General features: G+C 62.6%; 48 protein-coding genes and 1 pseudogene. 30 read left to right on the top strand and 19 right to left on the bottom strand.

The features are described from left to right. From pstA to phoB, 4 genes are all read left to right on the top strand, one after another. A partial coding sequence (gene pstA / locus EN990_RS20070) for a phosphate ABC transporter permease PstA (RefSeq protein ID WP_127388356.1) occupies positions 1 to 727 on the top strand: 727 nt, incomplete at its 5' end. 17 nt (positions 728 to 744) lie between these two features. Next, entirely contained in the window at positions 745 to 1,563 is an 819-nt protein-coding gene (pstB, locus tag EN990_RS20075; protein WP_013529271.1) for a phosphate ABC transporter ATP-binding protein PstB, read from the top strand. A 26-nt stretch (positions 1,564 to 1,589) separates the two neighbouring features. Further along, on the top strand, positions 1,590 to 2,297 hold the full coding sequence (gene phoU, locus EN990_RS20080) for a phosphate signaling complex protein PhoU (protein WP_013529272.1): 708 nt from the start codon (positions 1,590 to 1,592) through the stop codon (positions 2,295 to 2,297). A gap of 16 nt (positions 2,298 to 2,313) precedes the next feature. Then, the gene (gene phoB / locus EN990_RS20085; RefSeq protein WP_010911896.1) at positions 2,314 to 3,003 is read left to right on the top strand and encodes a phosphate regulon transcriptional regulator PhoB; all 690 of its coding nucleotides are present in this window, start codon (positions 2,314 to 2,316) and stop codon (positions 3,001 to 3,003) included. A 16-nt stretch (positions 3,004 to 3,019) separates the two neighbouring features. On the opposite strand, the gene EN990_RS20090 is transcribed toward phoB, so the two are convergent. Next, positions 3,020 to 4,267 carry an ROK family protein gene (locus EN990_RS20090; protein ID WP_127369808.1) on the bottom strand — a complete coding sequence of 416 codons (1,248 nt, stop codon included), beginning with the start codon at positions 4,265 to 4,267 and terminating at the stop codon, positions 3,020 to 3,022. Positions 4,268 to 4,536: 269 nt separating this feature from the next. Between EN990_RS20090 and xylF the strand changes: the two genes are divergently transcribed. The 4 genes from xylF (at position 4,537) to EN990_RS20110 (ending at position 9,640) form a co-directional block, all read left to right on the top strand. Beyond that, positions 4,537 to 5,577 carry a D-xylose ABC transporter substrate-binding protein gene (gene xylF / locus EN990_RS20095; protein ID WP_013529274.1) on the top strand — a complete coding sequence of 347 codons (1,041 nt, stop codon included), beginning with the start codon at positions 4,537 to 4,539 and terminating at the stop codon, positions 5,575 to 5,577. Positions 5,578 to 5,719: 142 nt separating this feature from the next. After that, positions 5,720 to 7,072, top strand: a complete 1,353-nt coding sequence (locus tag EN990_RS20100; protein ID WP_013529275.1) for a sugar ABC transporter permease — start codon at positions 5,720 to 5,722, stop codon at positions 7,070 to 7,072. 11 nt (positions 7,073 to 7,083) lie between these two features. Next, the gene (locus tag EN990_RS20105) at positions 7,084 to 7,884 is read left to right on the top strand and encodes an ATP-binding cassette domain-containing protein (protein ID WP_013529276.1); all 801 of its coding nucleotides are present in this window, start codon (positions 7,084 to 7,086) and stop codon (positions 7,882 to 7,884) included. 127 nt (positions 7,885 to 8,011) lie between these two features. Next, positions 8,012 to 9,640, top strand: a complete 1,629-nt coding sequence (locus EN990_RS20110; protein ID WP_127369333.1) for a CHASE domain-containing protein — start codon at positions 8,012 to 8,014, stop codon at positions 9,638 to 9,640. Positions 9,641 to 9,735: 95 nt separating this feature from the next. Here the strand turns inward: EN990_RS20110 and EN990_RS20115 are convergent, their stop codons facing one another. The 6 genes from EN990_RS20115 to EN990_RS20140 form a co-directional block, all read right to left on the bottom strand. Further along, complete coding sequence (locus EN990_RS20115) at positions 9,736 to 9,981, bottom strand: YMGG-like glycine zipper-containing protein (protein WP_013529278.1); 246 nt, start codon at positions 9,979 to 9,981, stop codon at positions 9,736 to 9,738. An 83-nt stretch (positions 9,982 to 10,064) separates the two neighbouring features. Next, complete coding sequence (locus EN990_RS20120; protein ID WP_013529279.1) at positions 10,065 to 10,391, bottom strand: hypothetical protein; 327 nt, start codon at positions 10,389 to 10,391, stop codon at positions 10,065 to 10,067. Positions 10,392 to 10,512: 121 nt separating this feature from the next. Further along, positions 10,513 to 10,692, bottom strand: a complete 180-nt coding sequence (locus EN990_RS20125; protein ID WP_013529280.1) for a hypothetical protein — start codon at positions 10,690 to 10,692, stop codon at positions 10,513 to 10,515. Between the two features lie 123 nt (positions 10,693 to 10,815). Beyond that, positions 10,816 to 11,847: a sensor histidine kinase gene (locus EN990_RS20130; RefSeq protein ID WP_063169141.1), complete on the bottom strand. Its 1,032-nt coding sequence runs from the start codon at positions 11,845 to 11,847 to the stop codon at positions 10,816 to 10,818. Between the two features lie 179 nt (positions 11,848 to 12,026). Beyond that, the gene (locus tag EN990_RS20135) at positions 12,027 to 12,194 is read right to left on the bottom strand and encodes a DUF1328 domain-containing protein (RefSeq protein WP_013529282.1); all 168 of its coding nucleotides are present in this window, start codon (positions 12,192 to 12,194) and stop codon (positions 12,027 to 12,029) included. A 226-nt stretch (positions 12,195 to 12,420) separates the two neighbouring features. Further along, positions 12,421 to 13,215, bottom strand: a complete 795-nt coding sequence (locus tag EN990_RS20140) for a response regulator (protein WP_013529283.1) — start codon at positions 13,213 to 13,215, stop codon at positions 12,421 to 12,423. Positions 13,216 to 13,428: 213 nt separating this feature from the next. Here EN990_RS20140 and EN990_RS20145 point away from each other — a divergent pair, with 213 nt between their 5' ends. Further along, the gene (locus tag EN990_RS20145) at positions 13,429 to 13,632 is read left to right on the top strand and encodes a NepR family anti-sigma factor (RefSeq protein WP_032809255.1); all 204 of its coding nucleotides are present in this window, start codon (positions 13,429 to 13,431) and stop codon (positions 13,630 to 13,632) included. A 3-nt stretch (positions 13,633 to 13,635) separates the two neighbouring features. Beyond that, on the top strand, positions 13,636 to 14,187 hold the full coding sequence (locus EN990_RS20150; protein ID WP_013529285.1) for an RNA polymerase sigma factor: 552 nt from the start codon (positions 13,636 to 13,638) through the stop codon (positions 14,185 to 14,187). 13 nt (positions 14,188 to 14,200) lie between these two features. Here the strand turns inward: EN990_RS20150 and EN990_RS20155 are convergent, their stop codons facing one another. After that, complete coding sequence (locus EN990_RS20155) at positions 14,201 to 14,572, bottom strand: response regulator (protein WP_027163154.1); 372 nt, start codon at positions 14,570 to 14,572, stop codon at positions 14,201 to 14,203. A gap of 168 nt (positions 14,573 to 14,740) precedes the next feature. On the opposite strand from EN990_RS20155, the gene EN990_RS20160 reads away from it, so the two are divergent. The 3 genes from EN990_RS20160 (at position 14,741) to EN990_RS20170 (ending at position 16,427) form a co-directional block, all read left to right on the top strand. Further along, positions 14,741 to 15,502: a Crp/Fnr family transcriptional regulator gene (locus tag EN990_RS20160; RefSeq protein ID WP_063173193.1), complete on the top strand. Its 762-nt coding sequence runs from the start codon at positions 14,741 to 14,743 to the stop codon at positions 15,500 to 15,502. A gap of 128 nt (positions 15,503 to 15,630) precedes the next feature. Continuing rightward, a complete protein-coding gene (locus EN990_RS20165) occupies positions 15,631 to 15,957 on the top strand; it encodes a DUF883 family protein (protein ID WP_013529287.1) in 327 nt (108 codons plus the stop codon). Between the two features lie 11 nt (positions 15,958 to 15,968). Then, positions 15,969 to 16,427 carry a hypothetical protein gene (locus tag EN990_RS20170; protein ID WP_013529288.1) on the top strand — a complete coding sequence of 153 codons (459 nt, stop codon included), beginning with the start codon at positions 15,969 to 15,971 and terminating at the stop codon, positions 16,425 to 16,427. Positions 16,428 to 16,440: 13 nt separating this feature from the next. Here the strand turns inward: EN990_RS20170 and EN990_RS20175 are convergent, their stop codons facing one another. Then, positions 16,441 to 17,916 carry an HWE histidine kinase domain-containing protein gene (locus EN990_RS20175; RefSeq protein ID WP_164753653.1) on the bottom strand — a complete coding sequence of 492 codons (1,476 nt, stop codon included), beginning with the start codon at positions 17,914 to 17,916 and terminating at the stop codon, positions 16,441 to 16,443. A gap of 206 nt (positions 17,917 to 18,122) precedes the next feature. Between EN990_RS20175 and EN990_RS20180 the strand changes: the two genes are divergently transcribed. Then, on the top strand, positions 18,123 to 18,326 hold the full coding sequence (locus tag EN990_RS20180; RefSeq protein ID WP_013529290.1) for a hypothetical protein: 204 nt from the start codon (positions 18,123 to 18,125) through the stop codon (positions 18,324 to 18,326). A gap of 29 nt (positions 18,327 to 18,355) precedes the next feature. Here the strand turns inward: EN990_RS20180 and EN990_RS20185 are convergent, their stop codons facing one another. After that, positions 18,356 to 19,276 carry a diacylglycerol kinase family protein gene (locus tag EN990_RS20185; RefSeq protein WP_127368354.1) on the bottom strand — a complete coding sequence of 307 codons (921 nt, stop codon included), beginning with the start codon at positions 19,274 to 19,276 and terminating at the stop codon, positions 18,356 to 18,358. Positions 19,277 to 19,527: 251 nt separating this feature from the next. Between EN990_RS20185 and EN990_RS20190 the strand changes: the two genes are divergently transcribed. Further along, a complete protein-coding gene (locus EN990_RS20190; RefSeq protein WP_127368353.1) occupies positions 19,528 to 20,847 on the top strand; it encodes a PRC-barrel domain-containing protein in 1,320 nt (439 codons plus the stop codon). A gap of 51 nt (positions 20,848 to 20,898) precedes the next feature. Here EN990_RS20190 and EN990_RS20195 read toward each other — a convergent pair whose 3' ends face one another. After that, positions 20,899 to 22,470, bottom strand: a complete 1,572-nt coding sequence (locus EN990_RS20195) for an alkaline phosphatase family protein (RefSeq protein ID WP_127368352.1) — start codon at positions 22,468 to 22,470, stop codon at positions 20,899 to 20,901. Positions 22,471 to 22,729: 259 nt separating this feature from the next. On the opposite strand from EN990_RS20195, the pseudogene EN990_RS20200 reads away from it, so the two are divergent. The 6 genes and pseudogenes from EN990_RS20200 to EN990_RS20225 all read left to right on the top strand — a co-directional run bounded on the left by EN990_RS20200 (position 22,730) and on the right by EN990_RS20225 (position 27,756). Beyond that, positions 22,730 to 23,622: pseudogene (locus EN990_RS20200) on the top strand (VOC family protein). Positions 23,623 to 23,626: 4 nt separating this feature from the next. Next, the gene (locus tag EN990_RS20205) at positions 23,627 to 24,247 is read left to right on the top strand and encodes an alpha/beta hydrolase (RefSeq protein WP_027163149.1); all 621 of its coding nucleotides are present in this window, start codon (positions 23,627 to 23,629) and stop codon (positions 24,245 to 24,247) included. Positions 24,248 to 24,249: 2 nt separating this feature from the next. Then, complete coding sequence (locus EN990_RS20210) at positions 24,250 to 24,549, top strand: GNAT family N-acetyltransferase (RefSeq protein ID WP_013529296.1); 300 nt, start codon at positions 24,250 to 24,252, stop codon at positions 24,547 to 24,549. A 140-nt stretch (positions 24,550 to 24,689) separates the two neighbouring features. Beyond that, positions 24,690 to 25,748 carry a dipeptidase gene (locus tag EN990_RS20215; protein WP_064993243.1) on the top strand — a complete coding sequence of 353 codons (1,059 nt, stop codon included), beginning with the start codon at positions 24,690 to 24,692 and terminating at the stop codon, positions 25,746 to 25,748. Positions 25,749 to 25,824: 76 nt separating this feature from the next. Beyond that, on the top strand, positions 25,825 to 27,135 hold the full coding sequence (locus EN990_RS20220; RefSeq protein WP_127370321.1) for a flavin monoamine oxidase family protein: 1,311 nt from the start codon (positions 25,825 to 25,827) through the stop codon (positions 27,133 to 27,135). 210 nt (positions 27,136 to 27,345) lie between these two features. Beyond that, a complete protein-coding gene (locus EN990_RS20225; RefSeq protein ID WP_013529299.1) occupies positions 27,346 to 27,756 on the top strand; it encodes a hypothetical protein in 411 nt (136 codons plus the stop codon). A 114-nt stretch (positions 27,757 to 27,870) separates the two neighbouring features. Here EN990_RS20225 and EN990_RS20230 read toward each other — a convergent pair whose 3' ends face one another. Next, positions 27,871 to 29,958: a sensor histidine kinase gene (locus EN990_RS20230; protein WP_063173187.1), complete on the bottom strand. Its 2,088-nt coding sequence runs from the start codon at positions 29,956 to 29,958 to the stop codon at positions 27,871 to 27,873. Between the two features lie 67 nt (positions 29,959 to 30,025). Then, entirely contained in the window at positions 30,026 to 30,799 is a 774-nt protein-coding gene (locus EN990_RS20235) for a response regulator transcription factor (protein WP_181172685.1), read from the bottom strand. 46 nt (positions 30,800 to 30,845) lie between these two features. On the opposite strand from EN990_RS20235, the gene EN990_RS20240 reads away from it, so the two are divergent. Then, positions 30,846 to 31,547, top strand: coding sequence for a response regulator transcription factor (locus EN990_RS20240; RefSeq protein ID WP_013529302.1), 702 nt, complete (start codon positions 30,846 to 30,848; stop codon positions 31,545 to 31,547). Positions 31,548 to 31,619: 72 nt separating this feature from the next. Here EN990_RS20240 and EN990_RS20245 read toward each other — a convergent pair whose 3' ends face one another. Beyond that, positions 31,620 to 31,787 carry a hypothetical protein gene (locus EN990_RS20245; protein WP_013529303.1) on the bottom strand — a complete coding sequence of 56 codons (168 nt, stop codon included), beginning with the start codon at positions 31,785 to 31,787 and terminating at the stop codon, positions 31,620 to 31,622. Between the two features lie 37 nt (positions 31,788 to 31,824). Next, positions 31,825 to 32,157, bottom strand: a complete 333-nt coding sequence (locus EN990_RS20250) for a hypothetical protein (RefSeq protein ID WP_127384968.1) — start codon at positions 32,155 to 32,157, stop codon at positions 31,825 to 31,827. 353 nt (positions 32,158 to 32,510) lie between these two features. Between EN990_RS20250 and EN990_RS20255 the strand changes: the two genes are divergently transcribed. Further along, a complete protein-coding gene (locus tag EN990_RS20255; RefSeq protein WP_013529305.1) occupies positions 32,511 to 32,966 on the top strand; it encodes a L,D-transpeptidase in 456 nt (151 codons plus the stop codon). Positions 32,967 to 33,164: 198 nt separating this feature from the next. On the opposite strand, the gene EN990_RS20260 is transcribed toward EN990_RS20255, so the two are convergent. Further along, positions 33,165 to 36,248, bottom strand: a complete 3,084-nt coding sequence (locus EN990_RS20260; RefSeq protein WP_013529306.1) for an efflux RND transporter permease subunit — start codon at positions 36,246 to 36,248, stop codon at positions 33,165 to 33,167. Next, on the bottom strand, positions 36,245 to 37,576 hold the full coding sequence (locus EN990_RS20265; protein ID WP_013529307.1) for an efflux RND transporter periplasmic adaptor subunit: 1,332 nt from the start codon (positions 37,574 to 37,576) through the stop codon (positions 36,245 to 36,247). The genes EN990_RS20260 and EN990_RS20265 overlap by 4 nt, the downstream gene beginning before the upstream one ends. 145 nt (positions 37,577 to 37,721) lie before the next feature. Here EN990_RS20265 and EN990_RS20270 point away from each other — a divergent pair, with 145 nt between their 5' ends. Both EN990_RS20270 and EN990_RS20275 read left to right on the top strand, forming a co-directional pair. After that, a complete protein-coding gene (locus tag EN990_RS20270) occupies positions 37,722 to 38,255 on the top strand; it encodes a TetR/AcrR family transcriptional regulator (protein ID WP_013529308.1) in 534 nt (177 codons plus the stop codon). Between the two features lie 124 nt (positions 38,256 to 38,379). Continuing rightward, a complete protein-coding gene (locus EN990_RS20275; RefSeq protein ID WP_127368592.1) occupies positions 38,380 to 39,981 on the top strand; it encodes an inorganic phosphate transporter in 1,602 nt (533 codons plus the stop codon). 427 nt (positions 39,982 to 40,408) lie between these two features. On the opposite strand, the gene EN990_RS20280 is transcribed toward EN990_RS20275, so the two are convergent. Together EN990_RS20280 and EN990_RS20285 are read right to left on the bottom strand one after the other, a co-directional pair. After that, a complete protein-coding gene (locus EN990_RS20280) occupies positions 40,409 to 41,569 on the bottom strand; it encodes a patatin-like phospholipase family protein (RefSeq protein ID WP_024503027.1) in 1,161 nt (386 codons plus the stop codon). A gap of 47 nt (positions 41,570 to 41,616) precedes the next feature. After that, on the bottom strand, positions 41,617 to 42,363 hold the full coding sequence (locus tag EN990_RS20285; RefSeq protein ID WP_063169133.1) for an acetoacetate decarboxylase: 747 nt from the start codon (positions 42,361 to 42,363) through the stop codon (positions 41,617 to 41,619). A gap of 223 nt (positions 42,364 to 42,586) precedes the next feature. Here EN990_RS20285 and EN990_RS20290 point away from each other — a divergent pair, with 223 nt between their 5' ends. From EN990_RS20290 to EN990_RS20310, 5 genes are all read left to right on the top strand, one after another. After that, complete coding sequence (locus EN990_RS20290) at positions 42,587 to 43,375, top strand: 3-hydroxybutyrate dehydrogenase (RefSeq protein ID WP_127368260.1); 789 nt, start codon at positions 42,587 to 42,589, stop codon at positions 43,373 to 43,375. Positions 43,376 to 43,829: 454 nt separating this feature from the next. Further along, on the top strand, positions 43,830 to 45,158 hold the full coding sequence (locus tag EN990_RS20295) for an NAD(P)H-dependent oxidoreductase (RefSeq protein WP_127368261.1): 1,329 nt from the start codon (positions 43,830 to 43,832) through the stop codon (positions 45,156 to 45,158). 2 nt (positions 45,159 to 45,160) lie between these two features. Further along, positions 45,161 to 46,189 carry a thiamine pyrophosphate-dependent dehydrogenase E1 component subunit alpha gene (locus EN990_RS20300; protein ID WP_063169131.1) on the top strand — a complete coding sequence of 343 codons (1,029 nt, stop codon included), beginning with the start codon at positions 45,161 to 45,163 and terminating at the stop codon, positions 46,187 to 46,189. Further along, positions 46,189 to 47,187, top strand: a complete 999-nt coding sequence (locus EN990_RS20305) for an alpha-ketoacid dehydrogenase subunit beta (protein WP_127368262.1) — start codon at positions 46,189 to 46,191, stop codon at positions 47,185 to 47,187. The genes EN990_RS20300 and EN990_RS20305 overlap by 1 nt, the downstream gene beginning before the upstream one ends. Positions 47,188 to 47,190: 3 nt before the next feature. Beyond that, positions 47,191 to 47,944, top strand: a 754-nt coding sequence (locus EN990_RS20310; RefSeq protein WP_127388357.1) for an E3 binding domain-containing protein, incomplete at its 3' end; no start/stop codon positions are given.

Genomic DNA, 47,944 nt, shown 5'->3' on the forward strand with positions numbered 1-47,944 from the left:
CTTCAACAGCGGCCTGTTCACCTACGGCGCCTCCAGCCGCCCGGAAACCTCGGGCATGGGCGTGGCGATCATCGGCTCGTTTTATATGATGGTGATCGTGCTGCTGCCCGCGCTGCCGATAGGCGTCGCCGCCTCCATCTATCTGGAGGAATTCGCCAAGAAGAACCGTTTCACCGATCTTATCGAGGTCAACATCAACAATCTGGCCGCAGTGCCGTCAATCGTCTTCGGCTTGCTCGGCCTCGCGGTGTTTATCAATTTCCTGGGCATGCCGCGCTCCGCCGCTTTCGTTGGCGGCCTGGTGCTGACGCTGATGACGCTGCCGACGATCATCATCGCGACGCGCGCCGCGCTTGCTGCGGTGCCGCCGTCGATCCGCTCGGCAGCTCTCGGTCTTGGCGCCTCCAAGATGCAGATGGTGTTCCAGCACATCCTGCCGCTTGCCGCGCCCGGCATCCTCACCGGCACCATCATCGGTCTTGCGCGCGCGCTCGGCGAAACCGCGCCGCTGCTGTTGATCGGCATGGTCGCCTTCGTCGCCGATCCACCGACGACGCCTTTCGATCCGGCCACCGCGCTGCCGGTGCAGATCTATATGTGGGCGAACGAGGCCGAACGCGCCTTCGTCGAGCGTATGTCCGGCGCCATCATCATCCTGCTCGTCTTCCTCATGGCCATGAACATCACCGCGATCGTGCTTCGGCGTCGGTTCGAGCGGCGCTGGTAGAAAAAAGGCATTTTGGTATGAACATCATGACCGAACAGTCCCTTGAAAACGCAGTGGGCGACAAGATGAAGTCGAACGAAGTGATAAAAATGCGCGGCGACAAGGTCGGCGTGTTCTACGGCGAGAAGCAGGCGCTGTTCGACGTCGATCTCGACGTCCGCCTGAACCAGGTGACGGCGCTGATCGGCCCCTCCGGCTGCGGCAAGTCCACCTTCCTGCGCTGCCTCAACCGCATGAACGACACCATCGATTCAGCACGGGTAACCGGCAAGATCACGCTCGACGAAGAGGACATCTACGACAAGAACATCGATGTCGTCGAACTCAGGGCGCGCGTCGGCATGGTGTTCCAGAAACCCAATCCGTTCCCAAAGTCGATCTACGAGAACGTCGCCTATGGTCCGCGCATCCACGGATTGGCCAAGCGCAAGGCCGACATGGATCAGATCGTCGAGTCCAGCCTGAAGAAGGCGGCGATCTGGAACGAGGTCAAGGACCGTTTGCAGGAACCTGGCACGGGTCTTTCCGGTGGCCAGCAGCAGCGCCTGTGCATTGCACGCGCCATCGCCGTGTCACCCGAGGTGATCCTGATGGACGAACCGTGTTCGGCGCTCGACCCGATCGCCACCGCTCGCGTCGAGGAACTTATCGACGAACTGCGTCAGAACTATACGATCGTCATCGTCACCCATTCGATGCAGCAGGCAGCGCGCGTGTCGCAGCGCACCGCGATGTTTCATCTTGGCTATCTGGTCGAGGAGGGCGCCACCGACAAGATGTTCACCACCCCCGACGACAAACGCACCCAGGACTACATCACCGGCCGGTTCGGCTGATCTCTGGCATATGAGGGACGAAGATCATGGGTGAACATACCGTCGCATCTTTCGATGAGGATCTGGAGCAGATCAGCCAGCTGATCCGCGACATGGGCGATCTCGCCCGCTCGATGGTCGGTGGCTCGACCAGGGCTTTGCTCAATTCGGACAATGCGCTGGCGCAGCGGGTGGTTTCCGACGACGCCATCATGGATGCACGCCAGCGCGAGCTGGACGATCGTGCTATCACGCTGATCGCCAAGCGCCAGCCAATGGCCAACGATCTGCGTGCGGTAGTCGGTTCGATCCGCATGGCCGGCGACCTCGAGCGCATCGGTGACCTTGCCAAGAACATCGCCAAGCGCGTCGGCACTGTCGGGCTGAGCGTCACGCCGCACGACCTTTCGCATTCGATCGACGCGATGGCGCAGCTGGTGCTGATCCAGGTGCAGGGGGTCGTCGACGAGTATGCCGCCGCTGACGCGGCAGCGCTTGCCACGCTCAGAAACAATGATGAACGCATCGACGTCAAATACACATCGGTGTTCCGCGAACTGCTGACCTACATGATGGAAGATCCGCGCAACATCACGGCGTGCACGCACCTGTTGTTTTGCGCCAAGAACCTCGAGCGGATCGGCGACCACGTGACCAACATCGCCGAAAATGCCTATTATGTTTTGACCGGCACGCAGTTGCCAGCCAATCGTCCGAAGCAGGACGAGACGGCAATGTCCGCGCCAGCGGCATGACAGGGGTGACCAGCCGATGATCGCGCCACGCATCATGGTGGTGGAGGATGAGGAGCCGCTAGGCGTGCTGCTCCGCTACAATCTCGAATCCGAAGGTTACCAGGTCGAGGTGGTGACGCGCGGCGACGAGGCCGAAATCCGGCTGCAGGAGAACGTTCCAGACCTTCTGGTGCTCGACTGGATGGTGCCTGCGGTTTCCGGTATCGAACTCTGCCGCCGGCTAAGGATGCGTCCCGAGACCGAGCGGCTGCCGATCATCATGCTGACCGCGCGAGGCGAGGAAAGCGACCGCGTGCGCGGCCTCTCGACCGGTGCCGACGACTATCTGGTCAAGCCTTTCTCGACGCCGGAGTTCATGGCCAGGGTCAAGGCGCTGCTGCGCCGGGCCAAGCCGGAAGTGCTGTCCAGCGTGCTCAAGGTCGGCGATATCGTGCTCGATCGCGAATCGCACCGTGTCTATCGCAAGAAGAGCGAAATCCGGCTCGGGCCGACGGAATTCCGCCTGCTTGAATTCATGATGCGCCATCCAGGCCGCGTGTTCTCGCGCAGCCAACTGCTCGACAATGTCTGGGGCGAGACGATCTACATCGACGAACGCACGGTCGATGTGCATGTCGGCCGGCTGCGCAAGGCGGTCAACAACGGCCGTATGCCCGATGTCATCCGCACCATCCGTGGGGCGGGTTACGCCATTCGCGAGGACTGAACTCCCTCGTTTGAACTCACGCCACGTTCTTGCCGCCGAGACCGGATCTCGCCTGCACGCCCGGCGCAAAAATCTCCTGATCGACGAAGATCAGCGCCCGCATGGCGCAGCCTTCGCGGATCAGCGGCAGTTCGTTCGGCTCGGTGTCGAAGGAAATCGACTTGGAATGCTGGCCGCCGGCGGTCTGGGCAATCGCTTGCCGCAATGCCGGCTCGATCAGGTCGAAGGCGGCGGCGCTGACGCCGACCATGGCGACGGGGGCCGGATCGATCAGCGCGAACAGGCTGCCGAGGCCGTAGCCGAGCGCTTCGCCAGCCTTGCGGTAGGCTTCCCGCTCCGGTCCGTCCCTCTCGCGGGCGGCGGCAGCCAGGGCGCGCATGTCGGCGTCGCTGACATCGGCGACGGGTTCTGCATCCTCGCCCATCTGCCGCGCGTTGCGCCAGATGGCATAATTGCCGGCATAGGCTTCGACGCAGCCGCGCCGTCCGCAGCGACACAGCGCCCCGTTCGGCCGATGAATCATGTGGCCGAATTCGCCGCCCGAGGAATGGGTGCCGGTGAACAATTCGCCCTTCAGCACCAGCCCCATGCCGATGCCGTGCGACAAAAGGATAGCGATGAAATCGTCGCGGTAACGATCGGGATCGCGCCAGCGCAGCGCCACCGCCATCATGTTGCAGTCGTTCTCCATAATGGCGGGGACGCCGAACTCCTCTTCGAATATGTCGGCGAAGGCGATGTCGGTGTGCGGCGTGATCGGCGACCACAGCATGGCGCGGGCACGGGTGTCGGTGATGCCCTGGACGGCCAGCGCGATACGAGCGATGCTGCGCACGTCCAGGTCGGGATCTTCCAGGCGGCGCCGCACGATTGCCGTGCACTCACCGATCAGCGAGTCGCGCGACATCGTCAGCGTGTCGAGCCGACGCTGTTCCTCGGATATTACCTGGCCGGCATAGTCGATGACGGCGACCGAGAGGAAGTTCAGCGACAGCACCACGGTCATTACCGCGGCCGCTTCCGGATTGAGGCTGAGGCCGACCTGCGGACGGCCGCGTTTGAGCGAGCCGGCCTCGCTCGGCTTGCTTTCGGTCAGGATGCCTTCGACGATCAGGTCGGATGAGATCGCCGAGATCGTCGAATGGCTGAGGCTTGTGGTTGCGGCGATCTCGGTGCGCGACGGCTGTCCGGCGCGGCGCACCGCGGCGATCACCATCGCGCGGTTGCGGCGGCGCAAATCGTCGTGGCGGATTCCGACCGACATGCTCTTTCATATCCTCCCGGTCGCCGCGGTTCTTCCTGCCCTGGAACGCTGTCGGTGACGCGGTCAAATACTGGCAGAAGCCGCGCGCCGTGTCATTTATTTATTCCGAGGCCCGAAAAAAATTCGAGACGACATCAAAATCCATCAGAATCGATGTTGACAGCGTTCGGGCGTTGGCCCAGTATTTTTTCGAGGCTCGAAAAAATAGGGCCTCTGTGCCGGCCCTCGGGCCAGTTTGGTCGCGCCATACGCGGCGCAGGGAGGATAATATGAAAAGATTCACAGCCGCCATCCTGGCGGGTGCCGCCATGTCGCTGACGCTCGCGTCTGTCGCGCAGGCGAAGGACAAGGTCGTCGGCGTTTCGTGGTCCAATTTCCAGGAGGAACGCTGGAAGACCGACGAGGCCGCCATGAAGACGGCGATCGAGGCCGCCGGCGACAAGTACATCTCCGCCGATGCGCAGTCCAATCCCGGCAAGCAGCTTACCGACGTCGAAAGCCTGATCTCGCAGGGCGCCAATTCCCTGATCATCCTGGCGCAGGATGCTTCGGCCATCGGCCCGGCCGTGCAGAAGGCGCTGGACGAAGGCATTCCGGTCGTCGGCTATGACCGGTTGATCGAGAACAAGGACGTTTTCTATCTGACCTTCGACAACAAGGAAGTCGGCCGCATGCAGGCCCGCGAAGTGTTCAAGGTCAAGCCGGAAGGCAACTACGTCTTCATCAAGGGCTCCGGTGCCGATCCCAATGCCGACTTCCTGTTCTCGGGCTCGATGGAAGTGCTCAAGGAAGCCATTGACAGCGGCAAGATCAAGAATGTCGGCGAAGCCTACACGGATGGCTGGCTGCCCGCCAACGCCCAGAAGAACATGGAACAGTTCCTGACCGCCAACGACAACAAGGTCGACGCGGTGGTCGCGGCCAATGACGGCACTGCCGGTGGCGTCGTCGCGGCGCTGACGGCTCAAGGCTTGGCCGGCACCGTGCCGGTCTCGGGGCAGGACGGCGACCACGCCGCGCTGAACCGCATCGCCCTGGGCACGCAAACCGTGTCGGTGTGGAAGGACGCGCGCGAGCTCGGCAAGAATGCCGCCGAGATCGCCTCGCAACTGGCCGACGGCAAGAAGACGAGCGACATCGCCGGCGCCAAGGACTTCACGACGCCGGGCGGCAACACCGTCAAGTCGCTGTTCCTGACTCCGGTTGCCATCACCAAGGACAATCTCAACGTCGTCATCGACGCTGGCTGGATCAAGAAGGACGAAGTCTGCGCGGGTGTCGCTGCCGGCACCGTCGCGGCCTGTAACTGATCCGGACCACTTCGAAATATCTGAACGCCGCGGCCCAAAAGCCGCGGCGTTTTCTCAAAGAATTGTGTTTCCGCATCATGCGGATAGCTTCTAGGCTGGGCTCCGGCATGCGCGTCAGACGGCCAGCCGGTGGGAGGAAATCATGACCGACACGACGTCCAACCCGCAGGCCGATACGGCGCGCGCGTCGGAACTCGGCGCCGTCGCCCGGTTCCTGAAGGCGACCGAGATCGACACCCGGATGCTCGGCATGATCGGCGCGCTGCTGGTCATCTGGATTGGGCTGCATGTCATTTCCAGCCTGCGCCTCGGCGTCAACCCGCTCGATTTCGACAGCCGCACCTTTCTCACGCCGCGCAATCTGTGGAACCTGTCGGTGCAGACATCCGCGGTCGCCATCATGGCCTGCGGCATGGTGCTGGTCATCGTCATGCGCAACATCGACCTGTCGGTCGGTTCCGCCGAGGGCCTGATCGGCATGGTGATGGGATTTGCCCAGGTGCATTTCCTGGTGCGTTTTGTCGGGCTCGAACTCGGCAATCCGTGGATCTGGGTCCTGGCGCTGGTCATCGGCCTGGCGCTCGGCCTGTTGATCGGCGCCTTTCAAGGCTTCGTCATCGCCTATCTCGAAGTGCCCGCCTTTATCGTGACGCTGGGCGGCCTGCTGGTCTGGCGCGGTGCTGCCTGGTGGGTCACATCAGGCCAGACCGTGGCGCCGCTTAACGCCACCTTTCAGCTGATGGGCGGCGGGCCGGCGGGATCGATCGGCGCAACCTGGAGCTGGGTTGTCGGGATCGTCGCCTGCCTCGCCGTGGTGTTTGGGCTGTTCAACGGGCGGGTGCAGCGCAAGCGTTTCCGTTTTCCGCTACGTCCGATCTGGGCCGAGGCGCTGCTCGGTGTCGTCACCTGCGGCGCCATCATGGGTGCGGTCTGGCTCGCCAACTCCTACCCCTGGCCGATCGGCATCGTGAACAGATATGCGGCCGCCAACAACATCACCGTTCCCGAAGGCGGCCTGTTCATCGCCCACGGTATCGCCATACCGGTGCTGATGGCGGTCGCCGTCGGGCTGGTCATGACCTTCATCACCAACCGCACCCGTTTCGGCCGCTATGTCTTCGCCATCGGCGGCAATCCCGAGGCGGCCAATCTCGCCGGCATCAACACGCGCTGGATCACCATGAAGGTGTTCATGATCATGGGCGTGCTGGCCACGATTGCCGCGGCGATCTCCTCGGCCCGGCAGAATTCGGCCACCAACGTGCTTGGAACGCTCGACGAGCTGCTCGTCATTGCAGCCGCCGTGATCGGTGGCACATCGCTAGCCGGCGGGTCGGGAACGATCATCGGCGCCATGCTCGGCGCCCTGCTGATGCAGTCGCTGCAGTCCGGCATGGTGCTGCTTGGTGTCGACTCGCCGCTGCAGAGCATCGTCGTCGGCGCCGTACTGGTGATCGCCGTGTGGCTCGACACCGTCTATCGCAAGCGCGTCTAGGAGGGCATGCCATGACTGACAAGACTGCTCCTGCAGCCACCGCGCTGATCGACATGAGGAACATCTCGATCGCGTTTGGCGGCATCCGCGCCGTCGACGACGCCTCGATCGATCTTTTCCCCGGCGAGGTCGTGGCGCTGCTCGGCCATAATGGCGCCGGCAAGTCGACATTGATCAAGATCCTGTCCGGCGCCTACAAGCGCGATTCGGGCCAGATCTTCGTCAACGGCGAGGAGGCATCGATCTCCAACCCGCGCGACGCCAAGAAATACGGCATCGAGACGATCTACCAGACGCTGGCGTTGGCCGACAATGTCGACGCCGCCGCCAATCTGTTCCTCGGCCGCGAGTTGATGACCGCCTGGGGCACGCTCGACGACGTTGCCATGGAGGCCGAGGCGCGCAAGGTGATGGGTCGGCTCAATCCCCGGTTCCAGCGTTTCAAGGAGCCGGTGATCAAGCTGTCGGGCGGCCAGCGGCAATCGGTGGCGATCGCGCGTGCGATCCTGTTCAACGCCCGCATCCTGATCATGGACGAGCCGACGGCCGCACTTGGTCCGCAGGAAACGGCGCAGGTCGGCGAACTGGTCAAGCAGCTCAAGTCCGACGGCATCGGCATCTTCCTGATCAGCCACGACATCCACGATGTGTTCGAGCTTGCCGACCGGGTCTGCGTCATGAAGAACGGCCAGGTGGTCGGCACCGCCCGCACCACTGATGTCACCCAGGACGAGGTGCTGGGCATGATCATTCTGGGCAAATGCCCGCCAGGCGCCATTCCCGGACCGGGCGCGCTGAAGATCGCGGCCTGAGATCAAGCCAGATCGCGGTTGCCGGACACGTGATATGCCAGCCGTAGGGATGGCTTGGCCTTGGCATTGTGTTGGCAGGGCGACTTGCGCATAAAGGTCCGACATTGCTCAGGGACCGCACGATCCGTTGAAGAAGCTTTTCCCGATCATCGCCTTTATCGCCGTCGCGCTGATCAGCATGGTGATGGCAGGTTTTGCCTACTTCGCCACGCAGGAAGCCGCGCGCATCAAGTTCGAGGCGACTGCCGACGATGCGCTCAACCGGATCGAGAGCCGCATCGACCTGCATCTGTCGCTGCTGCGCTCGACGCAGGCCCTGTTCGACGCCCGCAATGGCGATATTTCTCGCAATGAGTTCAAGGCCTTCTTCACCGCGCTCGATGTCGACAAGAATTTCGCCGGCTTGCGCGGTATCGGCTTCCTCAGGCTGGCAAAGACGGGCGACGAGGCGACGGTCGAACGCGACATGCTGCACGATTATGGCGTCAGTCATCCAATCTACCCGGATACCACGCAACCCTGGCGCACCCCTATCGTGCTGTTCGAACCGCTGGATCCATCCAATCAAGCCGGCATCGGCTACGACATGTTCAGCGAACCGGTGCGGCGTGCGGCGATCGAAAAGGCGATGTCCGACGACCAGCAGCATGCCAGCGGGCTGGTGCAGCTAGGCCAGGACACGGGCGCCGCGCAGACGTTCACCGGCTTCTTCGTTTTCGTGCGGCTCAATGTCGAAACCGCTCCCGACGTCATCAATGCTTCGAGATCCTCGACATCAGGTTTTCTCTATGCGGCCTTTCGGGCTCGCGATCTGTTCCAGACCGCGCTCAGCCGGTCGCCGCTTTTGCCGGTCAACACCGAAATCTATGATGGCGATGGTGCCGTGAACGGCGACAATCTGTTGTTCCGGTCGGAGACGCCGCCGGCTTCCACTTTCGGGAACAGGCTGCTGGTCACGCGAAAGATCATCGTCGCCGGACAGCCATGGACTGTCCTGTTCCGGCCGACAAGCGCCTTCTCGCAGCCGTCGTCGCGCGCCATTCCGGTGATGCTGGGGCTGTTCGGCCTGCTGTTGGCGGGCGCAATCGCGCTTGTGGCGCGCTATCAGGAGCGGGCCTATGAGGCAGCGTCGCGATTGCACGAAACGACGGAAAAGAGCCTGATCGAAAAAGACCTGATGCTGCAGGAGATGAAGCATCGCATCAAGAATTCGATCACCAGGGTGCTGGCGATCGCGCGTCAGACGGCATCGCGGGCGACCGACGTCAACGAGTTTTCAGCGTCCTTCTCGGCCAGGCTGCAGGCGATGGCGGCCTCCCAGGACATGCTGACGCGCTCACGCTGGCAGAAGGCCGATCTTGGCGATCTCCTGCGCATCGAGCTGGGTCAGGTGTTCGGCAAGGAGCTGCCCGATGAGCTGTTGTCGGGACCACAGGTGCTGCTCGACGAAACCACGACGCAAGCGCTCGGCCTGACCTTCCACGAACTGGCGACGAATGCGCTGAAATACGGCGAGGCCGGCAATTCCGTTGGGGCGCTGAAGGTGGACTGGTCGCTCGAAGGCCGAGGGCGCGACAGGATGCTGGCTCTCAACTGGCGCGAAAACGGGCAGAAGAAACTTGAAGCGCCCGCCGAGACCGGATTCGGCACCAAGCTGATCGACCTCAACGTGACGCGCGAATTGCGCGGTACGATCAAACGGGATTACCAAGCCAATGGGCTGAACGTGGAAATCAAAATTCCACTCGCCAATTGAGCGCGACCGTTGCCGACAAGGGGGAAGCATCCAGACATCAAAAACCCGGAAGCCGGCGGACCGGCCTCCGGATCGACGTTTCGATTATCGCCGAATTAGTTGCAGCGAGCCGTGTAGATCCGGCCGCGATGATCGCGATATTGGCAATAGCCGTTGCGCAGGTTGCGCACCAGCAGGCCGGAACCGGCACCCACGGCCGCGCCGATCAGCGCGCCCTTACCGCCGCCGACCAAGCCGCCGACACCGGCGCCGATCAAGCCGCCGCCAACCACGTCCTTCTCAGTCGAGGTGCAGCCGCTGACCGCGACCACCGCAACCAGGGCAATAATCATCTTCCGCATAGAGTCACTCCTCACTTTGTGTCCTCACTTTAGTAAGCTCCAGCCGCCATTTAGCATGAAATGACGGCCTTTGCTGCTGCAATCTATTGTTGGTGAAGATAGTCTTTTTCTGGGCGTATCGTGTTCGATGCCATTACCAGGCTGGAAATTGCCAAAGACGCGTCAAGCGTACCATCGGCGCGCACATTCCAGACGATCTGATCATAGTCGTCCTCAAGCGCCGGATCGACCGCAAGGCATTTGGCGACGATGTGGTCAGCCTGCCCTTGCACGTCGCCCAAGACGAATGGGCGTTCGGCCACGCATTGCTCGGCCGTCGCGAAAACGCTTACGGGCACCTGGAGTTCACGGCAGTCGGCCATCGTGTTCGAGCAACCGATGACCAGCAACAATGCAGCGATATGTTCCATGGCGAGAAGTCCTCTCGCCATAGTAACGGTCTACATTCGCCAAAGTTCCTGGCTGGCTTGATCGGCCGGGGAAATAAGATGGCGCTACAGCCGATTCGGCCACCGGCCGAAACGACGTGGCCTAGTAGACCAGTTGGTGCAGGGCGACCGCCATGATCACCGCCACCAAGGCCAGCGCAACAAGGCGCAAAGCTCCGTTGGGAACAGGAGCCAGCGGTGGCGCGGAAGCCTCGGAGTCCTCAAACTCGCCCATGGAAATCCGGGCGGCCTGCTCCAGTCTGTTCATGTCGGCAACCGTCAAGGCATTCCTCCCACCATACTGCAAATCCTGCTGCGGAAATGTTCGGTGATGCAACAAGTTCCAGCGGTATCTGGGAAAAACAGCATCTGCTTTTATGGTGAACGGCGGGTTAAGGAAGGTCGCTCAATCCGTCTCGAAATTGCCGTGCGGAACGACAAGGCGGTATTCAAGGCGGCCAGCCGCGATTTCGAGCGTCGCCGTTCCGTTCAGTGACGCCGGCACGACCCGTTCGAGTGCGACGCTGCCGAAGCGCTTCTCGCTACGCCTGACATCACTGGCGCCGATTGCCTCCGCCCATGTCAGGGACAGGGAGGTTCCCGTGTCGTCGGCGGTCAGGTTGGCTGTAACATTGACGTACCCGCCGGGCCGCGACAGGGCGCCGTAGCTCACCGAATTGACGGCGAGTTCATGCATCGCAAGGCCGATATGCAAGGCAGCGTTGGGATTGAGATAGGGGTTTGCCCCCTGAAACCTCAGGCTGCGAACCGGATCGCCGCCATAGCGGCCAACCTGGCCCGACACGAGTTCGCGAAGTGCTGCACCCCGCCAGTTGGAAGAGGTCACGAGATCCTGGGACGAGGCCAGCGATTGCAGCCGGCCGCGAAAGCGTGTCAGGAAATCGCCGATGCTGTCGGAGTAGCGGCCGGTCTGGGTGGCTATGCTCTGGATGATCGCCAGCAGGTTTTTCGAGCGATGGCTCACCTCTCGCAACAGCGTCGTCAGGGTCTGCTCGCGGCGCTTCTGCTCCGTCGTCTCGACCATCGTGGTGACGACGCCTTGCACGGTGCCACCATCGCCGTGATCGGCATCGATCCACACTTCGAACCAGCGGCTGCCATCCTCGACGGGAACGCTGATCTCGAGACGTTGGGGGTTGCCGGATGCAATGACGTCGCGCTTGGCCGCGCCGATGCGGTCGGCCTGCGCCTCCGGCAGGATGCCGATGCTGTCGGCGGTGTCCGAAACCCAGGGCGCACGCATGTTGCGCGCCCATACGGTTTTCATCTCGCGATCCTGGTAGAGAACGGAAATGCCGGCATTGTGCAACGCGTGAAGAAGAGCACGGCCGAGCTGCATGCCGCTGTCGGCGGGATGGAGGGCGATGACTTCATCGCTTTGCACGGCGTCTTTCCTGTTTCCGGTCCTGGAACCCATCGGCCAATCTGTCCACCCAATTCAGGCTGAACGGCTCATCGTTGAATGGGTTCCAAACAGGTTTCCGGAAAACCCGCCGCCAAAAACGGTCCGCCGGACGGCGTCCTTTGAGGGACACCGCCCGGCGGTGGCTGGAAACCGTTTGAGGGGTGCGGCTTCCAGTGTTCGGCCGTCCGTCCTTACGAAGCCCGTTTGAACAGGCCCGCAAGAAGCGAAATGACCAGGAAGGCGAGGAAGATGAAAAACAATATCTGCGCTATGCCGGCGGAGGTACCGGCGATGCCGCCGAAACCAAGCGCGCCGGCGATGATGGCAACGACGAGAAATACGAGCGCCCAGTAAAGCATGATCCATCTCCTTCGAATGGTGCGATGAAAACGTGGGTGGTTGCGGTTTGTTCCCACCCTTTGCCGAAAAAGACCGTGCTTGCAAATCGTTCGAGCGGAACCGCAGGAATTCACCTCGCCGCCCGGGTGCATCAGGCGGCACGAAGTGACGAATTGATCATCTGGAGAGATTCGGGAGCGAGGCTATCGCCTTGGGTTCGTCAATTCCTCCACTCCCAATTCCCGACTATGCGGCGGCTTTCGCCTGCCGGTCAAAGAACAGTGCCTGGCTGATCAGCGCCTTGACCATGTCGGGATTGAACGGCTTGGTGACCAGGAAGGCCGGTTCCGGTCGTTCACCAGTCAACAGGCGTTCGGGGAAGGCGGTGATGAAGATGACCGGCACCGACGTCGATGACAGGATTTCGTTCACGGCCTCGATGCCGGAACTGCCGTCGGCAAGCTGGATGTCGGCCAGCACCATCTTCGGTCGCGTCTTGCCGAACATCATCACTGCCTCGGCATGGGTGCGCGCCGTTCCAACGACGCGGTGCCCGAGGCTCTCGACCATTTCTTCGATATCCATGGCGATCAGCGGTTCATCCTCGATGATCAGAACGTCGGTTGCCACCTGACGGGATATCTCGTTGCTCGCCTGGGCAAGCAACTCTGAAAACTCCTGATCACCGACGTCAAGGATCTCAGCCGCTTCCTCCTCGCTGAAGCCTTCGACCGCCACGAGCAGGAAGGCCTGACGGGGCCGCGGCGCGATCGCATTCAGATTGGCGGCGGTGCGCTGTTCCCACGCCGATTGCGCCTGTTCCTGTGGAACGCGGATGGCGACCGATGTGAAAAGCTTGGCGAAAACCTTGTACAGCGCGATGCGGTCGCTCGATGCTTCGGGAAATATCTCGATATCGGCGATGATGGCTTCAAGCATCGCAGCGACCAGCGCGTCACCACTCTCTTGCGACCCGGAAACAGCCCGCGAGAAGCGGCGCAGGAAGGGCAGATGTGGTGCGATGGTGGCGGATAAGCTCATGGTAAGACGTCTCCCTCAGAATGACGCGATTGCGTAGCAGGTCAAGCTGACTGCAAGCCGTGATAACGCGGATTTTTTGAAAAAGTTCCACCTCGACGGAACAAAAGCCGGGGAGTGGCGTTTGTGGTGGGGATGGGCAACCAGACGAGGGCGCCGCTTGCGTTGTGTTGAGTACGGTAAGAGCGGCTTGAGCGCTGGGAATACAAGGGCAAAATGAAGGATATGACGAAAGATATTCTGACTGGCGCCGAGAGCAGGCGCCGGAACGGTTCTGGTGACGCTCTTGGGCCGAACTCCGAAATCGGACGCAAACTCAAACAATATTACGACGCGCTGGTCTCCGACGATGTGCCGGATCGCTTTTCCCAGTTGCTTAGCCAACTGGAACAGGCTGAACCCGCACAGAAGAAGGACTGAGGCATGGCCGCGGTCTCACAAGGCTTCAAGACTGATCTGCTTGGGGCAATCCCAAGTCTGCGCGCGTTTGCCGTGTCGCTGACGCAAAATGCCGATAAAGCCGACGACCTCGTCCAGGAAACACTCGTCAAGGCTTGGGACAAGCATGAGAGCTTCCAGCCCGGCACCAATCTCAAGGCCTGGCTTTTCACCATCCTGCGCAACGAGTTCTATTCGCAAATGCGCAAGCGCGGGCGCGAAGTGCAGGACAGCGACGGTATCATGACGGCCAGGCTTGCCGTTCATCCGGCCCAGCACGGTCAACTCGACCTGAAGGACTTTCGCGGGGCGCTGGAGCAGTTGCCGGAGGACCAACGCGAAGCCATCATCCTCATCGGCGCATCTGGTTTCTCCTACGAGGAGGCCGCGGAGATCTGCGGCTGCGCGGTGGGGACGATCAAGAGCCGCGTCAGCCGAGCCCGTACCCGCTTGCAGGAGATCCTGAAAATATCAGGTGAGGACGAGTATGGTCCGGACGCGATTTCGGCCCAGGTAACGAGTTCGCCGGCGAGCTGACCGCGATCGCGTCTCAAGCGCGTCCGCAGGCCGCCGCGACCGCTTGCACCAGGTCTTCGCCTGAGTAGGGTTTGCCAACCAGCCTGACGCCCGGAAACGATGCCTTGATTTCATCGGCATCCGAATAGCCGGACGCAAACACGAAAGGTATGCCTGCCGCGCGCAGCCCGGAAGCGAAATCGATCGTCGAGGCGCCGCCCAGCATCAAGTCGACAATGGCTGCATCGAATCGCGTGGCGACTTCCCGGCCATCGACCTCGGTCAGGTCACGGGCGATCACCACCTCATCGGCGCCATGATCGCGGCAAAGTTGCTCGACATCCATGGCGATGAGAAATTCGTCCTCCAAAACGAGAATCCGCAATCCGTCAAGCAATGTGGGCACAGGCAAAGACTCCTTGAAACGCCGGAGTCATGATCGCTAATTGGCTTGCTGTCATTTAAAAAAGACATGTGGCCAGCGGGCGGAACCTCAATCCTTGCAACGCGTTGAAACGCGGCTCTCCAAGAGCGGCTTTCGAAGGGGGTCGAGCGGGCTTTCGAAGGGGGCGAAATGTCAGTCCAGAACAATAACGCTTTCTCCAGCCGCCAATATCCCTGCGAGAACTGCCCATTGCGGCCGTTGCCGGTTTTCCGCGACTTCGAAAAACAGGAGCTGGCCTTCATCAGCAAATTCAAGAAGGGCGAACTCGCGGTCGACAAGGGCGACACGGTGCTGGTGGAGGGAAGCCATAGCGCCCATCTCTACACCGTGCTCTCCGGCTGGGCGTTTCGCTACAAGCTGCTGCGGGATGGCCGTCGCCAGATCCTCAATTATCTCATGCCCGGCGATCTGATCGGCCTGCAAGGCAGTGTGATGGGCGAGATGCAGCATTCCGTCGAGGCACTCTCACCGATGCTGCTGTGTGTTTTCGAGCGCGAATATCTGCACGAGCTGTACCGCAATCATCCCGGGCTGGCCTACGACATCACTTGGATCGCATCGCGCGAGGAGCGGATGCTGGACGAGAATCTGCTCAGCCTCGGGCGCCGCAGTGCGATCGAGCGCGCCGCCTATCTCATCGCCTTCATCGGCAGCCGGGCCAAGGTCGTCGGACTGAATGGCAGCCAATCCGTCCAGATACCGATCACGCAGCAGCACATTGCCGATACGCTCGGCCTGTCGCTGGTTCACACCAACAAGACGATCCGCAAGCTGATGGATCGCAAGCTGATCGTCTGGCGCGACGGCGGCTGCGCGGTCTCCGACAATGAAGGGCTCAAGCGGCTCGCCGGCTGGGAAGGACTGGGCGAGGCGCGCCGGCCACTAATCTGAGGAAGCGTCTTTTTGCGAAGCCGGCGGATCGGGTGCGCGCCGATGCGTTTTCGGCTACTTTGTCCGCAGTGCCGGAACCATGAGGCGCGCAGCGCGTTTGAAACCGAGCAATCACAAGGAGTTAAGCCATGGCCACTGCCGCAGGAAAGACCGCAACCGACGCCCGTGCAAATGCGGACCTGGAAGCCGACATCAGGCAGTTGAAGGCCGACATCGACAAGCTCACCAAACAACTGGCCAAGACCGGCGAGCATGGCTATGGCACCGCGCGCCGTGCAGCGACAGAAGGGGTCGAGCAGTTGCGCGCGCAGGGCGAAGCAGCCTTTGACAGCTTGCGCAGCAATGCCAAGGACATCGAAGCGCAGATGATGGCAAGCGTGCGTGAAAAGCCGGTGACGTCACTGGCAATCGCCGCTGGCGTCGGCTTCCTTTTCGCGCTCATCGCGCGTCGCTAGTCGCGCTACAGATGGGAATGTTGGCAACCCTGATCTCGGGCCTCGCCTCGGGGGAAACCGTGGCGGCCGTTCATCGGGCGCGCACGGCGGCAATCGTCTATGTGATCGCCATGGCCGCTGCGCTTTGCGGTCTCGGCTTTCTGGTCGGGGCCGCCTATATCTGGACGGCGATGCGCTACGGCTCGCTTGCCGCCGCGCTCGGGTTTGGCGCCGGTTTCCTGGTGCTCGCCGGACTTATCCTGCTGATCTACCGGATATCCGCAGGTTCGCGCGCCCGGCGCCGGGCGCAGCGCCGCAATGCCGACATGAAGGCGATCGGCGTCACCGCCGCACTCGCCGTGCTGCCGAGCCTGCTCAAGGGAAAAGGCGGTCTCGGCGCCATTCTGGGGCCGGCCGTGGCGCTCGCGGCCTACGCCATCTACCGCGAGAATGTGAAATCCGACGATCCGGATGAGAGCGAGCGGACATAGAGCTGTTGGGAGATCACTTCGACAGCTCTTCCAGGGGCATCGATATTTCGGCAAACACGCCTTCCGGCCGGAATTCATGGGTCACTTCGCTGGAAATGACCTTGGCCAGGCTGCGGCGAATGAGGATAGAGCCGAAGCCTTGCCGATCCGGCGGAGCGACTTGCGGCCCGCCGCTTTCGCGCCAGGTCAGCACAAGACGCCGGGCATCCTTCCTGCCTTGCGTCCTCCAGCCGAGGTCGACCCTGCCTGACGGCACCGACAGCGAGCCATATTTCAGCGCGTTGCTGGCGAGTTCATGCAGGATCAGGCCAAGCCCGACGGCCTGGTCGGGCGACAGCAGCAGGTCGTCGCCGGAGATCGTCATGCGCGGCTGCTCGGCCGTTTCGAAAGGTCTGACCTCGATCTGGACGAGTTCACTGATGCCGATGCCACGCCACTCGCGGTCCGACAACAGATTGTGGGCGATGCCCAAGGCCTGAAGCCTGGCGCCGAAGGCCTCGAGGAACTGGCTTGGCTGGCGGGCATGGCGCACGGTCTGGGTTGCCAGCGCCTGGACGGTCGCCAGAGTGTTCTTGACGCGATGGTTGAGTTCACGCAGCAGCAGCCGTTGCCGTTCGTCGCCGAGCTTGCGCTCGGAGATGTCGTAATTGACGCCGAAGATCAATGTCGGCTTGCCGTCGCCGTCACGCTCGATGACACGGCCGCGCGTGGCGAGCCAGCGCGGCGGGTGAAAGCCCTTCACCCGGTATTCGCCGAAATAGTCGTCGCTGCCGGTCAAGGCGTCGCGAAAGCGGGTTTCGGTCTGGTAGACGTCGCGCGGATCGATGGCGGTGAGGATGTCGCGTGCGCGCAGCCGGTTGGAGCGCGGCAGGTTGAACAGCTCCGACATCAATGTGTCGCATTCGATGACATCGGTGCGGATATCCCATGCCCAGCTGGCGAGCGAGGCCGCATCGAGTGCGATGGCGCGTCGTTTTTCCTCGCGCGCAAGTGCGGCCTCGGCGATCGCGCCGCTGCGGGTTGCGTCCTTTAGGGTGAACAGGCTGGCGGCGAGGCCGGCGAGCGCCTTCAACTGGTCGAGCTCGGCTCGGGATGGAAAACCATGCGGCTCGCGGTCGAGCACGCACAGCGTGCCGATGCGGGCACCTGCCACGATCATCGGCGCGCCGGCATAGAAGCGGACATGGTGCTTTCCGGTGACCAGCGGGTTGGTCTTGAAACGGGGGTCCGCCGTTGCATCCACGACCACCATCGGCTCGTCGCCGGCGGCAATCGCATGGGCGCAGAAGGAGACGTTGGTCGCGGTTTCGGTCTCGTCCAGGCCGAAGCAGGATTTGAACCAATGCCGTTCAAGGTCGACGAGTGTGACCAGGGCCATCGGCACCTGCATCACCGCTGCGGCAAGGCTGCTGACGCGGTCGAAATCGGGGTCGGCCGCCGTATCCAGCATCTCCAATCCGTGCAGCACGGCCAGCCGGTCGACATCCATGACTGCTAGCGCAACTTCGGCCGGCAGATCGGGTGCTGTTTGCGTCTTGCCAATCACCCCAATTGCCTCGTCCCGGTCTTCGTCGCCGCATGCTTGCGCTGGTGCAAGGCCAGCACGCTTTTCCGGAACCATCCTAGCGAGGAACCGTTACCCGACCATGATTTGCCGGGCGCGCCAGTTGGTGCCGAATGAGACAGGGATCGAGCATGGCCAAGATCATTCCAGAAAACAAGGCGCGGCAGGGGCGATGGGGCTGGCATGGATTTCGGATCCTGATCGCCGCACTGCTTCTGGTGTTTGCTGCATGGGGCATTGCCGAGATCTATGGTGTGTTGATCAAGGCGCCTAACAGCGATGAACAGCATGTGCCCACACCGCCCAACACCACCGAGCAGGCTCCTGCCGGGTAAAGCCGGCCTGTCCGTTGCGTCGCACCTCATCAGGCGGCTCTCGACTGGGCCGCGCTCGCCGGAACCAATACATTCAGTGCGCCAGGCTGGATCTCGATTACCGTTTCACGGTCAAGCCTGACCAGTTCGCCGTCCATGACGGCGCGAAATTTGCGGCTGCCCGAATGGATTTTCAGCACCGTTCTGTTTGTCTGGTGGATTTCGACATGTTCGTTGTCGCGCCATTTGCCGCGCGCCATGTTGAAGAAGAACTTGACCAGTTCGGCGCGCTGCTTCGCCACCGTGACATAGACACCGAGCACGCCGCCCGCAGGATTGTCGGCATAAGGCAGATGGCCTTCGCCGAATAAGTTGTTGGTGATGCCGATGCCGGTGATGCGTGCCGCCATTTCGGCATCGCCGATGCTGAGCGTCACATTCATCGCAGGTGGATTGTTGATCGTTGCCCAAGCCGCCTTGGCCGAGGCGCGGATCTTTCCCAACCGCGAACCGAACTCCATCTTCTGGCGCAGTTGCACCATCTTCGCGTGCATGCCGATCGAGAACTGGTGCACGAAAGGTTGGCCATTGGCCGTCGCCACATCGACAGCAATGATTTCGCCGTCGGCGAAGGATTTCAGCGCCCCGTCGAGCGACTGCGGAATGCCCAACCCGCGTGCGAACAGGTTCATGGTGCCGGCTGGCAATATGGCAAGCGCCTTCTTCGTGCCCATCAGTCGGGCGGCCGCGGCGGAAATGGTCCCGTCGCCGCCAGCCGCCAGCACGATGTCGACCGAGCGACGCGAAGCGGCGTTGTCCAGCGTCTCCACCACATCCTTGCCGGCGACAATTTCGATGCTGAGCGAGTGGCCTGCCGTTTCCAACGTCTGATGCATCCTGTCGGAGAAAGCAGCGAGGTCGGTGGTGCGCAAAGTGCCGCCGTCCCGGTTCAGCACCGCTGCAAATCTCATGCCCCGCTCCACCAGGTCAGCCTAAAGGCGGCCGGGATATACCCAGCCAACGGCTGAAACGCGGCGTCGACAGAAAGGTTCCTCTTGCCACGGGGTGACTACCCCAGCGGCTCAATAATTTCCGTGGTTTCGTTCCCGGACCGCAGCGCTTTGTCGGAACAACTGACCCGGTCACGACGTTGTGAACCTGTAGATGCCGCGTTCCCCAAGGAAGACGCGGCGCATGAGATCAGGCACGAGGAGAGACTACCATGATCCGCAATCTTTTAGCCACGACGGCGCTCGCAACCTTTGTCGCGACCGGCGCCTATGCGCAGAACGCAACAAATACGGCGCCTGCCACGCCCGCCGTCCAGGAGCCCGCCGCCGCTCCTGTGCCACGCGCAGAGGGCAGCATCGTCACCAACATCATCGGTGAGTCCGTCTACAACGGCACCGGCGACGATGCCGAAAACATCGGCAAGGTCAGCGACGTCGTGTTCGACAAGGATGGGCAGGCGAAATCCGTTGTCATCGACGTCGGCGGTTTTCTGGGTGTCGGCGCCAAAAGCGTTGCTTTCGACTACGGCAAACTGCAGTGGGCCGAAAAGAATGGCGACCGCTGGTTGGTGGCCCAGACGACCAAGGACGAACTGACGGCGCAGGCAGAATTCGATAAAAAGCCTTACAGCCCGACCCCAGCACCTGCGGCATCGACCGACGCAACAGCGCCGGCAGCACCCGCGACGACGGACACAGCGCAAAAGCCTGTCGACATGAACGCCGCTTCGGCAGAACCAGTCAAGCGCGCCGACGGCAATCTCGCCACCAACATCATCGGGGAAAACGTCTACAACGGCACCGGCGATGACGCCCAGAACATCGGCGACGTCAACGACATTGTGCTGACCAAGGATGGCAAGGCGCAGTACTTGGTCATCGGCGTCGGCGGTTTCCTAGGCCTTGGCGCCAAGAACGTCACCTATGACTTCTCGAAGGCGCAGTGGGCCGAGAAGAATGGCGACCGCTGGCTGGTCGCCCAGACCACCAAGGAAGAATTGCAGGCGCAGCCGGATTTCAACCGCAAGGCCTATGACCCTGCGCCGGCAACGACGGCTTCGAATGCGCCGGCAGCAGTCGCGCCCGCCGCAGCCCCTGCCGTCGCTCCGTCCGACAAGACGGCACAGGCTCCGGCGCCCACGACCCCCGATGCCTCGGCTCCGGACCAGACAAAGACCGCAGCCATCGACAAGTCGACGCTGACCGAGATGCCGGTTGGTGAGATTCGCGCCGATGACCTCAAGGGCACGACTGTCTATGGCGCCAACGACGCCAAGGTCGGCGAGATCGGCGATGTCGTGCTTGCGCCCGACAAGAAGGCCGATGCGGTGATCGTCGATGTCGGTGGCTTCCTCGGCATTGGCGAGAAGGAAGTCGCGGTCGGCATGGATAATCTCAAATTCATGACCGACAAGGCGGGCAACAAATACCTGTACACGACCTTCACCAAGGAACAGCTCGAGGCACAAACCGCCTATGACAAGGGCAGCTATGCCGAGAAGCGCGATCAGCAGCGCATGATCGTCAGGTAGTTTCCACCCAGTCGGATACAGGCCCGCGCCGGCAACGATGCGGGCCTGTGTTCATGTGTGGCGTGGAGGCAGGCCAGCGGCATGGCCGACGAGGCCGTTCTCGGTCAATTCGGCCAGTGCCAGCGATTGGTCGAGATGTTCGGCTCGCCAGGCGAGCAGCCGTTCGGCGAATTCCAGACGCACGGCGAGATGGCTGGGGTCGGCCGCGAGATTGTCCAATTCGTCCGGGTCATTTTCCAGATCGAACAGCAGCGGCGGCAGGTTGCCGCCGAAATGCACATATTTGAAACGCTCCGTGCGGATAACGGCGAGATTGCATTGGCGTGAGGCGATGCCGAAATGGCGTTCGGCCTCGCCCGCGGCAACCGAGCGGAAATCGAACTCCCAATGCGCGGCATCGCGCCACGCCGCCGGGGCCTCTCCGCTCAGGAACGGCTTCAGCGACCTGCCGTCGAGATGCGGCGCGGGCTCTTCGCCGAGCAGGTCGAGAAACGTCGGCAAAATGTCGACCGCTTCGGTGAAGCTGTCTACCTTGCCGCCGGCCGCCTTGCCGTGGCGCGGATCGCGGATGATCAGCGGAATGTGGTAGCTGCCGTCGAAATAGCCGCCCTTGCCCAGCATGAAATGGTCGCCCATCATCTCGGCATGGTCCGAGGTCAGCACGATGATGGTGTCGTCCCACGCGCCGGCCGCCTTGACCGCTTGCCAGATGCGGCCGAGCTGGGCGTCGACCTCGGAAATCATGCCGTAATAGATCGCGCGGAGGACGCGAAAATCGTCTTCGCTCCAGTCGCGCACCTTGCCGCTGGCGTCGGGGCGAAATTTCATCTGTTTCTGCCGGCCGAGATCATAGGCTAGATAGGGATGGTTTTCCGCCTCCTCCTGCCAGCTTGCCGCGCGCCGGAAGGCCGGGCCGTCAGCCGGATCGTACATTGTGTTGTAGGGCTCCGGCACTATGAAGGGCGGGTGCGGGCTGATGAAGGAAACATGCGCGAACCACGGCGCGGCGTGCTCCTGTTCGCCAAGCCAACGCGCGAATTCGCCGGTCAGGAAGGCCGCCGGGGTTTGTTGCCCGGAGTAGACGGGCGGCGCGTTGCTGACGGTGGTCCCGACCGCGCCGTCGGCCACCGGGCGATGGATGTCGGGGGATCCGGCGCTGGCGTCGACACCTTGCAGCTCCAGCCAGGATAGCCATTGCTTCTGATGCTCGGGCAGCAACTGGCGCACCGTAAAGCCCGGCAGCACGCCTTCATAGCTTTGCAGCCGCGGATCGCCCGGCGCCAGCAGGCGCGGATCGAGCGACACATCGGTGTAGCCGAACAGCGTCGGATCATAGCCCAGGGCGCGAGCCGAAAGCGCAATGTTGCCGTGGCGAGCGTCGAGCGGCGTGCCATTGCGGCAGACGCGGTTGTTCATCTGGTAGAGGCCGGTGTAGAGGCAGGCGCGGGCGGGCGAGCAGGGCGCCGCGCCGCCATAATGCCGGTTGAACAGCACACCCTCCGCGGCCAAAGCGTCGGCATGCGGCGTCTGCACGACCGGATGACCGGCGGCGGACAGACAATCGCCGCGCCACTGGTCGCATGTGATCAGGAGAATGTTAGGCCGCCTGGCTTTTCCACTCACTCACGATACCTTTGTCCCGGGATGTCGAACGCCGTTTATGGAACCGAATTCTGGCCATGGCGCAAGTCTGACCTGCGAAACAATTGGTGAACGAACCTTGTTCCATCGTTCACTTTTATGACACAGTCCATTCTGTGTTTGCCGCCTTTGCGGAAACTGCCCTGATCCTCATATTGGCGTGGACAGCGGCGAGGGCCGCACATGTACCAAGGGAAGGAGCAAGCTCGACCAGATCAAGGGCCTGCATCACGTCACGTCGATGGCCAGGGATGCCCGCCAGAACAACGATTTCTTCACCAGGAAACTCGGTCAGCGCCGGTCAAGAAGACCGTCAATTTCGACGCGCCCGATGTTTATCACCTTTATTACGGTGACGAGGCCGGTACGCCGGGTTCGGTGATGACCTATTTCCACTTCCCCGACATCGGCAAGGGCCGGCATGGGGTCGGGGAAGTCGGAACCACCGTCTACTCGGTGCCGGAAGGCACGCTTGGCTATTGGGAAAAACGCTTTGCCGATGAGGGCGTCACCGGCCTCTCGCGCGAAGAAACCTTCGGTGAGAAGCGCCTGGCTTTTGCCGGACCGGATGGTGACGGCTTCGCGCTGGTCGAGTGCAAGAGCGACAGCAGAGCACCCTGGGCGAAAGGCGGCGTTCCCACGGATGAGGCGATCCGAGGCTTTCATTCCGTGTCGCTCAGGCTGAAGGATGGCGGCGCCACGGAAGAGCTGCTGAAGTTCATGGGCTATGAGGAAGTCGACAAGTCCGGCAATCTCAGGCGGCTGGCGGTGAAGAACGGCAATGGCGCCGATGTCATCGACATCGAATCGCTGCCGAGCACTGCCTTCGCCGATCTCGGCGCCGGCTCCGTCCATCACGTCGCCTTCGCGGTCGAGAACCGCGCCAGGCAGCTGGAAGTACGCAAGGCGTTGATGGACACCGGCTATGGGGTGACGCCGGTGATCGACCGCGACTACTTCTGGGCGATCTATTTCCGCACACCGGGTGGCGTGCTGTTCGAAGTCGCCACCAACGAGCCGGGTTTCGATCGCGACGAGGATACCGCTCATCTGGGCGAGGCGCTGAAGCTGCCGACGCAGCACCAGCACCTGCGGCCCTATCTCGAACAGCATCTGCAGAAGTTGGAAGGCTGAGGCCATGAGCAAGGACGCTTACATCCACAAGGTGCTGCCCGGTTCGCCGGGCGGTCCATTGCTGTTCGTCTTCCATGGCACGGGAGGCGATGAGAATCAGCTTCTGTCGCTGGGGCGCGATCTCGCGCCCCAGGCAACCATCGTCTCGCCGCGCGGTGATGTGTCGGAACAAGGTGCCGCGCGCTTCTTTCGCCGCGCCGCCGAGGGCATCTACGATATGGACGACCTGGCGCGGGCGACGACCAAGATGGCGGGCTTCGTCAAGGCCCATGTTGAAGCAGCGAAGCCATCGGCCGTGCTCGGTCTCGGCTATTCCAACGGCGCCAATGTCCTGGCCTCGGTGGTGTTCGCGGTTCCAGCGCTGTTCGACGCGTCGGTGCTGATGCATCCGCTGATCCCGTTCGAACCTGAGGTCAAGGGCAGCCTCGCCGGCCGCCATATCCTGGTGACCGCCGGCAAGCGCGATCCGATCTGTCCACCGAACCTGACCACGCGGCTCGAGGCCTATTTGCGTGCCGACGGCGCCGATGTCACAGTGGAATGGCACGATGGCGGGCACGAGGTGCGGCCAAACGAAATCGAGGCGGCACGGCGGTTCTTTGCCGATACTGCCCAAGGAGCATAGCAATGCCTGACCAACTGCCTGAGATCGAACTTGAGGATCGCGGTTCCAAGGGCCGCTATGTCCTGCGTGGACCCGATGGCGCCGAGGCCGAGATGACTTTCACCAAGATCGGTGAGCACCAGATCATCATCGACCACACCGAAGTGCCGGACGTCTTTCGCGGCCAGGGTGCCGGGCTTCGGCTCGTCACCCGCGCCGTCGAGGATGCGCGTGCGGCGGGCAAGAAGATCATCCCGCTCTGCCCGTTCGCCAACGCCCAGTTCCGCCGCCATCAGGAATGGGCCGACGTGCTGAAGCGGTAGGGATTCGTTGCTTGGAAACGGCGCGGCAAGCGGCTGCCATCCCACCGGGGCGGCTTTGGCATTTGCGCGGGTGGCGCATCCTGCCTAAGTAGATAGGATATATCTTAGCCGCGCCGACAAACGAACCGAATGATCCCCCAATGACCGAAACCGATCGCGTTCCCGTCTTCGACGGCCACAACGATACGTTGCTCAGACTCCATCAGTCGAAAGACACGGACGTCGAAAAACTGTTCATCGAGGGGAAATCGGGCGGCCATATCGACCTGCCACGCGCGAAAGCCGGCGGCTTCGCCGGGGGCATGTTCGCCATCTTTCCGCCGCCTGTCGAGAAATCCAGGCGCGGCGCCGTGCCCCTGGCGCCGGGCGCCGCAGAACCGCTGCCGCCCGAGGTTCCGCGCGATGAGGCGCTGACCTCGACCATCGCGATGGCCTCGATCCTGTTCAGGCTGGAACGGGCCGGAGCGCTCACCGTCTGCCGCAGCGCCGGCGATGTGCGCAATGCCATGGCGCAAGGGTCGATCGCCGCGGTGTTCCACATCGAAGGGGTCGAGGCGATCGATCCCGAGCTCACCATGCTCGACGTGCTGCATGAAGCCGGCCTGCGCTCGCTCGGCATCGTCTGGAGCCGTCCGAACGCCTTTGGCCACGGCGTGCCGTTCCGCTTCCCGTCTTCGCCCGACACCGGCCCTGGCCTGACCGATGCCGGCAAGGCGCTGGTCAAGGCCTGCAACCAGTTGAAGATCATGATCGACCTGTCGCATCTCAACGAGAAGGGCTTTCGCGATGTCGCCGCACTCAGCGATGCGCCGCTGGTGGCGACCCATTCCAACGTGCACGCGATCTGCGGCCATTCGCGTAACTTGACCGACTGGCAGCTCGGCGCGATCCGCGAAACCGGCGGCATGGTCGGGCTGAACTTCGCAACCGGCTTCCTGCGCGAGGACGGTCGCATGAATGCCGACACCAGCCTCGATATCATGGTGCGCCATATCGATTCGCTGCTGCAGGCGCTGGGTGAGGATGGCGTTGGTCTTGGCTCCGATTTCGACGGCGCCATGATCCCGGCCGTCATCGGCGATGTCGCCGGCCTGCCGAAGCTGATCGATGCATTGGCGGCACGCGGTTTCGGCCGCGCGCTGATCGAAAAAATCGCCTATCGCAACTGGCTCAATATGCTCGAGAAAACGATAGGTTAGAGACAGCCTGCGGCATATGTCGACAAGGACATAGTTCGTCGGTGGAAGCCGGATACGATTGGGTGGATAGCCGGCAATGCTGAAGACCTTCACGCATGAGGGCGGCGAATTCGAGCGAACCGATGTCGTCATCGTCGGTGCGGGTTTCACCGGCCTGTCGGCGGCGCTTGAGATGAAGAAGGCCGGCATCGATTTCATCCTGCTCGAAGCACGCGACCGTGTCGGCGGACGCGTCGAGTCCCGACTGAACGGACTTGGCGAACGCATCGATAGTGGCGGCCAGTTCCTGTGCGAGGACATGCCGGAATTGATGGCCATGGTCGAGGCGCGCGGCAAGACGCTGGTTGAAACCCATGTCGATGGCGACTTCATCACCCAGCCGACGATGTCCGCACAACGAGCAGAGCGGACCTATCATGCCGCGATGGCGATCCGCGAGCGCATGAACGGGATCGATCCGGACGATGCCTCGATTGCCGGACTGACCGTCGCCGACTGGCTTGCCTGCCAGCACGATTCCGCCGATGCAAGGATGGCTTTCCGTTCGATGATCGAAGGTCTCTGGTGCATGGCGCTGGACCAGATTCCTCTCTGGTATTTGATCGACAATGACCGGCGGGTCACCAACGAGGTGACGGAACTGCAATATTTCGTGCGCGAAACCATGCATTCGCTGGCCGACGATCTGGCCCGCGACCTTGGCGATCGGTTGCGGCTAAGCGAGCCGGTCACGCGCATCGAGCACAGTTCGCCAGGTGTTCTTGTCGTTTCGGCCGGGGATACCGTCGAGGCGCGCACGGTTCTGGTTGCCGTCCCGCCGGCGACGGTGACGGAGCTCGCCTTTGCCCCCGCTTTGCCGGCCGGACTGGGGCGGGCACTCGGCGCCTGGGAAAGCGGCGCGGCTATCAAGATCCTGGTGCGCTATGCCAAACCGTTTTGGCGGGCGCGGGATTTGAGCGGCATGGTGATGTGGCTCGAGCCGCCGGGGCTGTTTGCCTGCGACGCCGGCAAGGATGCGGAGCATGCGGCGCTCGTCGTGTTCGTCGGCGGCTCGCTCGCGCTGCGTTGGCGCGACCTCGGCGAGGCGGAACTGCGTGCGGAGGTGACCGGCCGGCTGGAGGCAGCCCTTGGTCCGGATGCCGGTGACGTCATCGATTTCAGTTTGCGTGACTGGACAGGAGATCGCTGGAGCGGCGGCGCGTACAGCGATCTTATTGTCGATGTTACAGCGACAGACGCCGAGCGAACGATCCTTGCCGGCGCACCGCCGGTGTATCTCGCCTCTTCAGAACTCTCGCCATCGTTTCCGGGGTATGTCGAGGGCGCCATCATTGCCGGGCGCATCGCCGCGCAAAAAATCATCGCCGAGCTTCAGGCTCCGGGCTGAGCCTGATCTTTTCGAAAAACTGTTTGGCAAGATCGGTCAAGTTGCGTCTCGAGCCCTGGCGCCGGCGAAGCCATACCCGATTTTGCCCGGCTTCGCCCGAAATGCTGTTTCGAATTCGTTACAGTGCCAATCCTTCGCCACCCCATCACCGTTACAGAGCGCGGATAAGTTCATTTCACCGCCAAAAGAAACTCAGCGAAGGGGAAGGTAATGCATGCGAAAATCCAGACGATCCGCGGCGAGAGCCGCCTTCAGGCTCCAGAGCGCAATGACCGCCGTCCGAAACTGGCGCTGCGCCAGCGGGCCAGCGACCACCCCATGGCGATGTTCATGGTGCTGGCTGCTTGCGCCTTCGTCGGCATGGCGTTCACGCCGACAATCGGGCCGGCCTTCGCTTCGTTGAATCCGCCGGCCAATCTCATCGACGGCGCGCAGACGACGACCAGGACCGCGCGTCTGCCGGTGCCGTTGACCGACTTCGCCTGCAAGGGCCAGGCCTGGGGTGCCGAGAGCATGGATTGCCTGCGCGCCATCGCCGAACAGTCCGGAACACACAAAAGCCGGGCGATCCGCATGATCGCCAATGCCGCGCCGTTGACCGGCACGCCGAATATTTTCTGATTTCCGTCGAAGCATGATCCCGAAAACCGTTCCCGTTTTGTGGACCATGCTCTGACCTCCCCGAGCGCCCTCCAGTGCGCTCCTTTTGGCTCCCGCCCCCGGGAGCCTCTTTTTTTATCCTTTCAAGGCCGCCTGTTCGGCGATGGCGGAGAGCACGCTGCGCACATCCAGCGTGCTGAACGGCTTTTCCAGAATCTGCGGTCGCTGGTGCGCCGGCAAGGCTTCGATTTCGGCTTTGGCACCGATCAGGTCTCCGGTGACCAGCACGAAACGCCGCGCCAAATCGGGCTTTTCGGCGAGCAGCTCACGATAGATCGATATGCCGCTGACGCCGGGCATGCGCAGGTCCGAAAAAACGATGTCCGGCGGCATGTGGCCGCTCAAGGTGGCGGCGCCCGATTCCCAGACGGGCACGATCCGCGACTTGATGCCCATCAGTTCGAGGATGTCCGAGAGCGAGCCGGCGACATCCGGCTCGTCGTCGATGATCAAGGCATGGCGCAGGCCGCTCGATCGCGGCTGGTTGTCGCCGGCGGTGGCGAGGCCGGCCACGATGGCCGGCAGCTGGACGACGAAACGCGCGCCTCTCGGGAGCACTTCCTCGAACCAGACATTGCCATTGTGCCGCTCGATGATCGATTTCGAGATCGACAGGCCGATGCCGGTGCCGACGCCGACCGGCTTGGTGGTGAAATAGGATTCGAAGATGCGGCCGCGGATCGCTTCGGGCACGCCGGGCCCATTGTCCTCGACCGAAAAGCAGGGATGATCCCGGTCGCTGCGGAACGTCCGCACCTTGATCAGCCGGTCGCCGGCAATGCCAGCCAAAGCGTGCTGGCTGTTGATGAGGAAATTGGCCGCCACCTGCGTCACATGGTCGGCGTCGGCCATGGCCAGCAGCGGGCCTGCGGCGAAATCGGTGTCGATGATGATGCCGCTTGAGCGCGCGCCATAGGCGGTCACTTCAAGTGCCGCCCGGATCACCTGGTTGAGGTCGGTCTCGGCTTGTGCCGCGGGATGGAGGCGGACCATCGACAGGAAGCTCTTGACGATGCGGCCGCAGCGCTCTGCGGCCGCGCGGACCTTTTCGGCGCGCACCTTGGTTTGCGGATCGGAGGCGAATTCGTGCAGCAGCGTCGATTGCGCCACAACCACGGCCAGCGGGTTGTTGAGCTCGTGCGACACACCGGCCAGCAACGAACCCATGGCCGCCATCTTCTCGTTCTGGTGCAGCTTCTCGCGTTGCCGGCCGATTTCCTCCTCGGCGCGCAATTTGTCGCGCAGGTCGCGGATGGAGCCGAAGATCAGGCGGCGGTCGGCAACCCGCATCTCGGTGGCCGTCAGCTCGATCGGGAACACTTCGCCGGCGGCATTCTGGGTCACCGTCTCGAGCCGCTGGCCGACCATCGGCGCGCCGCGGCCGGACATGTATTCGGCTCCTGAGGCATAGCCCTTGCGGTAGTAGATCGGCACGATCGTATCGAGCAGGTCCTTGCCGAGGATGTCGCTGCGCTGGAAGCCGAACATCTTCTCGGCGGCCGGATTGAATTCGATGATCGAGCCGGTCTCGTCGATGACGACAATGGCGTCGAGCGAGGCCTGCAGCATGGTGCGGCGAATGACCTCGCTGGCGTGGGCGTCGGAGGGCGAGCGCTCTATGGCGTCGCCGATGGCCAGCGCGATGATGTGCAGCGTCGCCTCTTCCTCGTCGGTCCATGCACGCTCGTTGATGCAGTCATTGACCGCCAGCGTGCCCCAGAGATGGCCGTGCGCGAAGACCGAGACCGAGAGGAACGATTTGATGTTCTGCTTTTCGAAATCGGTCCTCAGGAAGCCTTCGAGGTCGCGCGTATGACCGGCGAAGATCTTGCCTTGCCTCTCGTCCTCGGCAAGCCGCTCCAGCAGCGGGTCGGAATTGACGATCGATTGCATGATGACGGTCGGTGATGCCAGTTCGCCGCCGAAAAGAGGGTCGATCCAGTAGGCGGCGACGGATTGGGCGAAGCCCTGGCCGGGCAGTTCGCGCAAGCGAAACAGGATGCCGCGCTGGCAATCCATGGCCCGGCAGAGCGTTTCCAGTATGCCGTCCATCTCGCGCTGCCAGTCGCCGGCCTCGCGCAGCCGGCGAACGACGCGCACGGCCGCCATCGCCGCGCCCTGCCTGAACCCTTGCATATCGGTGCTTGCTGCTTCAGCGATCATCTTGTGCTGTCATTCCGGAGTCGCGCCAATTCGGCCGGCGAGCAACTACATCCTTCTGGCCCGGTGCTCAGTTGCCGTCGCCGGCCGGCAGCGAGAAGATATAGCCCTCGCCGCGCACCGTGCGCAGGAATTTCGGATTGGCGGGATCGGCCTCGATCTTTTTGCGCAGCCGCATGATGCGAATGTCGACCGCGCGTGACGATTCCGGATCTTCGGTGAAACCGATCGCCTCGGAGATAGCGGCGCGGCTCAGCAGCCGGTTGGCGCGGGTGAGGAAAATCTCCAGCACGTCGAACTCGCTCTTGGCCATGTCGATCACCACGCCATTGGCGCCGGTGACCAGCCTGCCGTCGAGATCGGCCTGGAAGGGGCCGAAGGCAACGGAACGGCGATCCGCCCCGGCCCTCTTGTCCTGCAGCTCTTTGGGCTGGGGAACCCGGCGCAACACGCTGCGCACCCTGGCCAGCACTTCGCGCAATTCGTAAGGCTTGACGATGTAGTCGTCGGCACCGAGTTCCAGCCCGACAATGCGGTCGAGCGCGGTGCCGGCCGCGGTCGCATAGATGATGCCGATCGGCAGTTTCGAACGCAGCCAGCGGCCAAGCGAGAGGCCGTCCTCGCCGGGCATGGCGATGTCGAGAATGGCAAGATGAAACGACTGCGTTTCAACGAGGCTGCGCGCGGCGGCCGCACTTTCAGCGGTGGCCACGTCATATCCGGCGGCGCCAAGGTATTCGGCGACAGCGTCCCTCAGGTCGGGCTCATCCTCGACGATGACAATTCTTGCCCGCACGATGCTTTCGCTCCCACTTTCAGTGGAAAGTAGATTGGGTATAAACATCATGTCCAGCACTCATATCGGGGTTGCCAGGGAACGGTTGGAAAACATGGCCGCACGATCCGTCATTGCGCTCGTTTCGGTAGCCGAAGTGGTCGCGACCGAACTCGCCGACCATCTTGAACGGCGCGGCCATGACGTGCATCAGGCACGCCAGCCCTGGGAAGCCGAATCTCTGCTGTCGGGAAAGGGCATCGACGTCGTCGTCGTCGGCGACAGCCTCAGCCAGGCGGAGGGGCGGGACCTGCTCAGACGTTATGGCGGCCAAGGAGGAGGCGGTGAGGGCGGACCGGATTTCATCCTGATCTGCCGCCCGGCCGATCTTGTCGACAAGGTGCTGGCGCTGGAGCTTGGTGCGGCCGACGTCGTCGAGAGCCCGCTCAATGTCCGTGAACTGGCCGCCCGTGTCGGCGGCCTGCTTTCGCGCCGCGGCAGGGGCACCCAGGAACTGATCGTGCTGGAGAACGCGACCGTCGATCTGAGATCGGCGATGGTCATGCATCGCTCCGGCACGGAGGAACAGCTTTCGCCCGGTCAGGTGGCGCTGCTCAGGCTGTTCCTGGCCAGTCCGCGCAAGGTTTTGACGCGCGACGACATCATCGCCGCGGCGCCTGCCGAAAACGCCGATGCCTTCGATCGCTCGATCGATTCGCGCATCGTGCGGCTGCGCCGCAAACTCGACACCGAAACCATCACCACCATACGCGGCGCCGGCTACCGGTTCGATCCGCCGCGGCAATTCGCGGACTGATTGCCGGGCACTGACGCAGTCTCTGGTTTCGGGCATCGGATTTTCCATCTCCGGCCCCGACGCTCTTGGCGCTCAGCGTACCAGCAGAAGCGATGGACCCACCGGCATGTCACTGCCCATGGTCAGCTCGCCAGCGTGGGCGCGGTCCCTGAGCAGCACGGTGGCAAGGCCGGCAAAGCCGAGCAGGCCCTGGGCGTAAAGCAGTGCGGAAAGCACCGAAGCGGCAAATTTCGTTTTCATCGTACCAATTCCCCAAAATGGTTTGTTGCGGGTCGCTTCAGGATACCCCCGAAGCGCCCGCGCCGCCCACGGAACCCCCCGTCTCGGCGCGGGCCTTCGGTCCTCTCGGCAGCAAGTTGCCGGAGGCGCCGCGCAAACCCGTCAGCCTAAGGCCGACCCGCCAGAGGGCCTTTAGCCGGGCGATGCGCAGGCTGGAAACAATCCAGACCGTGGCGAAAAACAGTGCGGCGTGCAGGGTCGAAATCTCGCCTGAAGTCATCGCGCCGAGGCTTGTCAGCGGGGTGCCGGCAACCATGCCGACGCCGCCGATGACCGCTGCCGCGATGCTGATCCTGAAAAGCCAGGACAGCACGTTCGATTTCGTTCCCATGTTCGTTACCGGCTGTTTTCGTTGCGTCAACTTTGCTTGCGGCCCGTATCCGGATCATGCCGCTTGAAACCTCGCTTTGTTGCAGTTTGGTTTCGAGATCTACGGCGGTCCTTTCGAATACTGCTGATTCGCACTTTCGTTTAGCGACGGATACCCATGTTCCTGACCTTGGTCTTGCTAGGGTCTCGCTGGCGGGCCACCGACGGCTCTAATTGGGTTGGCGTTTGTTAACCAGTGGAAACAGATTCGAAACACAAATGAGCATTTTGCGAAATCTCTCCGAAACATGACGTGGGGATAAGCAGCCATCGAATTGGAGCCGGCTGGACCGGCAGAGAGAGGGGATTTTCTTCATGCATACCGCCATTTCCGCCAAGCTCATCAACATCGCCGCCGCCGCGCTGACCGGTGCCGCACTGCTGTTCGGCTCGGGCGCCGCGCATGCCGCCAACAAGATCGTGGCGCGCGTTTCGCTTTCGCAGCAGATCATGGAAGTCTCGGTCGACGGCCGGCCGACTTTCGCCTGGAAAGTCTCCACCGGCGACCGGGCCCATGTGACGCCGACCGGCTCGTTCAAGCCGACCCGCATGCATGAAATGTGGTATTCGAAGAAATACGACAACGCCCCGATGCCGCACTCGGTCTTCTTCAGCGGCGGCTATGCGGTGCACGCGACCTATGCGATCAAGCGCCTCGGCCAGCCGGCTTCGCATGGCTGCGTGCGGCTGCACCCCGACAACGCCGCCGATTTCTACCAGCTCGTCGAAACCTTCGGGGCGACCAACACCAGCATCGTCATCGTCAAGTAGCAGGCTGGAAACGGTGGCGTGGCAGCATGCTGCCGCGCCTCAAAGCTCCCTCCGGAAACGCTGCGGTATTGCGTACAGTTCAAACCGGCGGTATCGAGCCCAGCCAAAAAGAAAAGAGGCCGGGAATTTCCCGGCCTCTTTTCTTTTGTTTCCATCGATTTGCCCCGCGCATTTCTGGGCGGGACTCCCTCGACCGTCCTAGCTCGGCAGTGCCGGCATCAGCTTGGGGTCCGGCTTCTCCGCCAGATGAGGCAGGTCCTTGCTGGCGATGAAGGTGTAGAACATGGGCACGACGAAGAGCGTGAACATGGTGCCGACCAGGATGCCGGTGAAGATGACCAGGCCCATCGAATAGCGGGCCGCGGCACCAGCGCCGCTGGACGTGATCAGCGGCACAACGCCGAGCGCCATCGCCGCCGTCGTCATCAGGATCGGCCGCAGGCGCACCTTGGCCGAGGCGATGATGGCATCGCGCCGCCGCATGCCATGCTTTTCACGCTGCTGGTTGGCGAACTCGACCAGCAGGATGCCGTGCTTGGTTATCAGACCGATCAGTGTGATCAGGCCGACCTGCGTGTAGATGTTGAGCGTGCCGAGGCCCAGATTGAGCGGCACGATCGCGCCGAAGATCGACAACGGCACCGCCATCATGATGATCAGCGGATCACGGAAGCTTTCAAACTGCGCCGCCAGCACCAGATAGATGACGACAACTGCGGCCGCGAAAGCGATCAGGATGGTGTTGCCCTGTTCCTTTTCCTGTCGCGATTGACCGGAATAATCGATGAAGAACGTGTCGGGCAGGCTCTCCTTGGCGATGTCCTCCAGCGCCTTCAGCCCGTCGCCGGTGGTGACGCCGGGCAGCGGAAGCGCCGAAATCGTCGACGAATTCAGCTGGTTGAACTGCTCGATTGCCGCCGGCGCCGCATTGGTCGAAATCTTGACCACCGCCGATAGCGGCACCATCTCGCCGGTCACGCTGCGCACGAAGTATTCGCCGAGCTTGTCGGGGTCGTCGCGAAACTCCTGCGGCACCTGCGGGATGATGTCGTAGCTGTTGGAATCGCGGTCGAACTGCGCCACTTCGGCGCCGCCGACCAGCAAGGTCAGCGTGCGGCCGATATCGGCGATCGGCAGGTTCAGCGCGGCGGCGCGGTCGCGGTCGATGGTCACCGTCACCTCCGGTGCGTCATAAGCCATCGAATTCTGCACGACGATGAAGCGGCCGGAGGCCTGCGCCTTGTTCTTGATCTGCTCGGCCACCTCGTACACTTCCGAGGAAGCGCCGGTCGATCGTACCACCATGGAAATGGGCAGGCCGCCGCCGGAGCCCGGCAGCGTCGGCGGTGCGAAGACGAAGGCCTCGACACCGGCCACTTTGGCGATACGGGCCGTAATGTCAGCCTGCAGTTCCTTCGAATTGCGCTTGCGTTCCGCCCAGTCCTTGAAGGCATAGCCGACGAAGGCGCTGTTTGTCGTGCCGCCGAAGGCGACGGCCGAGAACTGCGCCCGTGTTTCGGGAATATCCTTCACCAGGCCGAGGATCTGGTTGACGTATGTCTCGGTGTAATCGGACGTCGCATAACGCGGCGCCGTCACAATCGAGAGCAGAAAGCCCTGGTCCTCTTCCGGCGCAAGTTCGCTCGAGGTCTTGGTGAACATGAAGCCGGTGACGCCGACAAGCGCAAGCACGATGATCAACGTCAACGGGCGATAGTTCAGCGATCCGGTGACGGCGCGTTCATAGACATGCTCGACGCGCGCGAAGGTGCCGTCGACAATGCGCTGGAAACGGCCCGGCGTGCCGGACTTCAAGAGGCGTGCCGACATCATCGGGGTGATGGTGATGGCGATGACACCCGACAGCACCACCGAGCCGGCGAGCGTGACCGCGAATTCACGGAACAGCGCGCCGGTCAGGCCGCCGGTAAATGCCAGCGGTGCGAACACGGCGGCCAGCGTCATGGTCATGGCAACGATGGCTGATGCGATTTCGCGCATACCGCTGAACGCAGCCTGCATCGGCGACATGTGATCTTCTTCCATGTGACGGTGGATGTTCTCCACCACCACGATGGCGTCGTCGACGACCAGGCCGATCGCCAGCACCATGGCGAGCAGCGACAGAAGGTTGATCGAGTAGCCAACCGCGAACAAAAGGAAGCAGACGCCGATCAGCGACAACGGGATGGTGATGATCGGCATCATCACCGACCGGAAGGAGCCAAGGAACAGAAGGATGACGACGACGACGATGGCAACCGCCTCGCCGATGGTCTTGAACACCTCTTCAATCGAGGCGCTGATCTGCCCGGTCGCGTCGTAGACGACCTCGATCGTCATGCCTTTCGGCAGTGTCTCCTGAATCTGCGGCACCAGCTTGGTGAGCGCAGCCGCCGTGGTCAGCGGATTGGCCGCCGGCGTCGGGAAGATGGCGAGGAAGGTGCCTGGCTTACCGTTGAACGAGACCCTGGTGTCGGTGTTCTCGGCGGCGAGTTCGACGCGAGCCACGTCGCGCAACCGCACCACATTGCCGTCGGTCGAGCGCAGCGGCAGCTCGGCGAATGCCTCCGGCGTCTGCAATGTCGAGCGCACGGTGATCGAGGAGACGACATACTCGTTCTGGGTGTTGCCGGGCGCCGACAGGAAGTTGGAATTGTTGATCGCCGTCAGCAGTTCGGAGGCGGTCACGCCGCGCGCCGCAAGTTTGACCGGATCGATCCAGACGCGCATCGAGTATTCCTGGGCGCCGAAGATCTGCACGTCGGCGACGCCTTCGACCGTCGACATGCGCGGTCTGATGACGCGCTCGATATACTCCGTCAGCTGCTCCTTCGTCATGTTCGGATTCTGCATCGAGATGTACATCATCGCGAACTGCTGGCCGGTGCCCTTGACGATGACAGGGTCCTTCGACGCGTCCGGCAAAGTGCCGCGCACGCCCTGAACCTTGGACAGAACTTCGGTCAGCGCGACGTCGGGGTTCGAGCCGAGCTTCATCTGCACCGTCACGGTGCTGGAGGACGGGCGGCTGGACGAGGTGACGTAGTCGATGTTTTCGGTCGACGCGACGGCGCGGGCGATCGGGGCGGAAATGAAGCCCTGGATCAGATCGGCGCTGGCGCCTGGATAGGCCGTGGTGATCGTGATGGCCGTTTCATCGACCTTCGGATACTGCCGGATCGACAGATTGAAGATGCCCTGGAAACCCAGGAGCAGGATCATGCAAGCAAGGACCGTCGAAAGAACAGGCCGGCGAATGAAGAGATCTGAAAAGCTCATTGCTGGTCGGCCTGCTTGTTCGCCGATTTGGTCGGGTCGATGGTGTTGTCCACAACGACGGACATGCCGTTGAAGAGGCGGTTCTGACCGGCGGTGACGACCTCGTCGCCGGCCTTCAGCCCCTCGACGATCTCGACCATGCCTTGATTGCGGCGGCCGGGCTTGACGAACACCTGCGACAGCACGAGCGCGGGCTTGTCACCTTCCGCCGCCGGCTTGGCCCCATCGGCAGCCTTGTCAGTTGGCTTTGCCGCATCGGCGGCAGGCTTGGCTGCATCAGCCGCCGGCTTCATGGCATCGGCCGGCTTGGTGTCCGCAGGCTTGGCGTCAGCCGATTTGTCGGCTGCCGGCGCAGCGGGTTTTTCCTCCGGCTTGGCAGCTGGCGCTGTCTCGGCGGGCTTGGCTGGCTGCACCACGAAGATGTAGTCGCCATAGAGACTTGTCGTCAGCGCCGTCTGCGGCAGGGTCAGCACGTTCTGCTCTTCGGGCAGCTCGACACGCACCTGCACGAACTGGCCGGGGGTCAGCTTGCCATCGGGATTGGCGACTTCCGCCCGGATGTTCACCAGCCGGCTGGACGAGTCGATCTTCGGGTCTATGCCACGAATGGCGCCTGCGAATGGCCTGTCCTCGCCGCCAAAGCCCAATCGAATCGTCTGGCCGATCTTGAGCAAGGCGAGTTGCTGTTCGGGAACCGTGAAATCGACCCGCATCGTGTCGAGGTCCTGCAATGTCACCACGGCGGTGCCGGGCGCCAAATACTGGCCGACATCGATCTTCGGGATACCCACCGTGCCGCCGAAAGGCGCCGTCAGCTGCTTCTGGTCGAGCACGGCCTGCAGCTTGGTGACTTGGGATGCCGAGGCCGAGGCCGCCGCACGCGCCGTGTCCAGCGTCGAGTCGGAGCCAACGCCACGCCTGGTCAGTTCGATGGCGCGGGCAAGTGAGGTCTGGTCTAGCGCGGCTTGCGCCTTCTGTGCATCGAGGTCGGCGCGCTCGACGGCGTCATCGAGTTGCAGCAGAACCGCATTGTCCGCCACCTTCTGGTTGGCATGGAAAAGGATGTCCTTGACGATACCGGTAGTCTCGACCGTCAGGTCGACACCGCGCACCGCCTTGACCGTGCCGATCGCCTCGACGCCTGGCGTCCAGGCCGAAGGCTTGGCGATGGTCGTCGAAACGGTTGCCGCCGGCGGCTTCATCGATGCGAAGTACTGCTTGATGCCGTTGTCGCGCAGGAAGTTGAAGCCGACGATGCCGCCGACCACGACGACGAGCAGGGCCAGAACCAGAACAATGATAAAGATACGGAGTATGCGCTTGAACAAGGAAGTCCCCTCAGTCGAAATCCGGCGCGAAGCGCGGATATCGGGACACATACCGACTGCGGGTCCCGATTTCAAATAATGGCGGTCTTCCTGTACCGTCTGGACGGTCTTGTCAATTGGGCCTAAGCTTGCGATGGGAGGCACCATGAGAGCCCAAAGACCGAATTCGCGCGAGAAGATTCTCGCCGCGGCGGCTGATGTTGCCCGGGAATCCGGACCAGGCAGCCTGTCGCTGGATGCCGTCGCCAGCCGTGCCGGCGTGTCGAAGGGAGGGCTCCTCTACAATTTCCCGACCAAGGCCAAATTGATGCAAGGTTTGGTCGAAGGCTATCTGCGCGAGTTCGAGCACGCGCTGGAAGCCGCCCGCACAAATGACAAGGACGAAAATCCCCTGGCCGTCTACATCAGGCTGTCGGCCAATGATTGCGAGGAAAAGCAGCCGTCGGCGTCCTGGATCTTCTCGGCCATCGCCGAGGATCCCGATTTCATGATGCCGATAAAGACCTTCAAGCGGCAGCTTTTCGAGCGGCTGAAGGGCGAGACGCCGGATCTCAAATCGCTGTTGATCTGCTATCTCGCCATCGAGGGATTGCGCAGCATGAACCTCTTCGATTCGGATGTCCTGTCGAAAGACGAGCGCCAGTTGTTGGTATCGTCGCTGCTCGAGATTGCCAAATAGGCGCCGCCCACCCGCTTTTCGGCAGGCCTGTTCGTGAACGCGGCGTTCGCTGGCGTCACACAGGGTTCATCGTGCGGACATAGCGTCTTCCCAGTTCTTTGCTGCAATGCATCTGGAGTGGGACATGGTGGACATAGTTTCTAGCGAGGCGGGCATTCCGAGACCGGATCATCCGCTGGATCAATCGGGCAGCGCGAAGTGGTTCCTGCCGGCCTTCGGCGTGCTGGTGCTCGTCGGCATCGCCTATGTCGGCTACGCGCTCAGCCAGGATCTTGCGGTGGCCAAGACCGTGCCGTGGATCCTGCTTGGCATCGCCTTGCTGATCGCGCTCGGCTTCGAGTTCGTCAACGGCTTCCATGACACCGCCAATGCGGTGGCGACGGTTATCTACACGCGCTCGATGCCGGCCGAATTCGCCGTCATGTGGTCGGGCGCCTTCAATTTCCTGGGGGTTCTCACCTCCAGCGGCGCGGTCGCTTTCGGCATCCTGTCGCTGCTGCCGGTCGAGCTGATCCTGCAGGTCGGCTCGTCCTCGGGCTTCGCCATGGTGTTCGCGCTGCTTGTGGCGGCGATCCTGTGGAATCTCGGCACCTGGTTCCTCGGACTGCCGGCGTCGAGCTCGCACACGATGGTCGGTTCGATCATCGGCGTCGGCCTTGCCAACCAGTTCATGGCGCCCGCCGGCAGCGCCACCAGCGGCGTCGACTGGTCGCAGGCGACCAATGTCGGCGTCACCCTGCTGGTGTCGCCGATCATCGGCTTCTTCGCCGCGGCGATACTGCTCTATGTAATGAAGCTGCTGGTGCGCAATCCGGCGCTCTACGAGGCGCCGAAAGGCAACACGCCGCCGCCATGGTGGATCCGTGGCCTGCTCATCTTCACCTGCACCGGCGTCAGCTTTGCGCATGGCTCCAATGACGGACAGAAGGGCATGGGCCTGATCATGCTGATCCTGATCGGCGTCGTGCCGACGGCCTATGCGCTGAACCGCACCCCCGACATCAACTATCTCGAAGCCTACAAGTCTGCCTCGGTCAGCGTCGAAACGGCGCTGGGCAAATATGCCAAGCCCGGGGTCACCGTCACCGATGCCAAGGCCGCCGTCCAGGATGCCGTGCGCACCAGGACCTGGAACGACCAGACGACGGTTGCGCTGCAGACCTACATCCACAACACGACGGCTGGCCTGCAGCCCTATGCCTCGGTCGAGACGGTGCCGACCGATCTGGTCAGCAACGCCCGCAACGACATCTATTTGATCGGCGAAGCGCTCAAGCTGATCGACAAGAAGCAGCTGCTGCCGATGGAGGCGACCGATCTGAAAGCGGTCACCGACTATCACAAGGCCGTCGACAACGCGACGAAGTTCATCCCGATCTGGGTGAAGGTCGCCGTCGCGCTGGCGCTCGGCCTCGGCACCATGGTCGGCTGGAAACGCATCGTCGTCACGGTCGGCGAGAAGATCGGCAAGAGCCATCTGACCTACGGCCAGGGTGCGGCGGCCGAACTCGTGGCGATGGTGACCATCGGCATGGCCGATCGGCTGGGATTGCCGGTGTCGACGACCCATGTGCTGTCGTCGGGCGTTGCCGGAACGATGGCGGCGAACGGTTCGGGGCTGCAATGGGCGACGGTGCGCAATCTGCTGCTTGCCTGGGTGCTGACGCTGCCGTGCTCGATCACGCTGGCCTTCGTGCTGTTCATCATCTTCCGCCAGGTGTTCTGAGCCGAGCGTAAGCTTCCGAACAAAAGGCAGCGCCGGGTGACCGGCGCTGCCTTTTTTCTTTAAGTGAGCACTGCGTTCAAGGGGCGAAGACGTATTCGTTTCTGTTGACGTGGAACCTGCCTAGGAAATTGGCCGAAACGCCTTTCGCTTCGTCATCCTGAGGCGGAGCAGGGAGCGAAGCGACGCGGCGCAGACCATAGGATCCATGCCGCGACTCCTGAGCGTTGCCGCGGTGCTGAATTCTGCTCCGCTGCACTCCGTGGCAAAGGTCACGGCCTGGATCCCAGGGTCTCCGCGACGGAGCTTCGCTCCTGCTTCGCCCAGGGATGACGAAGTTTGGAGGCGTCGGCCAATCTCGAGCGTTGGCGATGGCCGTTCAAACGAATCCTGGCCAACAACGCTGAACCGTTGAGCATAACCGGCCTGGCTACGTCGGGTCTTCGCGATGCAGGTCATGGATGGCCACACCGTCGACATTGGTCGGCATCGTCAGCCACTCACGATGGCGCAAGGTGCGCTGCGTGTCCTCCAACCCTGTCTCCCAATGCTCGCGCATCGAGGTGCCTGAGAACTCATAGTCCTTGGCGTGACCCTCATAGCCCTTGTGCTGATAGATCAGGTGCACGATGTTGACGGTGCCGGCGTCCGAATAGTCCTCGATCAGCGCTTCCTCGGCCGGCGTCCGCAACTCCTTCGGCACCCGTTTCAGTGCATCGAGCAGGCGCATCTTGAGACCGTGGATGCGTTTGAAATTGTCGGTGTTTTGCCGTGTGCGGCTCGAATACATGATGTCCTTGTGGCGCGACAGCACGTCCGGCATGCTGCGCGGCAGGACGCCTCGCGCGCTGAACAGGTCGACCTGGAAAACCAGCGAGGAACGGTCCTCTTCCTGGTCGAGCAGATATTGCAGCGGCGTGTTGGAGACGATGCCCCCGTCCCAGTAATATTCGCCTTCGATGCGGATCGACGGGAACGCCGGCGGCAGCGCGCCGCTGGCCATGATGTGCTCCGGTTCGATGCGGACCTTGTCGGTGTCGAAATAGACGAAGTTGCCGGTCCGGACGTTGACCGCGCCGACGCTCAACCGCTTCTTGCCGTCGTTGAGGATGTCGAAGTCGATCAGGCTTTGCAGCGTCTCCTTCAGCTCGGCCGTGTCGTAGAAGCTGGTGGCGCCCTCGGCGCCGGGCTGCTCCATCCAGGGGTTAGGATTGCGCGGCTTGAAGAAGCCCGGCTGCCCCATGACCATGGTCATCCACGAACTGGTGCGATTGCGGATATCACGGTAGATGTCGCCTTCCGGCGTATAGGCCCAGATCTTGCGACCCGAAATCGTCTGCCAGAATTGCTCGAGGCGCTGCAGCCGGCGGCTCGACTCATTGCCGGCGATGATCGCCGCATTGATGGCGCCGATCGATACGCCGGAAAGCCAGCTCGGCTCGCAGCCGGCCTCTGCCAATGCCTGGTACACCCCAGCCTGGTAGGCGCCGAGCGCGCCGCCTCCCTGAAACACCAGCGCGACGCGGTCATACTGCGCCGAGATCTCCGCGATGGTGGCGGTGGCCTCCTTGTTGCGATTGCGTTCGAGCACGGCTTTGGTCTCCGACTTCTGTTTGGGCTCTGAAAGGCTTGTGCAGCTCAGGTGCGGTCGGCGAGATAATCGTGAACCACTTCGCCCAGCCCAAGCGTCAGATCGGCGGTGAAGTGGACGGCGGATACGATGTCGAGCACCGGCAGCCGCGCCACGTCGGCCATGACGTGCGGCCGCAAATCGAGTGCGGCGGGCGCTGTCCAGGCTTCCTTCAGCGTGATGTCGGTGAGGTGGTAGCGGACCAGTTCGCAGATGCGCGGCGTGCCGTCGACATGCGGGACGATCTTGATCAGGAAATTGGGCGCGGCCAGCGAAGCGAGGACAGAGCCGTGATCGGCTTTCTTGTGCTTGTAGCCCATCGTGCCGGTGGCGCACAGAACGCTGCCATAGTGCAGCGTGCCGACGATGACCTCGCCTTCATGCACGATCTTGGGATTGGCAAGCTTCTTGGGAAAGCCCCACAGTTCGCGGCCGCCGGCGATCGGCGCGTCGTCGTCGAGATACATCGAATGGACGTAGGCGCCGTGCTGGCCCTTGTAGCGCACCGGGATGACCTGGCCGGTCTCGGTGTAGTCGCCGAAACCGGTCGAGTCAGGCATGCGGATGAATTCGTATTTGACCAGCGGCTCGTCGATCTCCAGCGGCTCCGGCACGACAGCCTCTAGCGCCTCGCGCGTCGTGCGGTAGGTGATGATGACGTATTCGCGGTTGAAGAAACGGTACGGCCCGGGCGGAAAGGAGGGGTTGGTCAGCGGCATCGCATAGGCGCGCTTCACGACATCGGCGATCTGCAAGGCTGTAGCCCCATTTTGGTTCAGGAATGACTGCGCGAATGCGCTCCGGATTATGTTGCACGGCACCATGACAGTGCCGTGTCAGCCGCCTGACAGCCGCCCAAGAGGCCTGTCGACGGCCGTCTCAACCCTGTAATCGCACCGACATATGGCTATGGCACTGTCATGGTGCGGCGCACAAAGGCGGCCCCGTTCGTTCCCTCCCACCTCTTGCGAGATCATCATGGGTTTCCTGTCTTCGAAGAACGCCCTCGTCACCGGCTCGACCAGCGGCATCGGCCTGGCCATCGCCCGCGCCTTTGCCGCCGAAGGCGCCAATGTCACCATCAACGGCCTTGGCGATGCGGCTGCCATCGAGCAGGAGCGCGCCGGCATCGAGAAGGATTTCGGCGTCAAGTGCCGCTATTCCGGTGCCAACATGATGGATGGCGCGGCGGTCAGCGCCATGGTGCATGAGGCCGAGGCTGCCTTCGGCAGTCTCGATATCCTGGTCAACAATGCCGGCATCCAGCATGTCGCGCCGATCGAGGAGTTTCCCGATGACATGTGGGAAGCCATCATCCGCATCAATCTGCTCGCCGCGTTCTACGCCATCAAGGCGGCACTGCCGGGCATGAAGGCGCGCAAATGGGGCCGTATCATCAACACCGCCTCGGCGCATGCGCTGGTCGCCTCGCCGTTCAAGTCGGCCTATGTGTCGGCCAAGCACGGCATTGCGGGCCTCACCAAGACGGTAGCGCTCGAAGCAGCGCTCGACGGCGTCACCGTCAATGCGATCGCGCCGGGCTATGTCTGGACGCCGCTGGTCGAAAGGCAGATTCCCGACACGATGAAGGCGCGCGGCATGACCGAGGAACAGGTCAAGCACGATGTGCTGCTCGCCGCCCAGCCGACCAAGGAATTCGTCACCGTCGACGAGCTCGCCGCGCTGACGCTGTTCCTGTGTTCGGACGCGGCCAGGCAGGTCACCGGCACCACCTTGCCGATGGATGGCGGCTGGACGGCACAGTAGAGGGTAATCCAAGCGTTCCGTTTGCCTGCTGGTGCCGCTGGCAGAAAAGCACCCGGCTATGCCGTGATCTTAATCAATGCGGATGGCGTGGTCGTGCATTTCCATGATTTTGCGATCGACGCGGCGGGTTGCCCGCCTCCGGCAGGCTTCGCGGGACACTGAGCAGGACTTCCCGCGAGGGCCAAGATGCCGCCAGTCGCATGTGCCGGCCTATTGCACGGCAGCGCAACAGGCTGCGCCGTTGGCTGAGCTGAACGATCCCAACCGATGCCCATCCGCGCACTGACGGCGACTGCGCGGCATCGGGTTTCCCAGCCTCTTTCTCGTCCCGCCGGACTACGGTGAAAGTGTCCGAAAAAGCACGGGAATATGGACATTAGTCTTGACAGAAATACAGATGTTCAATACCCGTCAGGCAATCGAACAAGCCTGCATTATGGGAGGAACGAGCGGTATGGCTTCCAATGTTTCGTTGACGGGTCTTGCCCGCGATCTCGAGGAACGCGCAAAGTCGGGCAAGCCTATCCGCATCGGCCTGATCGGCTCGGGCGAGATGGGAACCGACATCGTCACTCGTGTCGCCCATATGTCGGGCATCGAGATCGGCGCCATTTCCGAACTGAACCTGCCGGCTGCCAGCAAGGCCGTCGATATCGCTTTCCAGGAAACCGGGCATGCGCGCGAAGTGTCGAATGCTTCGGCTATGACGTCGGCGATGGAAGCCGGCAAGGTGGCGGTCACCAACGACGCCGACCTTGTCATCAACAATGATCTGATCGACGTCGTCATCGATGCCACCGGGGTTCCCGCCGTTGGCGCCGAGATCGGGCTGCGCGCCATGGAGCATGGCAAGCATCTGGTGATGATGAATGTCGAGGCCGACGTCACCATCGGCGCCTATCTGAAAAGCGAGGCCGACCGGCTCGGCGTCACCTATTCACTGGGCGCCGGCGATGAGCCGTCCTCCTGCATGGAGCTGATCGAGTTCGTCTCGGCCATGGGTCACCCGATCGTTGCCGCCGGCAAGGGCAAGAACAATCCGCTCAACATCGACGCCATTCCCCCGGACTATGAGGAGGAAGCCAAGCGCCGGCACATGAATGTCCGCATGCTGGTCGAATTCGTCGACGGCTCCAAGACCATGGTCGAGATGGCGGCAATCGCCAATGCCACCGGCCTGGTTCCAGACAAGGCTGGCATGCATGGCCCGGCGGCGACGCTTGGCGAACTGTCCAAGGTGCTGGTGCCGCAGAAGGATGGCGGCGTTCTGTCGAAGGTCGGCGTCGTCGACTATTCGATCGGCAAGGGTGTCGCGCCCGGCGTCTTCGTCGTTGCCGACATGTCGCATCCGCGCATCTCCGAGCGCATGGAAGATCTGAAGATGGGCAAAGGCCCGTATTTCACTTTCCATCGTCCCTATCACCTGACCTCGCTCGAGGTGCCGCTGACCTGCGCGCGCGTCGTGCTCTACGGCAAGGCCGACATGGTGCCGCTGGCCAAGCCGGTGGCCGAAGTCGCCGCCGTGGCCAAGAAGGACATGAAGCCCGGCGAGAAGCTCGATGCGATCGGCGAATATTGCTACCGCGCCTGGATCATGACGACGCCTGAGGCGCGCGCCGCCAAGGCCGTTCCCTGCGGCCTGCTGCAGGGCGGCTCGGTCACCGCGCCGATCAAGAAGGGCGAACTCATAACCTATGCGAATGCAGCGCCCGCGGCGGGCTCCAAGATCGCCGAACTGCGCGCTCGCCAGGACAAGCTCGTCTATGGGACCGTGGGAGCGTGATCATGGCCACAGCCAGCAAAGCCGTCACTGACAGTCGCGCCAATCTGCCCTTCGTCTACCGCCAGTACAGCGCCGAGCAGCTCAAGCAGGTGCTCCACAAGATGTACCTGATCCGCCGCTTCGAAGAGGGCGCGGAGGAGTGCTACACGCGCGGCCTCATCCATGGCACCATGCATTTGTCGATCGGCCAGGAAGCCAGCGCCATGGGCATCTGCATGCCGCTTGCCGAGGATGACCAGATCACCTCGACGCATCGCGGTCACGGCCACTGCATTGCCAAGGGCGCCGAGGTCAAGCGCATGTTCGCCGAGTTCTTCGGCAAGACCACAGGCTATTGCAAGGGCCGTGGCGGCTCGATGCACATCGCCGATGTCGGCAAGGGCAATCTCGGCGCCAATGGCATCGTCGGTGGCGGTATTCCGATCGCCGTCGGGGCGGCATTGTCCTCCAAGATGATGAAGACCGGCAAGGTCGTGGTCTCCTTCTTCGGCGATGGCGCCAACAATGAAGGCGCTTTCCACGAGGCGCTCAACATGGCGGCGGTCTGGAAGCTGCCTGTCATTTTCGTCTGCGAGAACAATGGCTACGGCATGTCGACATCGACAGCCCGCTCGACCGCGGTCAAGAACATCGCCGAGCGCGCCGCCGCCTATTCGATGCCGGGCGTCATCGTCAACGGCAACATCTTCTCCGAGGTCGCCGAGGCGTCTCATCAGGCTGTTGCCCGAGCCCGCGCCGGCGAGGGGCCGACGCTGATCGAGTCCAAGACCTACCGCCATCGCGGCCATTCCAAGAGCGACCGCAACCGCTATCGCACCAAGGAAGAGATCGAGGACTGGATGTCGAACCGCGATCCGATCACCCTGTTCGAAAGCGAGCTCAGGGAATTCGGCTTCATCGACGACAAGGGCATCGAGGCCATTCGCGATGCCGTGGCGCAAGAGATCGCCGAGGGCATCGAGTTCGCCAAGGCGAGCCCATCGCCCGATATCAGCGAGACCGGCAATTACGTGTATACGGAGCAGGCGTGATGGACGCGATGGTGCGTGAACTGAGCTACGCCCAGGCGATCCAGGAAGCCATGGCGATCGCCATGGACATGGACGAACGCGTTTTCCTGATGGGCGAGGATATCGGCGTCTATGGCGGCGCCTTCCAGGTCACCGGCGACCTGGTCGAACGTTACGGCGCTGACCGCGTCATCGACACGCCGATTTCGGAACTGGGCGGCGCGGGCGTCGCGGTGGGCGCTGCCCTCACCGGCATGCGGCCGATCTTCGAGTTCCAGTTTTCCGATTTCGCCACGCTTGCCATGGAGCAGATCGTCAACCAGGCGGCCAAGATGCGCTTCATGCTGGGCGGCGAGGTTTCGGTTCCCGTGGTGATGCGCTTTCCCGCCGGTTCCGGCACCGGTGCGGCGGCTCAGCACAGCCAGAGCCTCGAAGCCTGGCTCGGCCATGTGCCGGGTCTGAAAGTCATCCAGCCGGCGACCCCCTATGATGCCAAGGGCATGCTTTTGGCGGCGGTCGCCGATCCCGATCCGGTCATGATCTTCGAGCACAAGCTGCTCTACAAGCTGAAGGGCCCGGTGCCCGAAGGCTATTACACCGTGCCGATCGGCAAGGCCGATATCCGCCGCGAGGGCCGGGATCTCACCATCGTCGCCACCTCGATCATGGTGCAGAAGGCGCTCGACGCGGCAGCCGTGCTGGAGAGCGAAGGCATCGACGTCGAAGTCGTCGATCTTCGGACCATCCGGCCGATGGACAAGCAGACCGTCATCGACAGCGTCAAGAAGACGTCGCGGCTGCTATGCGTCTACGAAGCGGTCAAGACGCTGGGCATCGGCGCCGAGGTCAGCGCCATGATCGCCGAGAGCGAAGCGTTCGACTATCTCGACGCGCCGATCGTGCGGCTGGGCGGCGCCGAAACGCCGATCCCCTACAATCCGGAACTCGAGAAGGCGACGGTGCCGCAAATTCCGGACATTATCACCGCCGCGCGCGACCTCGTGAAAGGGGTTCGCTGAGATATGCCGACCGAAGTCATTCTTCCCAAGGTCGACATGGACATGGCGACTGGACAGATCTCGCGCTGGTTTGCCGAGGAGGGCGCGCACGTCAAGAAGGGCGATGTGCTGTTCGAGATCGAGACCGACAAGGCGGCGATGGAAATCGATGCGCCGGCCAGCGGCGTCCTGCGCGATGTCACCGGCAAAGAGGGTGTCGATATTGCGGTCGGCGCTGCCGTGGCGTGGATCTATGCCGACGGTGAGGCCTATGGGGCTGATGCTGCTGCGGCCAAGCACGACAAGGCGCCAATCTCCCCACCCGTGGGGGAGATGTCGACGAAGTCGACAGAGGAGGGCGCTGTCGCGCCAACGTCTCATTCTGTCACTCACCCCTCTGCCCTGCCCTCTTTGCCGCCACTTGGCATCTCCCCCACAAGGGGGGAGATCGGCCAATCGCCATCGGCCGGCCGTGCAACACCGCTTGCCCGGCGCCTGGCCCGTGAGGCCGGCCTGAACCTCTCGACCGTATCTGGGACCGGCCCGCATGGCCGGGTGGTGAGGGCGGATGTCGACGCGGCCATTGCCGGTGGCGGCGCCCAGACGGCGCCTGCCGCCAAGGCTCCGGCTGGCGTGCCGGCTGCTGCTCCTGCCGCGCCGGTAAAGGCGATGTCGGACGATCAGGTCCTGAAACTGTTCGAACAGGGCTCCTACGACCTTGTCCCGCATGACAATATGCGCAAGACCATTGCGCGCCGCCTGGTCGAGGCCAAGACCA

Source organism: Mesorhizobium sp. M7A.F.Ca.US.005.03.1.1 (genome assembly GCF_003997975.1).
In the GTDB taxonomy this organism is placed as follows: domain Bacteria; phylum Pseudomonadota; class Alphaproteobacteria; order Rhizobiales; family Rhizobiaceae; genus Mesorhizobium; species Mesorhizobium ciceri.

Bases quoted from the DNA above. Each gene is read 5' to 3' on its own strand.
- EN990_RS20205 (WP_027163149.1), top strand. From the start codon at position 23,627: ATGAGCAAGGACGCTTACATCCACAAGGTGCTGCCCGGTTCGCCGGGC.
- EN990_RS20100 (WP_013529275.1), top strand. From the start codon at position 5,720: ATGACCGACACGACGTCCAACCCGCAGGCCGATACGGCGCGCGCGTCG.
- EN990_RS20250 (WP_127384968.1), bottom strand. From the start codon at position 32,157: ATGGGAACGAAATCGAACGTGCTGTCCTGGCTTTTCAGGATCAGCATC.
- EN990_RS20170 (WP_013529288.1), top strand. From the start codon at position 15,969: ATGGGAATGTTGGCAACCCTGATCTCGGGCCTCGCCTCGGGGGAAACC.
- EN990_RS20305 (WP_127368262.1), top strand. From the start codon at position 46,189: ATGGACGCGATGGTGCGTGAACTGAGCTACGCCCAGGCGATCCAGGAA.
- phoU (WP_013529272.1), top strand. From the start codon at position 1,590: ATGGGTGAACATACCGTCGCATCTTTCGATGAGGATCTGGAGCAGATC.
- EN990_RS20180 (WP_013529290.1), top strand. From the start codon at position 18,123: ATGGCCAAGATCATTCCAGAAAACAAGGCGCGGCAGGGGCGATGGGGC.
- xylF (WP_013529274.1), top strand. From the start codon at position 4,537: ATGAAAAGATTCACAGCCGCCATCCTGGCGGGTGCCGCCATGTCGCTG.
- EN990_RS20140 (WP_013529283.1), bottom strand. From the start codon at position 13,215: ATGAGCTTATCCGCCACCATCGCACCACATCTGCCCTTCCTGCGCCGC.
- EN990_RS20260 (WP_013529306.1), bottom strand. From the start codon at position 36,248: ATGAGCTTTTCAGATCTCTTCATTCGCCGGCCTGTTCTTTCGACGGTC.
- EN990_RS20150 (WP_013529285.1), top strand. From the start codon at position 13,636: ATGGCCGCGGTCTCACAAGGCTTCAAGACTGATCTGCTTGGGGCAATC.
- EN990_RS20105 (WP_013529276.1), top strand. From the start codon at position 7,084: ATGACTGACAAGACTGCTCCTGCAGCCACCGCGCTGATCGACATGAGG.
- EN990_RS20210 (WP_013529296.1), top strand. From the start codon at position 24,250: ATGCCTGACCAACTGCCTGAGATCGAACTTGAGGATCGCGGTTCCAAG.
- EN990_RS20230 (WP_063173187.1), bottom strand. From the start codon at position 29,958: ATGATCGCTGAAGCAGCAAGCACCGATATGCAAGGGTTCAGGCAGGGC.
- EN990_RS20225 (WP_013529299.1), top strand. From the start codon at position 27,346: ATGCATGCGAAAATCCAGACGATCCGCGGCGAGAGCCGCCTTCAGGCT.
- EN990_RS20185 (WP_127368354.1), bottom strand. From the start codon at position 19,276: ATGAGATTTGCAGCGGTGCTGAACCGGGACGGCGGCACTTTGCGCACC.
- EN990_RS20130 (WP_063169141.1), bottom strand. From the start codon at position 11,847: ATGGGTTCCAGGACCGGAAACAGGAAAGACGCCGTGCAAAGCGATGAA.
- EN990_RS20115 (WP_013529278.1), bottom strand. From the start codon at position 9,981: ATGCGGAAGATGATTATTGCCCTGGTTGCGGTGGTCGCGGTCAGCGGC.
- EN990_RS20090 (WP_127369808.1), bottom strand. From the start codon at position 4,267: ATGTCGGTCGGAATCCGCCACGACGATTTGCGCCGCCGCAACCGCGCG.
- EN990_RS20255 (WP_013529305.1), top strand. From the start codon at position 32,511: ATGCATACCGCCATTTCCGCCAAGCTCATCAACATCGCCGCCGCCGCG.
- EN990_RS20160 (WP_063173193.1), top strand. From the start codon at position 14,741: ATGTCAGTCCAGAACAATAACGCTTTCTCCAGCCGCCAATATCCCTGC.
- EN990_RS20290 (WP_127368260.1), top strand. From the start codon at position 42,587: ATGGGTTTCCTGTCTTCGAAGAACGCCCTCGTCACCGGCTCGACCAGC.
- EN990_RS20275 (WP_127368592.1), top strand. From the start codon at position 38,380: ATGGTGGACATAGTTTCTAGCGAGGCGGGCATTCCGAGACCGGATCAT.
- EN990_RS20135 (WP_013529282.1), bottom strand. From the start codon at position 12,194: ATGCTTTACTGGGCGCTCGTATTTCTCGTCGTTGCCATCATCGCCGGC.
- EN990_RS20165 (WP_013529287.1), top strand. From the start codon at position 15,631: ATGGCCACTGCCGCAGGAAAGACCGCAACCGACGCCCGTGCAAATGCG.
- EN990_RS20245 (WP_013529303.1), bottom strand. From the start codon at position 31,787: ATGAAAACGAAATTTGCCGCTTCGGTGCTTTCCGCACTGCTTTACGCC.
- EN990_RS20220 (WP_127370321.1), top strand. From the start codon at position 25,825: ATGCTGAAGACCTTCACGCATGAGGGCGGCGAATTCGAGCGAACCGAT.
- EN990_RS20120 (WP_013529279.1), bottom strand. From the start codon at position 10,391: ATGGAACATATCGCTGCATTGTTGCTGGTCATCGGTTGCTCGAACACG.
- EN990_RS20235 (WP_181172685.1), bottom strand. From the start codon at position 30,799: ATGTTTATACCCAATCTACTTTCCACTGAAAGTGGGAGCGAAAGCATC.
- EN990_RS20300 (WP_063169131.1), top strand. From the start codon at position 45,161: ATGGCCACAGCCAGCAAAGCCGTCACTGACAGTCGCGCCAATCTGCCC.
- phoB (WP_010911896.1), top strand. From the start codon at position 2,314: ATGATCGCGCCACGCATCATGGTGGTGGAGGATGAGGAGCCGCTAGGC.
- EN990_RS20190 (WP_127368353.1), top strand. From the start codon at position 19,528: ATGATCCGCAATCTTTTAGCCACGACGGCGCTCGCAACCTTTGTCGCG.
- EN990_RS20295 (WP_127368261.1), top strand. From the start codon at position 43,830: ATGGCTTCCAATGTTTCGTTGACGGGTCTTGCCCGCGATCTCGAGGAA.
- EN990_RS20175 (WP_164753653.1), bottom strand. From the start codon at position 17,916: ATGGATGTCGACCGGCTGGCCGTGCTGCACGGATTGGAGATGCTGGAT.
- EN990_RS20270 (WP_013529308.1), top strand. From the start codon at position 37,722: ATGAGAGCCCAAAGACCGAATTCGCGCGAGAAGATTCTCGCCGCGGCG.
- pstB (WP_013529271.1), top strand. From the start codon at position 745: ATGAACATCATGACCGAACAGTCCCTTGAAAACGCAGTGGGCGACAAG.
- EN990_RS20145 (WP_032809255.1), top strand. From the start codon at position 13,429: ATGAAGGATATGACGAAAGATATTCTGACTGGCGCCGAGAGCAGGCGC.
- EN990_RS20240 (WP_013529302.1), top strand. From the start codon at position 30,846: ATGGCCGCACGATCCGTCATTGCGCTCGTTTCGGTAGCCGAAGTGGTC.
- EN990_RS20215 (WP_064993243.1), top strand. From the start codon at position 24,690: ATGACCGAAACCGATCGCGTTCCCGTCTTCGACGGCCACAACGATACG.